The sequence below is a fragment of the Caballeronia mineralivorans PML1(12) genome (genome assembly GCF_001028175.1).
In the GTDB taxonomy this organism is placed as follows: Bacteria; Pseudomonadota; Gammaproteobacteria; order Burkholderiales; family Burkholderiaceae; genus Caballeronia; species Caballeronia mineralivorans.
Genome location: NZ_AEJF01000124.1, coordinates 1 through 51,213 on the forward strand (window position 1 = coordinate 1; position 51,213 = coordinate 51,213).

Below are 51,213 nucleotides of genomic sequence, written 5' to 3' on the forward strand. Positions count from 1 at the left end.
GCACTTGAATGCGAACACCATGCCGGCCACGCCGCGCCGGTCCACGCTGCGCTCGGCCGGCGCGGAGGCTACGTCGTCGGTCAGGACCACGGTCTTGATGTCGATACCTTCGAGCTCGGCCATGTCGGACGCAAGGTCGAAGTTGAAGACATCGCCACCGTAATTGCCATACACGTACAGCACGCCCGCACCGCCGTTCACAGCCTTGGTCGCCTCGAAGATCTGCTCGGACGATGGCGACGAAAACACATTGCCCACGGCCACGCCGCCGCACAGCCCTTCTCCCACGTAACCCAGGAAACCCGGCATGTGACCCGAGCCGCCCCCCGTGACAATGCCCACGCGACCTTGCTTGGGCGCGTCCGCGCGCACCAGCGCGCGGCGGTCTGCGGTCGCCGCCTTGATCCAGCCGGGGTGGGCGAGCAGCAACGCATCGATTACTTCGTCGACAAAATTCTCAGGCTGATTGATGATCTTTTTCACGGGTTGAGTCTCCTTGAAGCGCGGCACGTTCGGGGTGCATTTGCCTGACCGTGCGGGGTTCTATAGTCCTTCGGTCCAAGTTCCTGCACTCAGAGCTTGCGTCGCTGGCTGACTGCATCGAGCAGGACCGCGGCAAAAATGACGCCGCCCTGAATGAATTGCGTCCAGAACGGATTCACGCCAAGCAGCGACAAGCCGACATTGATCACGCCGATCAGCACCACGCCGATGAAGGTCCCAACGATCGAACCGCGGCCTCCGGCAAGCGACGTACCGCCGATCACAACGCCTGCAATCACCTGCAATTCCAGCCCGTTAGCCGCCGACGGCAACGCCGAGTTGAGCCGCCCTGCCAGCACAATGCCTGCTATGGCCGCCGTCACTCCGGCCAGCGTGTAGGTAAGGAAGATCACCCGATTCACCGGGATACCGGCAAGCCGCGCCGCTTCCTTGTTGCCGCCGACTGCGAACACCTGATGCCCGAAGGTCGTCTTGCGCAGCAGCACATGACCGATCACGAACACCACCAGCATGACGATCATCGGTGCCGGCAGGCCTGCCAGTGTCTTGGCGCCAAACGCCGTGAACGTATTCGGAAAATCGAACTTGGTCCGCCCATCCGAGATGGCAAGCGTGAGGCCGCGTGCCATCGCCATCATCGCGAGCGTCACGATGAACGGCACGAGCCTCAGCCACGCAACCGACAAGCCGTTCAACGCGCCGACCAAAGCGCCCATCGCCAACGCCACACCTAAACCGGCGAGACCGAGCACCACGTTGTCGGGACTCGAGCCGGCCATGACGGTGGCCGCGACCATGCCGCTCAAAGCGACCAGCGAGCCTACGGAAAGATCGATGCCCGATGTAATGATCACGAACGTGCCGCCGACCGCCGCAATGCCCACCACCGACACCTGCACCATGATGTTGGTGAGCGTGCTGGTAGTCAGGAACTCCGGCGATGCAACCGACAAGCCGATACAGATCAGGATCAGCGCCGCGAGCAACGGGCCGAGACCGCTTCGCAACTGCCGGATGATGCGGCGGGGGAGCGCGTCCGAATCCGCCTGATTCGCTGCCGTGGAGGTCATGCCCCTACTCCTGTTGTTGCCCACTGAATAACCGCTTCGGAATCCGCCTGCTCGCGTGGAATCTCGGTCACGATATTGCCCCGGTACATCACGAGTACCCGATCCGACATGCCGAGCAGTTCCGGCAATTCCGAACTGACCATGATGACGGCGGCGCCTGCGCGCGCCATCGAAACCATATGCGCGTAGATCTCGGTCTTCGCGCCGACATCGATACCGCGCGTGGGTTCGTCCAGCATGATCACTGCAGGCTGTGTCGCGGTCGCGCGGCCGAGAATGACCTTCTGCTGGTTGCCACCCGACAGGTTTCCGGTGATCTGCGTGACCGACGACGCACGCACGCCAAAACGTGCGCTCGCTTCCTGAGCGAGCTTGCGCTTCTTCGCGTTGCTGACGAAGCCACCCGTGGCGAGCGCAAGCAAGCTGGAGAGCGCGACGTTTTCTTCGATACTCGCATCGAGCACGAGCCCTTCGAGCTTTCGATCCTCGGACGTATAAACAAGCCCGTTGCGCACGCCTTGCGCGGGCGATCCGATGAACACCTTCTGACCACGTATCAAAACTTCCCCGCCGCTTAGCGGCAGTGCGCCAAAAATCGCCTTGAGCAACTCGGTGCGCCCCGCGCCCGCAATGCCGGCAATCCCCACGATTTCTCCTGCGCGCACGCTGAAGCTCGCGTTGCGCAGCATCGGCGGGCTGGCAAGATTGCGCACCTCCAGCACCACCGGGCCATAGTCGCGCGGCTCCCACGGATAGAACGAATCGAGATTGCGGGCGACCATTGCCTGCACCAGATCCTGTTCGGTCCACTGCGCCATGGGACGTGCGCCGACGGTCGCGCCGTCGCGCATGACAACGGCCGAATCCGCCAGCTCGAACACCTCTTCAAGATGGTGCGAGATAAAGATGATGCCCATGCCGGCTGCACGCAAACGCCGGACCACGGCGTAGAGATTCGCGATGTCGCCACGTTGCAGCGCAGCGGTGGGTTCGTCCATCACGAGAATGCGTGCGTCGCGCGCCAGCGCCTTTGCGACCTCGACAAGCTGGCGTTTATTCAAGGGCAGGTCACCTAGTCGCATGGACGGCGAGACACCTTCGAGGCCGACTTGCGCTAGCGCCGTCCGCGCCATTTCATTGACCTGCTTGCGCAACACCAAACCGCTTCGCGAAGGCATGCGGCCGAGAAACAGGTTCTCCGCGACCGTCATGTCGTTGATCAGCGAAAGCTCTTGATAGATCACGGCCACGCCTGCGTCGATGGCGGCATGGGTGCCGCGCGCCAGCGGCCGGCCGTTGATTTCGATCGTGCCTTCGTCCGGCTCGTAAGCGCCGGAAAGCGTCTTGATCAGCGACGATTTTCCGGCGCCGTTCTCACCGACGATGCCCATCACGTGACCGGCCTGCAACTCGAGACTGACACCGCGCAGCGCCTTGACGCCGGGGAAGCTCTTGACGATGCCTTCCATGCGCAACAGCGGCGGCGCAGTAGCCGTGGCCGCGGCCTGATCGCTGACGTGTAGCTCGGAACCCCTCTCACTCTTCATGTTCGGGTCTCAACTGAATTTCACATGCGAGTGCGCGCTCTCCGTCGCGGAAGAGCGCGCATTAGCCGCTTATTGACTGACCTGCTCGGACCAGAGGCCGTACTTCTTGGTCTCATCCGAATCGATGTTGCCCTTGTCGATCAGCAAGGTCGGCCATGCATAGTCCGCCGGAACGGACTGCTTGGCGCTGTAATCAGCGATAAAGCTCAGCGCCTTCGCTGACATCTCGATAGGGTTCTGCGAAATGGTCGCGTCCTGCTTGCCCGCTCGAATAGCGGAGAGCGCCTGCGCCGTGCCGTCCGCGCCGATGACCATGATATGGTCCTTGGCGCCAAGCGGCTTGTAGCGTCCCGCGTTGTCGATTGCCTTCTCGGCGCCCACGGTGTTGTCGTCGTTCGCGCCGAAAACCGCATCGATCTGCGGGTACTTTTGCAGGATGTTCGTCATCGCATTGAGCGATTTTTCCTGGTCGAACGCGCCTTCCTGACGTGCAACCACCTTGATGTCCGGATACTTGGCGATCGCATCGCTAAAGCCCTTTTCGCGGTCGGTGGCGGCCGTGGTGCCGACCAGTCCGATCAGGTCAACCACATTGCCTTTCGCGGAGCCATAGCGCTTCGTCAACTGGTCCGCGATCCACTTCGCGGCAGTCGCACCGAGCGCCACGTTATCCGACGCCACGAAGGACGTGACCTTGCCACCGTCCGAACCACGGTCCAGCGTGAACACGGGAATACCCATCGAGTTCGCTTTCTCGACAGCGGGGATAATCGCTTTCGAATCGATCGGATTGAGCACCAGGGCCGTCACACCCTGGCTCAGCAGGTTGATGGCGTCGTTGACCTGTTGCTGTGCGTCGCCGTTGGCATTGGTCTGAACGAGATCGAAGCCCTGCGCTTTGGAGCCCTTCTCGACCCCTGCTTTCAAGCCGACAAAAAATGCGTTGTTCAAGGTGGAAACTGAAAAGCCGACCTTGACCTTGCCACCGCCCGCTGCCGCTACCGGTGCCGCGCTTGCCGCGGCGCTCGCTCCTGCATCCGTCGATGCCGTAGTCGACGATTCATTCTTCGAGCAACCGCTTAGCGCGGCAGCCGCGCAAAGCACGATTGCTCCCGCCGATGCGCCGACCTTCGACCATCTGTCGAACCTTTCTGAATTCCAAGCCATAACCGTCTCCGTTGTTCAAGTTTTAAAAGCAGTATGAGATGACTTGCATCTGTTCCATGTGCTTGCTTCGACTAGCTCAATCCGCCAGAGGTTGTTGGTGCCCGGCGTTCACCTACATCAGAATCCACACCCATTGCCATCAGCCCGCATCCGGTTCGGACTTCCGGCGCAAACCATATCCCTTGAATTTTTCGATGACCTCGTTGATTGCCTCATCGGAAAGGAGCGGCGGCGTTCCGAGCTGGCAAGCCAGCAGATACTGTTGCGCGAGGACTTCCACTTCGTTAGCCAGCCACAACGCGCGGGCGAGATCATGTCCAAGAGCGATCACGCCGTGGTGCGCGAGCAGGCACGCCGACCGATCCTTCAAAGCGGTAATGGCATGAGCGGACAGCGCCTGGCTACCGAAGGTTGCATACGGCGCGCACCGAATGGAATTGCCGCCGGCAACCGCCACCATGTAGTGGTGCGGGGGAATATCGCGGTTGTGAATCGCCATCGCTGTAGCCGCATTCGAATGCGTATGCACCACCGCGTTGATCTCGGGCCGCGAATACAGGATGTCGCGATGAAACCGCCATTCCGTCGATGGCCGGCTTTGCTGGAAAACGTCTGCGTCGTCGCTCACGTCAAGCGGCAACCAGACGATATCCTGCGCTTGCAGGTCCGCATACGGAACGCCACTCGGCGTGATCAGCAAGCCATCCCGCCAACGTGCACTGATATTTCCAGAGGTTCCCTGATTGATACCGAGACGCTCCATCTCGAGAGCCGTCTCGATCACTTCCCTGCGTAAAGCGGTCTCGGCTTCCACCATGCTCTTCACAACGCCCCCCCGCCGGATGCAAACAGTACGGCGAAATTTTTATCGAAGGGCTGTTGGACAATCCCTCGTTCGGTAATGAAGCCGGTCACCAGATCATGAGGCGTGACATCGAAAGCCGGGTTGCGCACTTTGATATCGACAGGCGCGGTAGGCTGCCCCGCCACATGCGTCACTTCATGGTCTTTCCGCTCTTCAATCACAATGCCAGCGCCGTTCGCTGTCAACAGGTCGAGCGTTGACGACGGACACGCCACATAGAAAGGGATGCCGAAATAGCGCGCGGCAATGGCGACGCTCAGCGTGCCGATCTTGTTGGCGAAGTCGCCGTTAGCCGCCACCCGGTCCGTGCCTACAATCACCAGGTTCACCAACCCTTGCGCCATGATCGAAGCCGCCATGCTGTCGGTGATCAGCGTCACGTCTACGCCCGCTCTTTGCAGTTCAAAGGCGGTCAGACGCGAACCTTGCAGCAAGGGACGTGTTTCGTCGGCGAACACACGGAACGGCACCCCCTGTCGATGCGCCATGTAGATCGGTGCAGTCGCGGTGCCCACTCCGGTTGTAGCCAACGCGCCCGCATTGCAATGGGTCAGCACGCCGCAACCGGGCGTGATCAGGGACAAGCCATGCGTGCCGATGCCAGCACAAAGCGCTTGATCCTCGGTGTGAATCTCCGTGGCCTCCGCAACCAGCACGTCGTATAAAGCAGCAGAGTCTTGTGCGCCCGAGCTTTCCGCAGCCCTTAACATGCGCTTGAGGCTCCAGCTTAAATTCACCGCGGTAGGCCGCGCCGAGTCCAGGAAACTGGCCTGCTGCGTCAACTGCACCTGAAAATCCTGCATTGAAAGGTGCCGCAAGGGTTGCATGGCCACGCACAAACCATAGGCTGCAGCGACCCCTATTGCCGGTGCGCCGCGCACCCGCAACTCATGAATCCAGCGCCATACTTCTTCCACCTCGCTTATTCTCTCGACCACAATTTCCTGCGGCAAACGCGTCTGGTCCAGAAGATACAAACCGTCCTCTTGCCAGGCAAGAGTCGCCGGAAGGGCTGCGAAAGGGGACTGCGAAACCATAAATTCTCCGGATTGAATTACATTGTCCTGAATTGAGGTGTCGGTATCGATACCGGGTAAAGGGCTCACATTCGGGCTCACATTCAATCCTCGCGCTGCGCTCGAATGGTTCTTGCCTGAGCCAGAACCTCGTCTATGCTGTCGAACTGCTGACGTTGCACCAGCAAGGCTTCGGCAAATTTCAGACAACGCACCTCAATAGTTGCGCGTGCCGCTTCGTCGGGAATGCTCGTGATCTCCGCGACCTTCGCCATCCCCACAATCCGGCGAATCATCTTGCAACCGGCAAAACCGAGTGTGTCCGCAAACAGCCGCCGCATGAAATGGGTTCGAAATGCTTCCGAGCACTTTTCGTCAGGATCGTCGCCAATGAAATGCCGCTTGCTGCGGCTCTCCTGATCGCGCCAGAGATTCAGGAACTTATCCGAGAATCCATTCCAGATCTGAGCGGCCTGTTCAAGCAGCCATTGCTGATAGCGTTCAGGATCCTCGCCTCCCACGCGCCCATGCCAGTCGCGAGAAAAGTACGCTAGCCACAGATTCGCCAGGATCGCGCCGGCATCGAAACCCATAGGCCCGTAGAAAGCGAACTCTGGGTCAATCACGAAGGTCTCGTCCTGATTGATCATGATCGATCCGGTATGCAGGTCGCCATGCAGCAAACTCTCTGCGTGGTTCATGAAGGCCCACTTCATTTCCGCCACTGCAATACGCAGTGCCTCCGACGTCCTGAGCCGGTCTATCGCCGACTGAGGCAAAGCCGGGCTATAGCTGTTCGAAGGATGATCTTCGAACGGATAGGTAAAGACCAGGTCCTCGGTGATCTTGCACAGCTCGCTATTGACGGCCGCGCTGACGGCCTCCTTCTTCACATGCGGCGCGAGAAAAAGATCCGAACAGAAGAACAGCGTATGAGCCAGATAAGTGGAAAGATGATCGCCCAACTTCGGATAAACAATGCCTTCCATCAAGCCTTGGCGCAGGATCTTGTGCGAGGACAAATGCTGCATGACCATCAGGAACAGCTTGCTGTCTGCGTGATAAACCTGCGGTACGTGTTGGGGACATAAAGCGCCGAACCGGCGCAGTGCTGCCACCTCATGCTCCATGCGCTGCCGCGTTAGCGGCCAGCTCGTTCCTACCAGACGAAGAAAAGGTGGCGCTTGTTTGACGACGACGCTTTTTTCCGGCGACTGGCTGTTACTCACGAAATAAACGAAGTTCAGATTGCCATCGCCGACTTCGACAACGTCCAGCTCGCTGGTATCGCCGAGCAACTCGCGCACTGCCGGAACGCCTCTAAGGTAAGCCGTCAATTCAGCAGAATTCAACGCTTCAAATTCCATCGGTGTCTCCTCCACGGACTTCGTCAGGCTTAGTGGCTTAGTTAGCGACATACTTAGCGGCGCTTGCGCACCAGGTCGAACTTGAAGATGCTGGTGTTGTAGTAGTCGTTGCTGTAACAGATGGGTTTACCCGTGTCGTCGAAGTCCACTTCATCGAGCAGCAGGAACAGACCGACCCCTTCCCGCAGCTCGGGCAAATCCCTTGAGGTCAGGATCGTCGGTTGAATGGAGCTATGCGTATGCGACAGGCGAAGCCCGGTGCGCTCAAACATGGCGAACAAGGACTCGCCCAGATCGCTATTGGCTGCGTCGTACAAAGCCTTCGGCACGATGTCGATGCAATACGCTGCAATGGCGTCATCAGCCCACCTTACTCGTTCGATCCGCACACAAGGGTCGCCCACTTGCAAAGCCAGTTTTTGCGCCAGGCTCTCCGAGGCGGCAATGGGTTTTATCTGCAAACGGCTGGTCGAGGGAATCGCTCCGACGCTCTTGATCATGTCGGTTACGGACATCAGATCATCCAGACCACCTTCCAGCTTTAAAGCAATTTGTCTGATGAAGGTACCCCGGCCCTGTATGCGCAATAAAAGCCCGTGGGAAATCATCTGCGCCACGGCCTCGCGCAGGCTGGAGCGCCCTACGCCAAGTTGCTCGCAAAGCTCAATTTCAGTGGGAATCTGATCGCCGGGCTTAAGCGCCTTTTCACGAATCATGGTGAGCAGGGATTCCTGGATTTTCTCGCTCATCGATCGCTCGACACTAAGGCGCATGGCTCGTTCTTTTGGGTTGTCTTGATGCAAGATACATCAGACGTCTGATGTTTTCTTCAGGACTTACCCTGATTTTTTGGCGGGAATTTGGGGTGGGTTCAGGCGGTCGCGGTGCCGCGGAGGCGGTACGACTTCGAATTGAGGAGTGTGCGTTACGAATGGACGCCGTAGTCGAAAGCATGACGTTCATCTACGGCGAGCCGGAGGGCTTTGCAATCGTCGTCGCGCGTGTCGAAGCGATGCACGGCCACGAAGGCGTTCTAACTGCGGAGCCACTGTCAGTCGACCCCAATCTACGGAACGCGCCTATATTAGTTATCGCACGTAGCGCAGCGCCGATTTCGAGGAGGGTCGAATGACCAGAACCGTTCTTAGCCAACGCTGCTTTCCGGCTACTCCACGGCATTAACCGGAAACGACGGGAAGGCCTTGGCCTTAGGTTTTTTGATGCATCGCCATCAAATAAACCTATTTCCCGCCTAAGTTGCGAGACATTAGCATGTAAGGCCACTGCCCGAACTCTAAACGAAGCCGAGTAGTTGAGTACAAACGATCCAAGGAGCAAGCACATGTCGACTGAAGCGAAGTGTCCGTTTAACCACACCGCTGGCGACGGTACGTCGAACCGAGACTGGTGGCCCAATCAACTGAATCTGAAAATCCTGCATCAACACTCGTCCCTGTCCGACCCGATGGACAAGAACTTCAACTACGCTGAAGCGTTCAAGAGTCTCGACCTGGCGGCCGTGAAGAAGGATCTGCTGGCGCTGATGACCGACTCACAGGACTGGTGGCCGGCGGACTTTGGCCACTACGGACCTTTTTTCATTCGCATGGCATGGCACAGCGCCGGCACGTATCGCACCGGTGACGGTCGTGGCGGCGCCGGTGCCGGCCAGCAGCGCTTCGCGCCTCTCAACAGCTGGCCCGACAACGTCAGCCTCGACAAGGCACGCAGGCTAATCTGGCCGATCAAGCAGAAATATGGCCGGAAAATCTCATGGGCCGACCTCATCATTCTCACCGGCAACGTCGCGCTGGAGTCAATGGGATTCAAGACCTTTGGTTTCGGCGGCGGACGCCCGGACGTGTGGGAGCCGGAAGAAGACGTCTACTGGGGTTCGGAAACCACCTGGCTGGGTGGTGACAAACGCTACACCGGCGTGCGCGACCTCGAAAATCCCCTCGCTGCCGTGCAGATGGGTCTGATTTACGTCAACCCGGAAGGCCCGAACGGCAACCCGGATCCGGTCGCAGCGGCTACAGATATTCGCGAGACTTTTGCTCGCATGGCGATGAACGACGAAGAGACGGTTGCACTCATCGCGGGCGGCCACACCTTCGGCAAAACCCACGGTGCCGGTCCCGCGACCCATGTGGGGCCCGAGCCGGAAGCGGCCAGCATCGAGCAGCAGGGCCTCGGCTGGAAGAGCAGCTTTGGCACGGGCTCGGGCGGTGACGCCATCTCCAGCGGCCTGGAAGTCACCTGGAGCACTACGCCAACGAAGTGGAGCAATGACTTCTTTAAAAACCTGTTCGGCTACGAATGGGAACTGACGAAGAGTCCTGCCGGTGCGCATCAATGGAAGCCGAAGGGCGACGCAGGGGCAGGCGCCATCCCCGATGCGTACGACCCGTCCAAGCACCATGCACCCTCCATGCTGACAACCGACCTCTCGTTACGATTCGATCCTGCTTACGAAAAAATTTCAAGGCGCTTCTACGAGAATCCGGATCAGTTAGCCGATGCGTTCGCGCGGGCGTGGTTCAAGCTGACGCACCGCGACATGGGTCCGCGCGCACGCTATCTCGGCCCGGAAGTTCCGGCAGAAGAACTGATCTGGCAAGACCCCATTCCTGCGGTCGATCATGATCTGATCGGTGAGCAGGACATTGCCGCCCTCAAGGGCAAGATCCTGGCTTCAGGGCTGTCCGTCTCGCAACTGGTTTCGGTCGCCTGGGCGTCGGCCTCCACCTTCCGTGGATCCGACAAGCGTGGGGGTGCAGACGGTGCCCGCATTCGCCTCGCGCCGCAGAAGGATTGGGAAGTCAACCAGCCGGCCCACCTGGCGAAGGTTCTGGATACCCTCACGGGTATCCAGAACGAGTTCAACGGCGCCCAGTCCGGAGGCAAGAAGGTCTCGCTCGCCGACCTGATCGTGTTGGCTGGTTGCGCAGGCGTCGAGCTAGCGGCGAAAAATGCCAGTCATGCGGTGACGGTTCCCTTCGCGCCGGGACGCATGGACGCCTCGCAGGCGCAAACCGATGTGGATGCCTTCGCCGTGCTCGAACCGATCGCGGACGGCTTCCGCAACTACCTCAAGGGCAAACTCTCCGTATCGGCCGAGGCCTTGCTGGTTGATAAGGCGCAACTGCTAACACTGAGTGCGCCGGAGATGACGGTGCTCGTGGGCGGCCTGCGCGTCTTGAACGCCAACTATGGACAGGCCCAACACGGAGTCTTTACCAAGCGGCCGGCGACGCTGACCAACGACTTCTTCGTGAACCTGCTTGATATGGGCACGGAGTGGACGGCGGTATCGGATGCCAAGGACGTGTTTGAAGGGCGAGATCGCGCGACGGATGAACTGAAGTGGACCGGTAGTCGTGTCGATCTGATCTTCGGCTCACACGCCCAGCTCCGGGCCTTGGCTGAAGTCTATGGAAGTTCGGATGCGCAGGAGAAGTTTGTCCATGACTTTGTAGCGGCCTGGGACAAGGTGATGAACCTTGATCGCTTCGACCTTGCGTGATCTCAGACGATAGACCTTAAAGGTCTTATGCCGAAGCAAAAGCGGCCGGTCACAAGATCGGCCGTTTTTGTTTGCCCGTCGCTCGTTGGCATGAGCGGTGGCGCTCAATGACTCGAAGCGGTCGTTCGCGGATGACTGAACGACGTCTGCCGCGAACGTCTGCAAAGGCCGATAAACTGACGATCGACTCGAAAGAACGAATGACAGTTGGCCTTTGAAAGCGGCCTTTGAGGCAGCGCTGGCTTATCCGCAATCAAGCCCTTTTTCCCTCTGCCTGCTGAACCATGCGGATCGCGGCAGGTGATCCTTTCAGCCTGCTCTTCACTACCTTCTCCAGATCAAAAGTGGAGGTCTTGCCAACGCTCGGAAGACATTCGCGCACCCACGAATCTGCTGCAGCCGATCCCGCATCTCGCAAGGCACGGAATAACTCGATGGAGGGCGTGCTCTTCGACGCGGCACCGATCTCGTCCATGAAGCGATCCCTACGAATCACGTGGAAGCGTTTGCGCGAGTAGGGCTTGCCATGATGAACAAGGGTGTTCTCAACGCTAAGCTCGTTGATCAACTCGATCTGTCGAACTTCCGCGACCCAAGACGCGCCGAAACTCAGTTCGTTGATCCGGTTCAGAATCTGTCCCGGAAATCGCGGAGGTCCATGCTGGACAAAGAGAGGATCGATGAGGACACTCAGAATGTCGTCGACGGAGTCGACTAGCGGATCGAGTGCAGGGTTGGCCATATATCCGCCGTCCCAATAGAACTCGCCGTCGATTTCAACCGCTTCGAACAACGTGGGGAAACACGCGGACGCCATCAGCACCTTTGCGGTGATCTCGGTTGGCCCGAAGATACGCAACGCGGTTAAGTCGACATTCGTCGCCGCTACGTACAGTTTGGGTGCGTTCGCCTTGGGCTGGTTGATGAGCCCGAAGTCCGGAATGACTTTCTCCATGATGGGACCGATGGGATTGCTCAGCCATGGCGTCGCATAGGGAGAACTAATCTGCTGGAGCATGCCTTGGACAATCACAAACGGATTGAGATTCACATTCCAGCGCCAGGGCGAGTTGAGCAATTCGGTGGGCAAGTTGTAGAACGGGTGCCAGTATGAACTGGCGCCGACCAATGTCCATAACTGCTCGAGCGCCCGCTTTGCCTCCGGCACGCTCTCGTTCAGGCCGTATGCACATGCTGCGCCGTTCAGCGCTCCACCGCTCGTGCCACTGATCGCGCGAATGAACAGCTTTTCTTGCGCGACCTCGTCTAACAGGCGGTCGAGTACGCCCCACGTGAACGCCGCGTGCGCACCGCCGCCCTGGAGGGCCAGACCCACCGTCGGTATGCGTTTCGTCTCGGCCATCCTTCCCCCTCGTTCGAGTCGGCATGCCGTCTTTTTCCCCGCTTTGCGGACTCGTCACGCACCTAGGATTTCTAACTTGACGTCCATCACGGCGCCGTATGCATTCCGTGCAATTGCTGATACCCAAGGCAGAGCCATTGACAGCAATCGCGCCACGCAAAAGAGATAGGAGGAAATATGCAATGCACGGTCGCGGCCGCCGAATGTTGCGTCGAGCCCGCGCCTGAAGTTCTGGACGTGCTTCTTTGATAATCAAAATAGGATGGCGCCTGCCAAATGTAAAGACCCAGTGTGCGAAATTCTGTTCCTCTCGCGACCGGAAGACTCATTCTCGTCGACTTTGTGATTGCGCGATTTGGTCCAAGAGCGGAGTAACCACGAGTCAGTTGGAAGCGCCCGAGGAAATTGGACACGGCAAGCCGAGCGAGTATTGCCGTAGGCCTCAGTGTCCAGATCTCGCGGAAACGAGTCGTTCGATCTCGCGGATCCCCCCGATCTAAACACCGCACCCACATTGTCCGAAATTCGGATGCGACCCCTTCCCGCCAGCAGCCAGCCAATCAATCTTGGCGCGGACAAAGCGGGTCATCTTCTCCAACTCCCTCGCCTTCGCTTCCAGGCTGGCGAGCTGCCCGCTCAAAATCTCGATAAGGCGCTCACCCGCGATGCCACTTTCGCGGCGCTCGGTGTCGAGCGCGGCTATCTCCTTTAGCGACAGACCAAGGGACTGTCCCACCCGAATAACCTCCGCGGTCTGAACGTCCTCGGCGGTAAAAAAATGGTAAGGATGGCGGCCACCCTTGTCGCTTGTCCTTGGTCTCAGAAGACCGAGACGCACATAGAAGCGCACCGTATCGCGGCTTAGCCCCGTGGCCCCCGCAAAGTCTGAAATCAACATCTTGCCCCCTTGACCATGGAGTATGGTCCACACTTAAAGTCTAAGCCTCCGCATCTAAAAGAGGAAACAGAAATGACGAAGACTTGGCTGATAACGGGAAGTGCAAACGGTCTCGGGAGAAGAATTGCCGAGACCGCTCTTGATAACGGCGACCGCCTTGTGGCAACGGCGCGCAGAGCTGATCTGCTCGCGGACCTCCAAGAGAAGTACGGCGACAAAATCGCGGTAGCAACGCTCGATGTAACCAACGGAGCCGCTGCGCACGCCGCCGTTAGAGTCGCAGTCGAGACGTTTGGCGGTCTCGACGTTCTCGTCAACAACGCTGGGTTTGCTTCTGTCGCGCCGTTCGAACAGATGCATGAAGACGACTTCAAGGCGCAGATGGATACGAACTTCTACGGCGTCGTCAACTTGACCCGTGCCGCTATTCCGGTCATGCGCGAGCAACGCTCCGGTTACATCATCAACATCTCGTCGGGAGCCGGCCGGCTGGGCGCACCTGGCATGAGCGCCTACCATGCTGCCAAGTTCGCCGTCGGTGGCTTCACGGAGTCGGTGGCGAAAGAGGTGGCTGGGTTTGGCGTCAACGTCATTGCCGTCGAACCGGGGAGCATGCCAACCAACTGGGCCACGCTCGCGTCAAAAAATGCTCCAAAGCTGATACCGGATTATGAGCCGAGCGTCGGGCACCTCCTTGCCATGACGCAGGGGCTAGCGGGCAACGAGGTCGGCGATCTGAACAAATACGCAAAGGTCATTTTTGACCTGTCTCGCATGGACGCCCTTCCAAACCATTTGATTCTTGGAAGCGATGCGCTGTTCGCCATTCGCATGGTCGAGGCGGCTCGCGATAAAGCGACCTCGCAATGGGAGCACATCAGCAAGTCGACGGATCGTGACGGGGCTGATCTCTCGTTTTTGGGTAACCTGTCACTGCATTGAGAAAGGCAGGAGAAGCGGACGCTGCCGCCTACCCAAAGCAGCGTTCGACGCGGAGACTATTTTGATCGCCCTGGCGTTAACAAGACATGCAGAAATTTCCTTCGTAGATCTGCGTCAGTCTCACTTCGCAACGGTGCCTTCAGGAAATCCAGCTTTCGGGCATTTTCGAGGGTTGCGAACCCATGTAGTGCGCTCCAAATTGACAACGCTCGGGCCCAGACGTCTTCGGTCTCGGCGTTTCCGAGGCGGGCTTTTACAGTGTCACGGAGAATTCCGAAGGCATCTAGCCACGCTGCATTATAGTCAGCGTTCGACTTATCCCTGATGCCGTCACTAAACATGACTCTGTAACGAGCTGGCTTGCGCTCCGCGAATCTTAGGTAGGCTTCGCATATGGCCTCGAGGCTATCAGAATCGTTGAGCACTGATCGTTTCAGCGCGGCGCGCAACAGCTTTGCGAACTCGGCGAAGCTCACGGTAGCCACTGCAGTAACCAAGCCCGCGGCGTTTCCAAAGTGATGAGCAACGGCAGTTGGCGTCACTCCGGCGCGTCGAGCGCATTCTCGCAAAGAGAATTCTTTCGCCCCCTTTTCTTCGAGCAACCCCTCTGCTGCGGCAATGAGAGCATTTTTCAGATCACCGTGGTGATACTGATCTTTCGATTCGGCCCGATTGGGCGAAGCCACTTTCACTTTCACTCCTGTGAACTATGCGACATCACCGCGTGCTGCCGCGACGGGTGGCCGCGATTTTGTACGCTGACCGCTTTCCGTTCACTGCGCAAGCGTTCGCGCGGCCGGCGGTGGATCCAGCTATCGCACGCATTTGCCATTCGAAACGTACCCCAATTATGGGGTCGAGATCAACTGTCCAACAAAGGGGCCGTTGCCGTAGTCGTCCGAGTATCCGCTCTGGGCGCGCGGGCCCGGCAGGCGGTCGACGTTCAAGCTTTGCGGCCCTTGCATGACCCGACGCCTCGGCTAGGGACAACGAGCTCGGACACACAAAGAGGCTCCCGTCTCAACAACCCGCATCGATGTAGCTTTAGCAAATATCTTGACACCGTACAGATTATCATTTTACATTTGATCTTGACGATGGAAAGATAGTTCGACTGTGTGGTGTGCGTTCAGCAACTGGCTCGACGGCAGGCACGGTCAATGCACGCACGATGAGTGTCCGCCTTCCCAACAATTCATTGGATCGACAGTGATAAAACTCTTCATTCGCGGGGGCGGTTCGCAGGTGGTGCAGGTGGTTATAGCAGCCGTTATCCTGCATTCGTCGTTGGTGCATCGTATCTGGCCGCTATAGTGCAACCCAAGTCACAGGCTCTTAAGATGTTTAAGCTTAAAGTACATAGGATTACCAACTTTAATGTCTTTCGGTGTCGATATCAGGAACATCACAGAACACCTGTGACTTCATTGTCCGCAATCGAGCTTCGATCATTGGTATCAGCGTATGAATAGTCAAACCGCCACTTCTCTCCGTTCAATTCTCGTCGACGTTGTTGTGTCGACGGGCATCGCCAGCACTCTCTTCCTGGTGGGAGCACTGCTATTCGGCCTGCTAGGCGACGGAGAAGGTGCAATGCTGTGTCGGGCGGCACTGCTGGGGTTTGCGCTACTTATTCATGATGGGATTGCGAACCTGGGCTCGGTTAGCCTATGGCACGGTATACCGGGCATCTCGTAGCACTTGATGGCTGTAGGGTTCGGAACGCACTACGCGTCAAAGTTGGATGCCGCGTGTAGAGGATCTTTTGGCAGGCCGAGACTCCCGCTTACTGCCAGCGCAGTACAGACTAGGGTTTACACCTAAAAACACAATAATTCATTGTGCGTACTGGACTTAATTTTAAGCGATCTCTTACCTAGACTTGGATTCACCGGCTCTGAACAACAGTTCGGCCAAACCAAGACTGGAGGTTCATCATGAAATCGCTTATCCAAGCCATTGTGGTTGCCGCGGTGCTCGCCGCCCCGGCTGTTTCGTTCGCTCAATCGAACGCGTCACTGAGTGGTGGTGCCGTGCAGAACGCCGCTGCGTCCAGCTACGGTGGCGTGGCCGATGGCACATCGGCGTCGGGTTCACATCATCCGCTTCAATCTATGGATCGTGTGATCCATAGATTGGATCATGCGATCGGTGCGTCGATCCGCCCGGACGCCAATGACGGCATGCAACCGGTGTACTTTGGTTCGTAAATTCGAGCGCGGGTGTTAAAGCAGCAAAGTCTTACTGCGGATTTGAGGTTGTTGCCAATATTGGCGACAACCTCAAAGCCCTATGATCAACGCTTTGTCCTCAGCGGCACGGCATCTGCCTGGGCTGTCGCGCCCAGAGGATGTTGGCGCGCATCGGACTGTATGCTATGGAACCGCTGCTCTGCGGCTCATGGCTCCTCTTTTTGACACCGGCGGTGCGCGGTGATTTCCCGACCCGGTTCATTCTGCATCCAGCCACGAATCCAGGCCAACGCGGAACGCGACGGCCACAATTACCGGAACGGTCAACATCATCACAATGCCGAAGTTCTCGATCATGTCGCCATACATGATCGGCTTGTACAGCACAACACCAGAGACGATGACGAAGCCGACAAAGCCGACAAACACCATCAGGATGCTGCGGAGAGCACGGGACGGCCGCCACCGCTTCGGCTTGCTCGGTGCGTGACCTATCTGCTCGGTGTTCGGCGAAGTGTCTACTTCAAACTTTTCTTTATTTTCTGGCATGGTGCAGCTAGGTGAAGGACGACTGGGTCCGTAAAAATCTACCACATCGCAGATATTCAATTCGAATTTGTCGTCGCTGCGGGCGATGCTAGTCGCAACAACGCGATGAGCTAGCCGACAGAAAGTGATTCCGTCACAAGCAAAGAATCTTGAGCGGCAGCCGTCTGCCACTGACGAAGGTGCCTGTCGAGCCAGTTTGAGACGTTCGATCCGAGCGGGCAGATCGTCAACAGTTCGAGTTTCAGCGGCGTCTCCGCGGGTAAGGAACTGATCACCAGGGCGCACTACGTAAGATTCCGAAAGATTTTGGATCTGTTATCAGCCTGAATTTCGAGCATTAGTGATCTACGTCTGACAAGCTCATACAGCGTTGCCCGGTCGAGGTCCCGATACGATATTCGAGAATTCCATCCGCATACTTCTCTCTCCATTCCGCGTGGATATACCCAATGATACTTACCTATGCTGCCTTTGTTGTTCTCGGCCTCATATGGGGATCGAATTTCATCTACATGAAATGGGCTGCGGCCTTGATCAGCCCTGAGCAAATAGTCCTTTTGCGGGTATTTTTTGGTTTCCTGCCATTGGCATCTGCGGCCTGGCATAAAGGCGTGATCAACCGCAGCCAGGCCCGTCATCTGCCGCATTTCCTCGTCATGGCCGTTGTGGCGACGGCCTTCTACTACTTTGCCATCGTAAAGGGAACGGCGTTGCTCCCCTCGGGCATCGCGGGCGTCCTGGGCGGGTCGATCGCTTTGTTCACCGCTATCTTCTCGCTCTTGCTTCTGCGAACCGAGAAGCTCAACGGGTTGATGGCGGCTGGGGTCGTTTTAGGCTTTGCCGGCATCGCTCTGATTGCGCGCCCCTGGGAGGGCACAGCCAATCCCATCAACCACGCGGGTGTTGTTTGGATGCTGACCGGCTCAATCATTCTTGGGCTGTCGTATGTCTACGTCCGTCGCTTTCTGGCACCGCTCAACTTACCGCCCCTGGCACTCGCCACCTGGCAGGTGGGACTGGCCCTGCTCATACTTCTTCTGCTGACGAACCTCGCCGGTATTGGGCAGATACTTCAGGATTGGCGTGCGGCTATGGGCGTGGTGGTCGGACTTGGCATTCTGGGAACCGGAACCGCCTTTTTGATCTACTACTTCTTGCTGCAAGAACTCGGTGCGGTTGCGGCTTCGGGCGCCACTTACATTACACCTACGGTCGCGCTGCTAATCGGTTGGGCCGCTGGTGAGAAGGTCGGCATATTCGAAGTAGCGGCCGTCGTCTTGATACTTGCGAGTATCGCGATGCTGCAGATCGGACGACAACGCGCCGGTCGCGAGAGGCTCCGAGCGGGCAAATAACGCCCGCTGCCGGCTGACCGCTTTGTAGAAATCTGCACGGCCGCTCCGTGGCGCGCGCTGTCGATCGCCGACATGCACGCACGAAGAAGGTCTCGGGATATCGGCCGGAGGGGCCATCGTGTAGTACTGCGCACCAAGCAGCTCCCGGGCCCACGACTACATGCACCCACCGCGCGGCAACCACGTCTCGCGATTCTTTACGCCCGACAACTGACACCGGTTGTCGACGCGCACGTGATACGAACTTCAACCGCGAGATTCCAAGCGCCCGTCAGCCGAACATACCAATGTCCGGAAGTCCGGCTCGAAATCCGGCCATCGCGAATGCCGTATCAAACCCGCTGAAATCCCGCGCTCTTCCCCCCACAAATCAACAGTCAGCGTCCACCATCCCGCTGGCGTGTAAACTAGCGGACTTTTTGACTCTGGTGGTATGGTGCACGCCCCACTGCGCACAGCTTTCAGCGGCCCGACGCTCATTCGCTTACTTGCTCGCCTGACGGACGTCGAATTTACCGAATCTCGGCAATCGCTCTCGGACCGGCTGAGCCAATGGCTCCACTGGACAGACGCCATCGAACTGTCCACGGCGCTGAACGGCAATCCGTCTGCCGTACCCGCCTGCGCGCGAGCCTTCGGCAGCGGTGAGGAGAACGAGTGCGCCCGTGTGCGCAGCGCGTTGGCGAATGCCATCGCCGGTAATAACGCCTTCGCCGCCATCAAGCGGCACGGGCCTGCGCAAGCGCCCCCTCATGGAGCCCCCATGGATGCGGCGGTCGACTACCCGGTTTTTCGTCAGCACTATCTCTCCATGCAGCAGGCGATGGAGACGGGCATCGGCAACCTGCGCGGCCGCCTGCGGGAAAAGCTGGCCGCCAGGACGTCCGCCATGACTCGCCTCGCGGAGGTGGATGAGGTCATGGAGCGAGCGTTGAGCGGGCGCGAGCGGAGTTTGCTGGCGACCGTACCCGCGTTGCTCGGAGGGCACTTCGAGCGTTTGCGCCAGGCCGAGCAGAAGACGCTGGCCGATGCCCAAGCATCGGGGGACACCCCAGCGGTCACGCCGGGCGCATGGCTGGCCGTGTTCCGCAAGGATATGCAGAGTGTGTTGCTGGCCGAACTGGAGCTTCGTTTTCAACCGGTCGAAGGGTTGCTTGCGGCCCTTCGCACCAGCTAACTGGGACGCTATGTCCAGAAATCTTCTTAATCTTGTTGTTTTCCTGGTAGGTCTGGCTGCTATGTGCTGGATCGGCGTCGGCTACGTCGGCTCGAACCCACTGGCGCTGGCCGTCACAATGTTGATTGGCGCCTGCTACCTGGCGGGCGCGCTCGAGTTGCAGCGCTACAGCCAAGCCACTTCCACCTTGGCGCGTGCCGTCACGGGTCTGTCCGAACCACCGCGCAGCCTGGGCGTCTGGCTTGACCCATTGCATCCCAGCCTGCGCAATGCCGTGCGCCTGCGCATCGAGGGTGAGCGCGTGGCCCTGGCCGGCCCGGCGCTGACGCCGTATCTGGTCGGCTTGCTAGTGTTGCTGGGCATGCTGGGCACGCTTTTAGGCATGGTGGCGACCCTGAGAGGCACGGGGATGGCGCTGGATAGCGCGACGGACTTGCAGGCTATCCGCACGTCGCTGGCCGCACCGGTCAAGGGGTTGGGATTTGCGTTCGGCACCTCGATTGCGGGCGTGGCCACATCTGCCATGCTGGGGCTGCTTTCCGCGTTGTGCCGGCGCGAGCGGATCGAGGCGGCGCAGGTGCTCGACGTGAAGATCGCGACCACGTTGCGCATCTACTCGAAGGCCCATCAGCGAGAGGAAAGCTTCAAGCTCCTGCAAAGGCAGGCCGAGATGATGCCCACGCTGGTCGACCGGTTGCAGGCGATGATGGCGACCATCGAGCAACAGAACCTGGCCTTGAACGAGCGGCAGATCGCCAGCCAGGATGCCTTCCACGGCAAAACTGAGGCTGTCTACACCCGCCTGGCCTCGTCCGTGGAGCAGTCGATAAGGTTGACCGTCGCCGAAAGCGCCCGCGCCGCCAGCGCGGCGCTGCAGCCGGTCATGGAGGCCACGATGGCAGGTCTCGCGCGCGAGTCGGCCTCATTAAACGACACCGTCACGCACGCCGTGCAGCGACAGCTGGACGGGCTGACGACCGGTTTCGAGGCGACGACCACTACTGTGGCGGACATCTGGAACCAGGCACTGGCAGGACACCAGCGATCAAGCGAGGCGCTTACTCAAGACCTGCGCACCTCGCTGGATCGATTCACCGAAACCTTCGAGCAACGCTCAGCCGGCCTGCTGGAAGGCGTCTCCGCGCGACTCGATGCCACGGCAGGCAGCGTGTCGGAAGCGTGGAACCAGGCACTGTCGCAGCAAGAGCGCGTCGGCGAGAAGCTGGCGGGCCACAACCAGCAGGCCTTGGCGGCGGCCGCAGCGACCTTCGAGCAGCACTCGGCGTCGCTGCTGCGCACTGTGGGCCAGTCGCATGCGGACTTGCAGGAGGCATTGGCATCGCGGGACCAGCAACGGCTGGCAGTATGGACCGAGACGCTCGGCTCGATGGCGGCTACGTTGAACAGCGAGTGGGAGCAGACGGGCACGCGCACCGCGAGCCGGCAGCAGGAGATTTGCGACACGCTGGCGCAGACCGCGCGCGACATATCGGCCCAGACGCAGGCGCACGCGAGCAACACGATCGCCGAGATCTCCCGGCTCGTGCAAGCCGCGTCGGAAGCTCCCAAAGCCGCGGCCGAAGTCGTCGCCGAACTGCGCCAGAAGCTCTCCGACAGCATGGTCCGCGACACCGCGATGCTGGAGGAGCGCAGCCGCCTGCTGGCAACACTGGAAACCCTGCTCGATGCTGTGAACCATGCCTCCACCGAGCAGCGCTCAGCCGTCGACACCCTGGTCACCACGTCGGCGGATCTGCTGGATCGTGTCGGCACCCGGTTCACCGACAAGGTCGAGCTTGAGACCGGGAAGCTGGGCACCATTGCCGCACAGGTCACCGGCAGCGCCGTCGAGGTGGCGAGCCTGGGTGAAGCATTCGGAGCGGCCGTACAGTTGTTCGGCGAGTCGAACGACAAGCTGGTGGTCCATCTGCAACGTATCGAAGCCGCGCTGGACAAGTCCCTCGCGCGCAGTGACGAACAGCTTGCTTATTACGTGGCACAGGCTCGGGAAGTCATCGACCTGAGCATGATGTCGCAGAAGCAGATCGTCGAAGACCTGCAACAGCTTGCGGGCCGTCGGGCTTCTGCCGGAGCCGAAGCGGCATGACCGAAGAAATCGACGGCGGGGTCGAGCCAACGGCTCCAATATGGCCCGCGTTCGCCGACCTGATGTCGGTGCTGCTGGGCGCCTTCATGCTGATCCTGGTGGGCGTCATCGGCATGCAACTGGAACTTTCAAGCAGGCTGGAACAAGAGGTCAAGCAGCGGCAGATGGAAACGCAACGCCGCAAGACCCTGGAGCAGGCGCTGGCAGGGCCGCTGGCGGCGGGACGGGTGACGCTGGTCAACGGGCGCATCGGCATCAACGGCAGCGTGTTGTTCGCGCTGAACTCCGCCCAATTGCAGCCAGAAGGCTGGGAAGTATTGAAGAGCCTGGCCGGTCCGCTGTCCGCTTACCTCCGGGCCAATGACGAGATCCTGATGGTCAGCGGCTTTACCGACGACCGGCAAGTGCGGGACGGTAACCGTCGCTTTGCAGACAACTGGGAGCTATCGGCCCAGCGCGCGTTGACGGTGACCCGTGCGTTGATCGATGAAGGCATCCCCACCTCCTCGGTATTTGCGGCCGCGTTCGGCTCGGGGCAGCCCGTGAGCTCCAATGCCGACGACCAGGGACGAGCCAGGAACCGGCGAGTGGAAATTGCGCCGGTCCCGAGGCCGTCGACCGCAACGGTGAAAGCCCCATGAGTAGTGGTGGTAGTGGCGCGGCAAGCGGCGCCCGGGCGATGCTCGACGCATGGCGCGAGCGCGGCGCCGATCGCCTGGATCCCGTCCGCTTTCATTTCATCGAGGCACTGGATCGGCGAGCGGCCGGCCATAGCGGCGAGGCGCGACGCATCCTTGACGACAGGCTGTCGAAGCTGCTCGAGGCGTATGCCGGCGATCTCGAAAGCGCCGCATCAAGGGCTGCCGCAACATTGCCAGGCGAGCCCGTTCGCGGAGCGCTTGCGGGACTGATCGATTACATGGCCAGCCAAGCGCCCTCCGATAGCGACGCCCCCCCGGCCGTGCCCCGGCCCTCCTCCTATCCAGAACTGGAGATGCTCGATTACTTCAGAGAAATCTGGACAAAGCTCAGTACCGAGAGACAGTTCCGGCAGTCGCTTGCGCAAGTGCCCGGCAACGCGGGCCCGCTCAACTCGAGTAGCCTCGTGCATCGGTCGCTCTCGCTGATGCGCGAGCTATCGCCAGGGTATCTCCAGCAGTTCCTGTCGTACGTCGACGCCCTGTCCTGGATGGAACAGATGAATGGCGGCGCATCGGCGGAGAAAGACGCGCCTCGCTCCGGGAACGCCCGCAAGAGTGCCCGGAGCAAACCACGCTAGGGCTGTGAGTCGTCGACTACAAGGTACCGCTTGCATCAAGACGCCGCCAGTGCCCGCAATGCAAAGCGCTTCAGCTTGCCCGTCTCGGTGCGAGGCAGCGCGTCGATAAATTCGATCGCACGCGGGTACTTGTACGGCGCGATCTGCTCCTTCACAAACGTCTGTAGCTGCACCACCAGCTCATCGCTCGCTACATGCCCCGCGCTAAGAACAACAAAGGCCTTGGCAATTTGCCCGCGCTCGTCGTCGGGCGCGCTGACCACTCCGCACTCCGCGACCGCTTCATGCAGCAGGAGCGCGCTCTCCACTTCCGGCCCGGAAATGTTATAGCCGGCGGAGATAATCATGTCGTCGGCGCGGGACTGATAAAAGACGTACCCGTCCGCATCGATGCAAACAGAATCGCCCGGAAGGTTCCATCCGTCACGGACAAAACGGCGCTGCCTCGGATCGCTTAGATAACGGCACCCGGTCGGTCCTTTTACAGCGAGCATGCCGATCTCGCCGGCAGGAACGGGCTGCATGTCGTTATCGACAGCCTGGACCACGTAGCCCGGTACCGCGCGGCCGATCGCACGATCGCGCGTCTCGGCATCGGCGCTCGATATAAAAATATGGATCATTTCAGTGCTGCCGATTCCGTCGATCATCTGCAGGCCCGTGGCCTGTCGCCAGAGTTTGCGTGTGGAGTCAGGCAACGCTTCACCTGCCGAGACGCTTTTTCTCAGGCTCGATAAATCAAACCGCGATGCGAGGCCCGCCATCTGCCGGTAGAAGGTCGGCGCTGTGAACATGATCGTCGCGCGAAAACGCTCGACGACCTGCAGCAGCGTTTCCGGCGTCAGCCGTTCGATCAGCACCGCCGATGCTCCCGCGCGCAGCGGAAAACACAGCAGCCCGCCGAGCCCGAAGGTGAACGCAAGCGGAGGCGTGCCGCAGAAGATATCGTTGGCGGTGGGCTTGAGTACGTGGCGCGGAAACAGGTCGCACATCGCAAGCACGTCGCGATGAAAATGCACGCAGCCCTTCGGCATCCCCGTTGTGCCGCTAGTAAATGCGATCAGGCAGACGTCGTCGGCAGCGGTGTCCACCGCCGTGTAATCGGCGGGTTGAAGTAAGGCGAGCATATCGACCGAATCGGGTCCGTCATCATGAAAGAGTCTTGTTTGCAGCAGGTTTTCGCAAAAATATGCGTTGGCGGGATCACTGCATTGCGCAAGTTCGTCGACCAGTCGCGCGTCGCATAACGCGGCCGAGACCTGCGCCTTGTCGATGATCTGCTTCAGTTCCTTGGCGCGCAAAAGCGGCATGGTCGGCACGACCACCAGCCCCGCCTTCAAGGACGCGAGCCACGCGATCGCCATGTGCAGCGTGTTCGGGCCGCGCAGCAAGATACGATTTCCCGGCACCAGTCCCATCACGCCGGACAGCACATGCGCCGTCTGGTTCACGCGCGTGCGCAATTCGCTGTACGTGGTTGCATGCGGAACACCATCGACGTCCGACCAGATCGCAGGCCGCGTTCCCTGCCCGCGTTCCGGGTGGTCATCGATTATCCGGTCGAGCAATTCGACCGCACAATTCAGGCGTGCCGGATAAGCAACGTCGGGGTTGTCGAGCAGAAACTGCGGCCACTCGCCGGGCGGCGGCAGGTTGTCGCGGGCAAACGTATCGACGTGAGCCGAAGGTTCCATGGTGTGCTCCGATGTTAGTCCGGAATAACGGCAGTGGCTTCGATCTCCACCTTGGCTTCGTCTTCAATGAGCGCGGCCACCTGCACGGCGCTCATCGCGATGTCGTAGTCGCCGATCAGTTCGCGAAACGCGCTGCCCACTTCCCTCAGCGAAGCGACATATTCACGCTTGTCGGTTACATACCAGGTCAGCCGCACGAGATGTTTCGGGCGTCCCCCTGCCACGGCCAGCACGGCAACTATGTTGGCCAGCGCCTGCTTTGCCTGCGCGCCAAAGTCGCTGCTCTGGAAGCGGCCCTGCGCGTCCCAGCCTATCTGTCCTGCTATGAAGACCTGCGTACCGCGCGCGGCAACGCCATTCGCGTATCCGCGCGGCTTGACCCAGCCATCCGGGAGCAATGCTTTTTTCACGACTGTGTCTCCTTGATCCCGGCTGACGCAGCCGGATTGAAACGTGCCAGCGCAGCGCGGATGTCGTCGGGAATATCGATCGACACGCCTGATTCAAGCGATGTGGTGACAAGTACTTGCCGCGCATGAAAGCGCGTTTCGCCGTGCGCCTGCGCTTCTATCACGATGCCAACCGAACGAGCGCCAAAGCGTTCGAGCGTGAGCGACAGCATGAGGGTGTCGCCCATCTGGCTCGGCTTCGAGAACGTGCAATCGAGCTTCACGATGGGCAAGCCGACGCGGCGCTTGCTGATCATCGCGGCATAGTCGATGTCGAGCGCTTCGTTGAACCAGTCCTCGACCAGCGCGTTGGTCATCACGAGATATTGGGGAAAAAATACGATGCCGGCGGGGTCGCAATGCGAGAAGCGAATGCGCACCGGCCGTTCGAAATGCTTCGATGGTCCGCTCATGTTTTTGTCCTTGCAGCGTGAGCTTTGAGCAGATCGCGCCCGACGATCAACTGCTGCACTTCGGTCGCACCTTCGTAGATCCGCAGCGCACGAATCTCGCGATACAGTTGCTCAACCACCGCACCGCTCTGCACCCCGCTCCCGCCCCACAATTGCACGGCGGCATCGATGACCTGTTGCGCCCCTTCGCTCGCATGCCACTTCGCTAATGCGGCTTCGCGCGTGACCGATTTGCCCTGATCGCGCAACCACGCGGCGCGATAAACAAGCAGCGCGGCGCTGTCGATGGTGAGCGCCATTTGCGCGAGCTTCGCTTGCGTCAACTGGAAGTCGCCAAGCGTCTGCCCGAACATCTTGCGCGACGCGGCACGCTCGAGCCCTTCGCTCATTGCACGTCGCGCGAAACCGAGCGATGCCGCTGCGACCGAGGTGCGGAAGATATCGAGTGTGCGCATTGCGAGCTTGAAACCTTCGCCTGGATTACCGAGCAGCGCGGCCCGTGGCACGCGTGCGTGTTCGAATGAAAGACGCGCCAGCGGATGCGGCGCGATCACGTCCAGCCGTTCGGCAATGCGCAATCCCGGCGTATCGGCGTCGACGATAAACGCGCTGATGCCACGCGCCCCCGGCGCCTCGCCAGTGCGTGCGAACACCACGTAGAAGTCCGCGATGCCGCCGTTCGAGATCCAGGTCTTCTCGCCATCGAGCACATACGCGTCGCCATCTTCGCGAGCGCTGAGCGCGAGCGCCGCGACGTCGGAGCCTGCATCGGGTTCGGTCAGTGCGAAGGCGGCGATGATCTCGCCGCTTGCGACACGCGGCAGATAGCGCTGCTTTTGCGCTTCGTTACCCGCAAGTGAGATCGCGCCCGATCCGAGTCCCTGCATGGCGAGCGCGAAGTCAGCGAGACCGCTGTAGCGAGCGAGAGTCTCACGCAGCAGACAAACTGCACGCGTATCGATAGTGTCACCGTGACCGCCGTACGCTGTGCCGCCGACGCCATATCGCAGCCACCCGGCAGCGCCGAGTTCTCGTACGAGCCGGCGACAGGTTGCATCGACGTTCGCATGATCGCCATGGGTATCGCTTAGATGTTCCGATGCCCACGCATCGATACGCGCGCCGAGTTCACGATGCCGTGTTTCGAAGAATGGCCATGCGAGGGCATCGTGGAACGCGTCGGAAGTTGTTTGAGGATGAGCCAACTCAATCTCCCTCGAAAACGGGCCGCGTCTTCGCAGCGAACGCGCGATACGCACGGCCGAAATCGTTGGTCGCCATGCAGATTGCCTGCGCCTGCGCTTCGGATTCGATCGCTTCGTCGATGCTCATGCTCCACTCCTGGTGCAGCATCTTCTTGGTGATGCCATGCGCGAAGGTCGGACCCGACGCAAGATCGAAAGCGAGCGATTGAGCTTCACGCACGACATCGCCGGGCTCGCATAAGCGGTTGTAGAAGCCCCACGCGAAACCCTCGTCGCCACTCGCGGAACGCCCGGTAAAAAGCAGTTCGGCTGCTCTGCCCTGACCGATGATGCGCGGCAGGATCGCACACGCGCCCATGTCGCAGCCCGCCAGCCCCACGCGGGTAAAAAGAAACGCGAGCTTGCTGCGCGCGGTGCCTAGCCGCAGATCCGAAGCCATTGCCACGATTGCGCCGGCCCCGGCGCAAATGCCATCGACTGCCGAAACAATCGGCTGCGGGCAATGGCGCATCGCTTTGACGAGGTCGCCCGTCATGCGCGTGAACATGAGCAGCTCGGGCATCGGCAAGTCCACGAGCGGCGCGATGATGTCGTGCACGTCGCCACCCGAGCAGAAGTTGTCGCCAGCGCCGTGTATCACGACGCTCTTTACGTCGGTAGCGTAAGCGAGCTGCCGGAACAGGTCGCGTAACTCCGCATACGATTCAAACGTCAGCGGGTTCTTGCGCTCCGGTCGGTCGAGCGTGATCGTGCCGACGCCGTTCGTAACAGACCAGCCAAAATGGTTCGCGTGGTAGTCGCCGAGTGTCGTGCGGTTGCCGGCGAAAAGCGCGGCGGTGTTGTCGTTCATCGACTGTCTCCGTATGCGTTCGAGCAAGGCTTCGTTACGAATCCGTACGCTCACGCAAATGCTGTTTAAGCTTGCCAAGCTTCTGGTGCATGCGCGCCTTGTCGGCAAGCGGCAAACCGCCGAACAACTCGACGACCCATTGTTCATGCGCCCGAGCCATGCGATCGAACGACTCGCGGCCGTGCGCAGTGAGGCGCACCGCGAACGAACGGCGGTCATTCGGATCGATATCGCGCACTACAAAACCTTCCTTCTCCAACTGGTCCGTCAGACCGGTCACGTTGCCGCCCGTCACCATCAGACGCCGTGAAAGCTCGTTCATCTTCAGGCCTTCCGGATGGCGCTCCAGTTGCGCCATCATGTCGAAACGCGGCAGCGTGGTGTCGAATTCAGCGCGCAGGCGCTTGCGCAGTTCGGCTTGCACCAGATTGGTTGTGGTGAGCATGCGCAGCCATAAGCGCAGTCCCATGTGACTGTCGACGCCGGTGCTCATCTCGAGGTCGACGACATTGCCGGCGGCCTTGTCCTTCTCGGGCGCAGCGGCTTTAACCGTGCGGGCAGCGGGCTTGTTCACATTACTTCTCCACCTGAAATAGAAATAGTCTGGCCAGTGATCGATCGCGATTCCGGTAGGCAGAGCCATAACGCCGAACTCGCGACTTCGTCCGGCGTCACGAAGCGACGTTGCGGATTCGAGCGCAGCAGCGCTTCGCGTGCCTCTTCCTCGCTACGCCCGGTCTGCGCAACGATCTTTTCGATCGACTGGTCGAGCAGCCCGGTTTCGGTATAACCGGGACACACGGCGTTGACGGTCACGCCACGCGTGGCGACTTCAAGCGCCAGCGAGCGTGTCATACCGATCACGCCATGCTTGGCCGCGCAATACGCGGCCACGTAGGCGTAACCCACCTGGCCCGCGGTACTGGCTACGTTGACAATGCGCCCACTACGACGTTCGAGCATCGCGGGAAGAACCGCTTGTGTGCAGAGGAACACGCCCGTGAGATTCACATCGAGCATGCGTTTCCATAGCGCTAAATCGGTCTTCGTAAACGGCGCGGCTTCGGCTTGCCCAGCGTTGTTCACGAGGATGTCGATGAACCCCTGTTCGCAGGCCGCAGCGAACGCTGTGGCGACGGAATCGGCGGACGTGACATCGACGGTCTGGACATGAACTGTGCCAAGCTCGCTCAATGCTTCGGCCTGATAGGCGAGCCGCGCCGCGTCCCGGCCCATCAGCGTGACCTGTGCTCCCGCTGTTACCAGCAAGCGGGCGATAGCGGCACCAATGCCACTGCCGCCGCCTGTCACCACCGCGTGCTGGCCGCTAAGCGTATAAGCGGTAGTGTTCATGTTTCACCCTCCGAGCGCTGCGCACGCTCACGTTCATAGCCGCGTTCGAGTTGCGACTTCGCCGCGTAATACTGCTTTGGCCAGGCGATATCGGCGTAACCGAGCTTCGCTGCCTGGTCGAGCGTCCACGAAGGATTCGCGAGATGCGGACGCGCCACGGCGCACAGGTCTGCGCGGCCCGCTGCGATAATGCTGTTCACGTGGTCGGCTTCCGAGATCGCCCCGACGGCGATGGTCGCGATACCTGCTTCGTTGCGCACGCGATCCGAGAAAGGTGTCTGGAACATGCGGCCATAGACTGGCTTCTCGTCCTTGCTGACCTGTCCCGACGATACGTCGATCATGTCCGCGCCCGCCTCCTTGAACGCACGCGCGATCAGCACGGCGTCGTCGGGTGTAATGCCGCCGTCTACCCAGTCGTGCGCCGAGATGCGCACGGAAATGGGCTTGTCCTCGGGCCACGCGGCGCGCATCGCCTTGAACACTTCGAGCGGGAAACGCAGGCGATTGGAGGGTGAACCGCCGTATTCATCGTCGCGATGATTGGTGAGAGGAGACAGAAAACCCGACAGCAGATAACCGTGCGCGCAGTGCAGTTCCAGCCAGTCAAAACCTGCTTCCACGGCAAGCTCGGTCGAGCGCACGAGCTGCGCCTTGATCGCGCTCAAATCGTCCGCGCTTGCCGCATGCGACCATTGGCTTATGCCTTTCAAGTACTGCTGCCGAGACGCCGATACGATCGGCCAGTTGCCCTCTTCAAGCGGTCTGTCCGTCCCTTCCCAACTCACACGCGTGGATGCCTTCGCGCCCGCATGACCGAGCTGAATGCCGATCTTCGCATCCGTTTCCCGATGCACGAACTCGACAATTCGCCGCCAAGCGTCACGTTGCGTGTCGTTATAGAGGCCCGGACAACCCGGCGTGATGCGGCCCTCGGGCGAGACGCAGGTCATCTCCGTCATCACCAGCGCAGCGCCGCCCATGGCGCGCGCACCGAGATGCATCAGATGGTAGTCGCCTGCAATACCGTCGACGGCCGAGTACTGAGCCATTGGAGAAACCACCACACGGTTCTTCAGCGTCACGCCGCGTACGGTGAATGGCGTGAACATCGGCGGGACGGAACGCTTGCTGCCGCTACCGATATCAAGTCCCGAGCGCTGCGCGATCCAGTTTTCAAACTCGCCCAGATAGGCCGCGTCACGTGAACGCAGGTTCTCATGCGAGATGCGTTGCGAACGCGTGAGCAGCGAGTAAGCGAATTGCTCGGGCTCGAACGATGCGTACCGCTCTACGTTTTCAAACCATTCCGTGGAGTTGCGCGCGGCGTTCTGGATACGCAGGACATCGACGCTGCGAACTTCCGTGTAGTGATCGAGCGCTGCCGCGAGATCGCCCGGATGCGCCGCGATGCTGTTCGTCAGTTCGATCGCATCTTCAAGCGCGAGCTTGGTACCGGAGCCGATCGAGAAGTGCGCCGTATGCGCGGCATCGCCCATCAGGACGACGGGCGTCACGCTGCCGTCACTGTTCGCGCGGTTATGCACCCACGTTTCGTTCACGATGCGCGGAAACCGGATCCACTGCGAGGAACCGCGCAAATGCTGCGCGTTGGACTTGAGCGCATGGCCGTCGAGATATTTCGCAAAGAGCCGTTCGCAAAACGCGATACCGTCTTCCTTGCTCATTTCATCCAGGCCCGCCGCACGCCAGACCCGTTCGGGCGCTTCCACAATGAACGTAGACATATGGTCGTCGAAGCGATACGCATGCGCCTGGAACCAGCCGAACTCCGTCTTTTCGAAGGCGAACGTGAAGGCATCGAACAGCTTGTCCGTGCCGAGCCAGACGAAGCGGCAGTCACGCAGATCGATGTCGGGTTTGTACGTGGCCGCGTATTTCGTGCGCACGACGCTGTTGGCGCCATCGCACGCGACGATGAGGTCGGCGTCATACGATTCGTCGCTCGCGACTTGCGTTTCGAACACCAGCTTCACGCCGAGCGCCTCGGCACGCGCCTGAAGAATGTTCAGCAGGCGCTTGCGGCCGATGCCGCAGAAACCGTGTCCGGACGAGCGCAGCGTGCGGCCGTTGATATGGATATCGATGTCGTCCCAGTGATTGAACGCATCGAGAATTGCCGCGGCACTCGCCTCGTCCGCGCGACGCAGGTTGCCGAGCGTCTGGTCGGAGAACACCACGCCCCAGCCGAAGGTGTCGTAAGGCCGATTGCGCTCCACCACCGTTACATCGTGAGCGGGATTTTGCTTCTTCATCAGCAAGCCAAAGTACAGACCCGCGGGGCCGCCACCGATACAAACGATGCGCATGATGCGCTCCATGCTGAAGAGTCAGTGTTAATTTAGGCTTCGATAGTTTAGGTGTCAAGTAAATTTATAAAGGAAGCGTCTCGTTCGCCCAGTCTCTGATTCGAAAGAATAAAGTCACTCACGGCGCTTTTCACGATGTGGGGTGCAATGAGCCTGTACGCGTCTGAGTTACTTCTGGACGGGCAAGGGACCGGGCCATACTCTGGCCGACGAGCGACAGGTGGGCGATCCTCTTTAATGGAACCGAGGCTCGCTAATTTATGGGCGCCACGTAGGCGGTGTTGCTAACCAAATTTGTCGAAACAACAAGCACCTGAGCGAGCGCGTCGGCATCATCGGGGTTTGGGACTGACTGTGCGCAGTGGATTTGTTAATTGGGAGCGACGACAAGGATTTTGAACGTGCCGGGAACGACGGACGGATAGGGGCTGGGCGGTACAGGTGCTGCTAATGTCGCTGTCGGCAAATATACCCGTCCCGTATTGATATCGACAGAGCCCAAGCGCGCGCCTTTTTGGGTCACGAGGTTCTGAACGACGGCAATCTTTCGCGGGTTGCGGATGGAGATGACAGTCAATGTTCCATCCGCTCCACCCGGGATGAAAACAAGCCTGCGTCGTGGGTCGAATATGACCGCATCCGCGCCTTTACCCACGCTGAGACTTGCGACTTCCTTGCCGCTATCAGCGCGTACGAACTTTGCCAATCCATTAGCGCAAACCGAGATCAGCAACTGATCGTCATGGTCGTAGGCAAGACCTGTGGGATCTTCGCAACCGGCCAAGGGAATGCGGCGCACGATATGTTTTGCAGCGATATCGGCGGCGACGATTTCATTTACCTTGCCGTCATTGACGTTGATATAGACGCTTCCGTTCCCATCGGCGGCAGCAAACTCAGGGTTACCGCCAACGGTAATCGTATCGACCACCCGCAACAGTTTCTGGTCGATCAGGAGCAGGATCCCGGTTCGCCATTAACGGCGACCATCAATCCGGTTTTCGGTTCAACAACCAATGCGTCCAGGGTATGGCTGCCGCCGATCGGATCGTATTGTGCGGTTGAGATATCCGCCAGAATTTTTCCGCTGACGCCTTCGAATATTTTCACCGACTCGCTTTTACTATCGGCCACGGCGACTTTGCCATCGCCCAACACTGCGACACCGTGTGTCACGCCGGCGGCCAGAAGCCCCGTGTTCAGTCTGCCAGTTTTGAGATCTAACGCCGTTACGCCGCGTTGCGCCAGATAAAGGCGCCCGGCATCCTCATCGATGGTGGCATAGTCCCACGATCCGCCTGATCCTGCGATCTGTGCTGTAACCGAATAGGTTGGCCTCGCCTGTGCCACTGCGATGTTGGTCGAAAGCAACATCGTTGTCAGCCAGAATGCCCATTTAACGCGGTGTGCTCTATTCACGATCGGTTCCGTTGGATTTGTGCATCGTATCAATAATCCGGCAGTGCTATGAGGTATCCGCACCCGAAAAGGTTCCGTCGCGCTAAGGCGTTGAGGTAAAGTTCGATAGACAAATTTTCCGAAGCTTGGGATGAGGAAGATGCTGCGAAAGGCGGTGCCGGTGGGATTGACGAAGGTTCTGAAGCGACGGCACTATCCGCTGGACGTGATTCTACGGTGGGTACGCTGGTATGTGGCGTACTCGCTGAGCCTGCGCAATCTTGAAGAGATGAATTTTCGTTGTGCCAGCAACATCCTGTCTGGCATCGAAACGATGCATATGATCAGAAAAGGACAGATGAAAACGGAGCATGGAACTCATCAATCTGCCGCCGAGCAATTTTACTCATTAATTATATAAGCAGTCCTTCTAATTTCGTGCCTGATCGGCAGTATGGCCTTATCGCGACAGAACCGTCAGATAAGCGGACAGGCGTTTCCGTTCCGCGCGTCAGCGATGAAGATACGGCCGATTACCGATCGCAAACCTCGACCGCTGCGCGTTCCGTCGATGACTTTAACGAATCTCCACCTCGATAAATATCACCTCATGATCGGTCGCGTTGACGACGTTATGTTCTACGCCTTGTAACCCGGCGTAGCTGCGCCCGGCCTGCAGTTGCGAATCCCGGTTTCCCTGTCTGGTCTCGAGCAGAAGCGCGCCGTCCGTTTGCGGCACGACGACATAGTCATGCCCGTGAACATGCCAACCGGTTTCGGCACCGGGCGCGAATCGCCACTCGGTGACAATCACACGTTCGTTCGATACTTGTTGCGTCGGGATTGCTTGCGGACGATTCATCAGAGTTTCTCCAGTCAAGTGAGGCGACAAAGATTCGGCGGAACATCAGTCGAGCGACGGGATGGTCGCCTCGGAAACGCCTAATCGGTTGTTCGCAGCGCGTTCGTAGCTGCATCTGTGACCTGTCGGGCGCGATCCGTTTGAAGCACATTCTGCGCACAAAGGATGTCGTTCGACATATACAGTACGTTTGTTTCTATCAGCACAGTTGGCGCTGCCGCGGTGTGGCGCGTCAGACGCGATGCTGAAAGGAGCGCACAGTTACGCAGAATGCAGGCAGATTCTGCGTGAGCCTGGTAATGTGAAATCAGGAATCCGAAGCGATATCAAGAATCGCGTGGGCCCTAACCGGAAACGTACCCATCCCCCGGATTTTCGGAGGAACCGCCCAGAAGCCGAAGCCGTCAATCGGTAGGGCCGACAGGTTGGTCAAATGTTCGACAATAGGAATTCCGGCCCCAAGCAGCACCGAATGCACCGGACGTGCCGGGTCCGTTGTGTCATCAATGTTCAATGAGTCGATACCCACGAGAACCGCTCCTTCGTCGCGCAGGTACTCGGCAGCGGTCTTCGTTAAAAACGGGTGACCCTCAAAGTATTGATCCGAACGCCAGTGCCGATCCCAACCCGTATTCACCAGGACGGCGCGACCGTTCACATTAACCGCAGCAAAATGAGTCCAGTCAATCGACCGCGTTTCCATACCGGTCAGGCGCACAACGACACCAGCGATGTTGGACATGCGCGGCAATGGCATGGTGGACAGATCGTTTCCGTCCAGATAGCGGTGATATGGCGTATCGATGTAGGTTCCCGTGTTCGCCACCATGTCGATCCTGCCGATCTGGAACTCAGTGTCAGCCGCATACGCGCCACGCGACTGGATATGCGAAATGTGATCGCAAATCAGTGGCGCCGGCAGGCCCTTGTAAGTGATCATCCCGTTTTCGATCACGTGACTCAGGTCGATCATCGAGGACTCCTGCTCACTCGAAAGCACGACCTGTCGCGAGGCACGCTTGTGCTGCTCCTCGATGATCTGTTTGTTCAGGATATTGACTTTACCCACCATCAGCAGACGAAGGTCCTTGACGATATAGGCCGCCAGTGCGTCGTCGGCGATCCCGCCTCCATCGATATCGAGGCGAAAACCCTGGCCCTGGATGCCGCCGCCGTTTGAAAACTCCACTTCGAAATCGAAACTGACGCGTTTGTCGACCATGATCTGCCTATTCACAAGGATGAGTTGGCGCGGGCGCGGTGCTCGCGCACTTTTGCCCGATTGCCGCAGCCCGACGCCGAAGAACACCAGCGGCGTTTACCGGGCCTGGAGGTATCCACAAACACCATCCGGCACTCGGGACAGGTCCGAATACGCGAGCGGCGCTCACCCAGAATCAGCTCAATGGCATCGGCTGCGATTGTCGAAAAAGCGGCCTTGACAGGGTATGAGGCCTCAAGCTCGAAGTGCACCCCTTTAATCACTGGGCGCAGAGGCATCTGTACAGACCACCGGTTGATGGTCTTGACATCCCCAATTGCTGCCGCGGTCCCATCGATAGCGGTAAGCGCAAGCCGGTAGATCGCATCGCGAAGCTCGCGGGCGTCGGCAAGATTCGCGGCCGTGGCTCGTTTACGAAAAGGACAAACCAAGCGCGCGGCATCAAGCCATCGATCAAGATCGCCAGACGTGACAAGATGCTCCACCGGTTCGGCGCGGCGATTGCCGAGCGTGTCCACGAAATCCAGGCAGAGACTGCCACTAATAAACTCGAAGTTCGCTCTACTCATGTAACCATAATAACAGGTTACACAGAGGCGTCAAACTTTGGGCAATCTGGCTTGCACGGGAGTTCACGTCGGCGTGGTTTGAATACGTCTGGTACGAAGACCGCTGCATATCGCGCAGCGCAGCAGAGTGAAGTCACGACGTGCCCACATACCTCGCTACCAGTCGCAGAATCTCCTGCGACTGGTAGCGCTGGGCTAGTTGACTCAACTGACGCGCGAATGGCCGATATCGCTCGTCGAGTTCACCGACCCGGTGCGCCCACAACTGGATTTCGCGCATATCGCCCATCCGTGCCAGATAGTGAAGCGCTTCCATTTCCGGCCCGGGAGGAATGACGATGGGTCCATCCGTAAAACTGTCCGAAACGCGTGTGGCATCGGGCTTGTACGTCCATTCAAGCTTTAACAGTGTCGCGATCTGCTCAAGCAATTGGTTCTGTTCAATCGGCTTGCTCAGGAAAGCGTCAGCACCGGCTGTCATGCTGCGGAGCTTGTCGCTGCTCGCCGCGCTGGCCGACGTTGCGATAACCGGCACCTTGCTCAGGCTGCCCGCTTTCGCACGCAGCTCCCGGATGCTGTCCTGGCCGTTGAGCCCGGGCATGAAGATATCCATGAGAATCACATCCGGATTCAATCGTTCGGCTTCCTCAATTCCTGAACGGCCGTCTTCGGCCTCGAACGTTTCGAAGCCCAGGGACGCCAACATCTCGACTGCGACCGCACGATTGATCGAAACGTCGTCGACGATCAGGACCTTTTTCCGCGGTCCGCTATAGCCCGTTGCAATTGCCGTTGGCTGCCGACGGCCAATCTCGCCGGTCGTGGCCGGCAACTGCAGCTCGAACCAGAACGTACTTCCTTCATTCATGCGACTCTTGACACGAATCTCACCGCCCATCAGTTTGACGAACTGCTGACTGATCGCGAGCCCCAGGCCGGTGCCGCCGATGCGGCGGCTCTCTTCGCCAAACTGCTCGAAAGGACGGAACAATAATGTCTGGTGGTCGTCGTCAATGCCAATGCCTGTATCGCGCACCTCGAAACGCACACGCGCCAAACCGTCGCGGCCAGCGTGCAGCGCAACGTTGAATGTCACGTGGCCCTGGTCGGTGAACTTCACCGCATTCGCGAGCAAGTTCAGCAACACCTGGCAGAGTCGATTGGCGTCGGCACGGATTCCACATGGCGAGTCAGCGGTCACATTGCACACGAAGTTCAAGCCTTTCTGTTCGGCTCTGACACGGATGATCTCTTCGATCGAGCGCAGGAAATCGACCAGGTTGATGTCGCTCAGGCTGAGCTCCAATTTGCCTGCTTCTATCTTCGAAAATTCCAGCACGTCGTTGATCAGGGTTAGCAGTTGCAGACCGCTCTGCTGGATCACATTGATATTGTCGCGATACTTCCCCCCCAGCGTCTTATCGCGCAGCAGGATCTGCGTGTAGCCCAGGATGCCGTTCAGCGGCGTGCGGAGTTCATGACTGATCATTGCCAGGAACTCGCTCTTTGCGCGATTGGCGGTTTCCGCGGCGTGCCGTGCCTCTCGCTCGGCTTCCGCTTGCCTGCGCTCGGTCACGTCTACGGCAACGCCAATCAACTCGTTGATCGCGCCCGACTGATCGGGCACGGTGCGCGCGATGGCAGAGATATACCGGATCGACCCGTCCGGCAGAATCACTCGAAACTCGTGTTCGATGTTCCGCGGCTCCCGCATTGCGTCCGCAATCGACGCTTGCATCATCGGCCGATCGTCCGGATGAATGCAGTTGACGACCAGCTCAAGACTGGGTTCGACCTCCCCCGGAGTAAAGCCAAAAATCCGGAAATGCTCGTCGGACCAGACAACGGTGCCGGACGGGATGTGCCAGGACCAGCTTCCCGTGTGGCTCAACCGCTGCCCTTCCGATTGCAGCGCTTCGCTGCGCCGCAACTCCTCCTCCATCTTCCTGCGTTCGGTGACGTCGCGGGCAATGCCGACCGTACCTGCCTGTTGCCCGCGTCCGTCGCCGAACGGCGTCTTGATCGTCTCCACCCATGTGCAGCGACCGCTTGCTTCGGCGTGGTGCTCTTCAATCCGTTTGCGCCGCCCCGAGGCCATCACCTCTGCATCGTCAGCGCGGTAGGCCAGCGCGTATTCACGGGGGTGCACATCGAAATCGGTCTTACCGATTATTCCCGCCGGTTCGTCGCAGCCCAACGCGCGTGCCAGGGCGCGGTTGACTGCTACATAACGGCCATCGGTGTCTTTAACCCACGCGAGATCCGGAATGTTGTCGAGGATCGCGGCCATCTGGGCGTTCGCGCTGCCGAGCTCGCTAGCGTGCCGCTCGAGTCGCCCTACCATCATGTTGATCGCGTCGACCAACTGATCGAGCTCGTCCCGTTTCCGCCGGGGACGGCGCAGCAGCAGAGGGACGACGCACGGTTTGCGCACGCGTAGCGCCGTGGCGATATCGACGAGATGGCGCGTCGCGAGCCGGTGAACCATGAACAAAATGAACAGCGCGACTAAAAACGTCTTCATCGCGTTACTCACCAGGATCACGAAGGCCTCACGCAGCAGATCCCGATAAATGTCCGTCAGGCTGGCCTCAAGATGCAGGACGCCGATTTGGTGCGCATCCTTGTCGCAGCAGTAAACTGGAAACTCCCTGACGACTACGTTTTCCGCCTGCCTGGAGCCGCGAGAAATCGTCAACGGGTGCGTGGTGTGAGTTTCGCGGACCTCGACGTATCGGATCAGCGGCAGGCGCAACATTCCGTCAAGCTGGCCCTCAAGCTGTTTGCTGTCAAGAGCCCACAGCGCATTGCCCAGGCCGCGCGCATAGCCTTCTTCAATTTCGTTGAAACGGCTCTGCAGCCCGGAGACTTCGGCCTGGTAACTCAGCATGAGCTGAACGGTAGTCACGACCAGCGTCACCACAGTGCTGAACAGCAGCACACGGGCGAGCAAGGCGACTGCAATACCGCCTCTCGGCGCGCGGAACGGCTTCGACAACGAGCCGGTTTGGGTAGCTTGCAAGGTTGTGTCCATTGAGAAGCGGTCGTCATGACTTTAACTTCTATCCCGCGGCGGCGGGTCATCGCTCTGTCCGAATCGCAGCACGAGACGTCCGGTGTGGAAAGTGAAATAAATGCCTAGGAAACCAGAGAAGCTGCGCGTGTTTCCGGACATCACGCCGGTTTCAAGCCGGCACTCGCATGTGCATTTGTCGCAGGGCGTGCGGTCGGGTACAGCTCAAGCACGACTGCCCCGACCATTTGACGCGACCTCGCGAGCAACGACTCCGGCGCCGCTACTGCGCGTAGTGCGCCAGCACGGCCCGGATCGCGCTATCGTTCATATTGGCCTGAGTCACCGTCACCACATCGACGAATACCCTTGGCCGGGATGGATGGCCTTGCAAGTCCGCGACCAATGTTTCGAGCGCCAGATAACCCATACGATAAGGATCCTGCACGACGTCGGCGTATACCACACCGCGTTTTAGTGCATCCAGGAACTCCGGCCGCCAGTCGAACACGACCAGACGCGGGCGATCGCCGGCCGGCATGGCCTCGACGACCCGCAAAGCGCCATCGGCTGTCGTCTCGTTAGGCGCGAAGACCGCATCGAGGTGGCCTGCATAGCCATTCAAGGCCTTGAGAACCCCTTCCTGAGTCTCGTGGAACCGGTAGCCGACATAAGCTTCGACAACCACCTCCCAGCCCATCTCCCGCGCCGCAGCCAGAAACCCGTTTTCACGCTCGGTCGTGGAACTGATGTTCGGTGAGAGCCGCAGCACCGCGATCTTGGCACCCTTGTGCAGGACCGGTGCAAGGCTGAGAGCCGCAGTTCTGCCCGCTGCAAAATTGTCGGTGGTGACGGTGGAGATGGCCTTGTAGTCGGTGCTGCTCCGGTCTATCAGCACGGTAGGGACCGTAATTGAAACCGGAGTCGCTACGTCTTCCAGCGGTTCGGGCGCCAATACAATGCCGGCGACCCCGCTCTGCACCATGTAGTCGATCATTCGCAACTGGACATTGCGTTCCGTGCCGAGCGAGGCGCCGTCAGAAGGATTGCGCATGACCAGGTCGACATGCAGGTCGAGCGCTGCACGCTGGATACCCTTGGTCATCGTCTGCCAGAAAACTTGCACCGAGCCAGCCAGTACGACGCCGACCTTGGTCGCCGAAGCCATGGGAGCCGTGCCGGCGAGTACGGCAAACAATGCGACAAGCACCAGGGCCTTGCGCAGGGAGGGTTTCCTGTGGCTCCGGACATGCGCTCCCCGCGCGTCGCAAACCTCGACGGGTTGCAACGCCGCATTCCACCGCCTTGATAATTTCACTTCGCTCTCCTCGCTCCCCATCTGGTACGTCGCTCCTGGCGCAGCATTGCTTCATTCAGAAGCAATCGCCGCGTGGAAGGTCTCATCCGACTCGGCCTGCATTGCATTTGAGCCCACTCGAAAGCTGTTTCCAGACGCCTGCAACGTAACGACCCCGGAAAGAGGTGTCAATGTATCGCGCAAATTTTCAACCCCTCTACATCACGCCGCTTTCACCGGAATGCCAATGTCCAGGCATCGCTAAAGAAAGCAGAAATGCCGGTCGTTAAATTGTCTGGACGCACAGCACTGGACAAACAATAAGGCCCACCCGACTCGCCTGGATGCAATGAAAAAAAACTATAGTCAGGAACTGGACTCAGCATACGCCTTCACCACAAAACTCGAGGCGTCGTTTGAACGGCTTGCGTCGCGGCATGGCAGCCTGTTTACGCCGGAACTCGGCGAGAAAATACACATCGCTTTTCAGCATATCGGCATCCGGTCATTCATCAAAGCCGCTGGGCAATGCATCAAGTGGAGTCACGCGCTTCGGCCCGTTGTTGAGGAAGTCCTGGGTGTACGGGTCCTGCTAACGATCGGACAGGTTCGCAAACCGACGCTTGCGTTCTTCGACCCCAGCTTCGACGATCTGGAAAGATGGTATTGCCGAGGCTTCGATGCCCGGGATATAGCGGGGAGATCGGGCGTCAACATGCACGCGTGGTGGACCCTGCCAACGGGCGAGATTCTTGACGCAACCTTATGGTCCACATTGGCAGTCGCGTGGAATGAGCCGGAACGTCTCGGGGCGGTGACTGGCGGCTGGCCTGACAAGATCGCGCCAAATCTGCGTTATGTCCCCATGGTGGTCGGCGACGACTACATCGAGAAAGTCGAGCGGCGAATGGCGCATGGTCGTTTTCTCGCACGCGAGTGCACGGTGGCGGAACTGGAAGCTCCCCCTGTCATGGGAGGGTGGCCCAATAGCGACTTCCGTGTACCTGGCAGTTGAGCGCTTAAAGCTCATGAGCTTATAGAACCGATGCGTTTTTCTGCCCGTCCGTTCAGATGCGAAAACGTCACTCGACATGCCAACGTTGCCAGCAGCCTCCGACACTTGTCGCCTTTGTCGCTGAGTGTGGAATGCGGACAATCTATCCACGCAAGGCAGATGTGGATTCGCCCCGGGGTATGCGTTCCCGGCGCTGACTCCTATGACCTGGGCAATTCCAGCTGATTTGGCCATTCAAGTATTCGATGCCGAACCGATTGAAGTCCCTTCCTGTTCCATTTCGTCATACGCCTCCTCTGTAACGGGTTCAGGCATTGTGCGCGCAATGGGCCACCTCGCCACGCCGGCGGCCAGTGCCATCTGCGCGGCAATCGGCATAGGGTCATGCTCGTCAATCCACCGGCAGGCCCAGTCGAGCGCGTATTTCTGCGCCGTCTCGACGTCTCCGAAGCGCGGGCCGATGAGACCGGACCGCTCGACGCGTCGTCCGTTTTTTGTGATCTCCGCCCATGCGCGAAACAATTCCTTCGACGCCGGATCCGCGGTGGCCTGGATGATGTAACCGCGCCGCTCGACAATCTGCATGGTGGGCAAGGGCTTGCCCCTCCACGGCGACCCGCATGGGTGACTCAGCCATCGCGGCGGGCGCGCGGCCGTCATTGCATTCGACTCGATGCGTACAGGTTCGTCAGCCGCACGGCCAGAGAGTTGCCGGGTGATTTCATCAAACGGATCGATCGAATGCCGGCCGTTCATCTTGCAAGGTGCCGCCTGCCACAGCTCGGGTCTCTTCCAAAGCACGCCGCGCAGGCCGTCGTTGTCCTGGCTGTGCGCACCGCGCCGCAGGGCGGACCTGGTCACGGCAGAAGAAGAGTTCGGGATATAGGCGAACGTGCGCCCTATGGGCGCCAACAGCCGGATGATCCTCGCAAGCGTGCCGTTCAACTGCCATTCTTCGAATCGGCACCGGCATGTGGGCGCTGACGGATAGCGGCCTGGCAGGTTCGCCCACGGTTCGCCGGTTGTCAGAATCCACAGAACGGCATTCGCCACAATGCGCGGGTTTGCGCGGGGCCTGCCACGTCGGTTCAGGCGAGTCACGGGCTTGTCGGCAAGAATCGGCTCAAGGAGCGCCCATTCGTCATTGCTTAGCTCATCGAAGAACATGTATTCCTCCGCACAACGTGGCGAGGTTTCGCCTTTGTGCAACCACGAGTTAATGACTTGCGATCCGCGCGATGCTCTCAGTTGCACCTATGCTTGTCCTGCGCGACCGCCTGAAGAAAGCCCCACGTGGTTAGTGCACAATTCCACACGGTCGAAGCACAAAACGGGAGTTCTCCCGCGCATGGGAGAATTTGCGCATGAGGCATATGACGAAATTCAGTCGGCAGGCTCCGTAGCGCACTGGACCTATCAACGCTCCATCGAACGGATATCGCATGATCATCTCGACTCCGGGCGGCGCTTAATTCAGAGCGTCCACTGGAGCACTCACTTCACGGATTCAGTCGCTGGCGTCTTGTAGTGGCAGAACCACGGCGTCTTTTTCGACAGCACCCAAATTGGTACTGAAAAATAAGTTTTGAATGTGCTGATAGATTCGCGTGCCCATGCCGCGTCCTGAACGTATGTCCTACTGACCATATTCAGTAATGGTGTGGAGCTTGCGCGACGCGCCAATGTAATCCACATGCAGGCTGACGCCAGCCGCTCCAATCAGATCACCGGGATGTTCACGACTTGCACCGCGTCTGCAGGAACCCCACTGAGTCACAGGCACAGGCTTTTGTAGCAAAGCCTAGTCCATTGATTCGTATCGTACGCGGCCCAAATCATTTTTTCGTTCGGTAAAACCGGATATTGCTATGCGGGTTGACTGATTTATCTGTCGGGAATTCCTTACGGCACCGTGCGTAGCAACCCGACCACATCCGTTGCGGCACTTTGTATGACCTCGAAGACGAGCGCCTGCTCTTCTGTCCGGGTGGAATAGATTCCGGCCGTGAGTATCTGTGTGCCCGGATTTTCGACCGAGCGGTCGAGAACGTCGATGAATGGACAGGCTGCAGTATCGAGCAAGAGGCGTCTGGTAAGGGTGTGTCGCCCGATTCGCCAGCAGTCGCCTTTGCCGCAATCCGCCGCCTGAGCGGATATCTGGGTAACACTATCCATGCTTACGCCGGTTCAACTGCCCAAAGCGCAATCGAAACGAAGCAAAAATCGCACCATCGGACTTGCGCCGGCCAACGCGGCTCTTGCGTACGATGCGCTCGAATAGAGCATGGCAATGATCAATGAAATGCGAAACACCAACGGCGCACTCCGTTTCAGCGCATATCAGCCGCCAGTTATAAGCAAAGAATACCAGCCTGGCACAGACAGTTTCTCGTTCGCCGCTTTCTGTCTTTACCTCGTCTTTACCCTTCCCAAACAGGCGACCGCTTTGGCATTCGCTGAAGCAGCCATCCCGGTAATCGGCGCAATGCACCGTCAAGCGCTCGACGCCTTGCCGCAAGGGTTTCAACTTTGTGATTTTCAGGAACTGAAGTCAGATTAATTCATCTGAGCAATACTATTGACATTCATCTGATGAATAATAGTGACGAAGACTCCAGTACTCGACAACGATCGAATGTCCCAGGTGAGTCGATATTCCCAGCGAATGCAGTTCCGAAATCAATGTTATTGCGCGTGCGATTTAGGTTATCGAGGCGCTACAGTGAGGAAAGCATCAACATGATCAAGAAACGAAGCTATGCCGCATTCCTTGCCGCAGTGCTGATTGCTGCAATCGCACCCAATTGTCAGGCGCAGTACACCACCAACTGGGTCGCGAACACATTTGGGACCTACGCCACCCACGTGGGTAACGCCGCCCGCTCCATGTGGGTAGCGCCCGAGGGCGTCATTTATACAGCTTCCATGTGGGACGAAAACGAGGGCGGAGTCGCCATATACCGGAATGGCCAAAGCATAGGCTCCATAGGAATTCACAACCAGTTTCAGGGCGGCGCCATTACCGGGAATGCAACTTCAATCTTCACTGCTTTGCAAGCTACCAGAACTGACGGCGGTGGCAAGGTGGGGCGATTCGACCGAACCAGTCAAACTGAAGATCTTGTCATCTCCGTCAGCGCGCCGTCGACTGAGAAGCGGGCCGACGTAGTCACCGGACTCGCGACATCGGGCTCACTCCTTTATGCGAGCGATTTTCCGGGAAATCGGGTCAGGATTTTCACCACCGCCGGTGTCTGGCAGCAGGATATCAACGTCTCGGGTCCTGGCGCGCTCGCCGTGGACGGCGCAGGAAACATCTGGGTTGCTCAGAAGAGCGCGGGCACGATCCTCGAATTCAACCCGGCCGGCTCGCCGCTGAACACCATCCAGATGCCCGTTGGCTCTCAACCGTCCGCGCTGTATTTCGATGCGGCGACCGGGCATCTCATGGCCGGCGACGAGGGGCCCGACATGAACATCAAGATCTACAACATCGCGAGCGCTCCGGTTCAGGTTGGCACGTTTGGCATTCAAGGCGGATATCTCGACACCACGGCTGGAATCAAAGGCCAGGTCGGGGACAAGCGGTTCACCCGCGTCGCCGGCATCGGCAAGGACTCTACCGGCAACCTGTATGTGCTCAACAACCCATGGGGCGGAACCTGGGATCTCGGCCGCAACGGTCAAACAGACATTCACGCCTACGACAGCTCCGGCAACCTGCAATGGAAGCTTCAGGCCCTCAACTTCGAGGGGAGCGCCGCTCCGGACCCGGGTACAGACGGCGCCTACCTCTACGGCGGCACCAACATTTACACGGGCGCGGCTGGAGGAACCTTCGTCGCGAACACCGTCGATCCAATCGACTATCCATCCGATCCACGCATCAACATCAACGATACCCAACGCAACGAGCACTTCAGTCAACTCGCCAGCGTTGGCGGAAACCGGATTCTTGTGGCGTCCGGCCAGAACCCCGCTATCTTCTACTTCTTCCACTTCAACGCTGCGAATGGCTACATCGCCATACCGGATGGCTCGATTCCAGGGACAGCGTTCAATACGACTGTAGCGGTCACGGGCGGATTTTGCCTTGATAGCAAGGGAGACGTCTGGGCCGGTCTGGACAGGACGAACCGCATCTACCACTATCCGCTGACCGGTTTTGATGGCAACGGCAAGCCGACATGGGGAGCAGCCATCGTAGCTGCCACTCCGAGGACCGTCCTGCCATTGACGCGAATCATCTACCTGCCGGAAAGCGACACCATGATCCTGGCACAGGGAATTGTTGGGAGCACGGACTGGACGGCGATCGGAACGAGGGTCGAGGTGTATCACGGCTGGCTCGCAGGCAACACCACCGCTCCCAACCCCGTGATCAACCTCACCAGCGCCAATCCCAAGTCGATCACGGCAACCGGCAACTATCTCTTCGTCGGATACGTGCATACCGCGCCCAACATCGACGCCTTCAATCTCAACACAGGCAACCTGGACACCACGTTGACCAACAGCAGTCCCACCACAATTGACGTCGGCAATGACGTGGATTCGATGTACGGCCTCAGGTCGTACCTTCGATCAACCGGGGAGTACGTGGTCACGAAGGACAACTACAACGGCTCCAGCATTGTTGTTTATCGTTGGACTCCCTGATCGCCGGTGGCCGTTGCGTCTGCGCGCCTGACGTCGGACAGACGTCCGCGCGCGTGAATGTGCACGATTAGCCGGCCTCTCCTGTCAGCCCGCGCTTCGACTATTGCGCCGCTATTGAATGACGAATTCGGTGAACAACACCTCCTGAACGCGTATCGGATTCCCGGGCACGCCATCGGCATTCTCAACAATCGCCAACAGCTCCTTCGCGAGCTTAAGCTTGCCGTCAATCCCCTCCAGATCCTCCGGTCGCTTTGCCGAGAGCGTCATCAGAATGCTGCTCCGCACTTCCGGCATGCGTTCAACCAGCGCAGCTTGCGACCTCCGATCCGTCAGTTCCAGCGTCAAGCCAATCCGAAGGTAATGCATGCTGTCGTCGGATTGAAGATTGACGGTCATTGTTTCCAACGGGAAAAATACTGGCGGCGCGGGTGCAGGGTTCTCCAACTCACGCAAGTCCGGACCGTACAGCAGCAGATATGCAGCGCCCGCGCCAAGCAAAACGATAATGCCCATGGCAATTAGTAGACTGAGCTTGAGCTTGTCACTCTTTACGGTAACTATGGGCTGCTCTGTTCCTGCGGGGCTTGCCATGATTGCGGACCTCTTTCTATCCTTTTGTCGCTGTACGGGCTGTACGGGCTGTAGAGGCTGAGCTCCATCGAATTCCCAAACAACGCGGTACGCCTATTTCATTCGTTACCGGTTTCGACGATGTGGCAGTGATGAGTGACACCGCCCAGCGGCGGCGTCATTTCTGGACTACATCTTCCCCGTCTGGAGCAAGTCGGTTCAGTCGCCCACGCTCGGCACAACAGGATAACAACACCCACGGAGTTCCTATTCAGAGCCGACACTTTCTGCGTTGATCAAGTCGGCATGAACCACATGACTATGCGCACTCTGTTGGTCGACCGTCGCCACAGCGACAGGGAGTGCTCCGGTTTCATTCTCTTGTGTTGCTGCGAGACCGGCATAAAGCGCGAGGCGTGTGCGAACTCTCGGTAACCTCCTTAGCAGGTTCTCGGCTCGCTGTTTAAGCCAGGGCCTGCAACGTATATAAGCGGCACCGTGACGCAATAAGACCTTTGCGATGTAATTGACCTTGCCAGGCAACCTGGCCACATTGCGCAACAAGACTCCCGCACCCCGGACAGGAGACGATAACCGCCAGCTACTACTGCTCAACAGTGCAATCACATGTTCCTGGGAACGACGAGCCCGGTCTTCCGCGGCGATTACGCTCAAGTGAACTGCCCGCAGTTCCGCTTCCTGATCGCACCTGTGCGCCAGCAAAGCATTCACCGCTTCTTGATCGCGCCTTTGCGCCAGCAAAGCATTGACCTCTTCCATTCCCTTCGCCGAGACGGGCAACGGCGAGTGAAGTGTCAGCGACTCGGCAATTGCGGCCAGTTCGTTTCCAGCCTTCTTGAACGCGATGACCGCATAATCCGGTGCTTGCATGAAGTTCTGATCGATCGACGACACTACTTTGTTGATCACGTCAGCACCCGGAAGTTCGTCCGGCACGAATTCCAGGTTGTTCTGCAAAAAGGCACGATTCACTGGCAACACAACAACGCGCGCGAACCCCGCGAACTCCGCAGCGAAGCCGAGAAGAGCTGACGGAAGGGGTCGCTCGTGCGTGGGATCGAGATAGAAAGTGCACGCGCCTACCAGCAGATTCGCCGGGTTCGGTGTCTCGAGCAGAAGCGCGCCGTCGTCATCAATCACCCGATGCGCTTCTCGTAAAAACAGCAGCAGGTTTTCAAAACCAAGATGCTCAACCACGTGGAATGCACTAACGAGCCCATAAGACTGGTCCGGCTGTTGCCGCAGATGCTCCATGACGTCAGCCTTTGACACGTCGAGGCCAGCCTGTCGCGCCTGAGTCACGAACTCCTCGTTCATATCGAGACCTTCCGACTCGATACCGCGCTCCTCAAGTAATTCGAGCCATTCGGATCGGCCGCATCCGACGTCCAGGACCTTTTTTCGCACCCGCAAGCTAAGCGCGTCGACAAGCGGGAGATACAGGCTCTGACGCTCCTTGATGACCTGGCGGCTGCCCCTGAAGCGATCTTCCAGGGCTGAATAGAAATTATCCAATATCATGATCAACGGGCCTTTGCCGCACAGCGTCCAGGTTCGCCGAAGTGACCGGTCGGGATGCTTCTTCCAACGACGCGGGTAAGCGTATGAGGCGTCGAGATGCACCTTCGATCAGCACTGTGCGCAGAACGGTTCTTATATTAATTTTGTAATCCTAAGATAATGCGACTAACATTGCTTCGACAAGAATTTTTTCTGACTTATATTCTGCATGCAGTCTGCATTATGCAGAATATTAAGTAAGGCGGTGCTTACCGAAAATTACGATTTATTGGTTTAGAAACACAGAGCCAATGCGAGTCTGCATGAGAGGCTCCCACTACCATGCTCAATGATCGGCCCGCAGGGCCTCATCCGCGACGGCCAGCCGGGAAGCCATGACCTTGACAACGAAGCGATGAAATTGCTGAGCCGTGACAGCGTCGTCCTGCTCCAGCGCACGCAACGCTGCAAGCGACAAACGCCGCACGCGCGCCGGACCTTCGGCGTGCACATTCGCACTACGCGGCTTCTGCGAGTACACCGCCATTTCCCCGACAATCGTACCGGCTCCGAAGGAGCGCAGCCTGACCGATCCGCCCCCGACAAGCGGCAGTGAGACGGTAACCCGGCCCCGTTCGACGAAATACATTGCGTCGCCCGGCTCGCCGCGAAGAAACAGGGGTTGCCCCATGCCGATGTCGCATACCTCCAAGCAGGCCATCAGCATGTCAAGCGCATGCGGCGTGAAATGCACCGCGAGCATTGCGTAGAAATTTTCCTCGCTGACGGGCAACGCGTGTGAATCTGCGGCGAGCAGCCGGTCCTCGACCCACTCCAGCCCGGCATCCAGCGTCGCGAACTCGTGAATCCGCAGGCTGAGCGTACCGGTCTTGGCGAGCAGGTCGCGCGAGCGTGCCGGCAGCGCAGTCAGCACGAGGTCCGCATCAATACCCGCGCACATGTGCCTCAGCTTCACGAAGCCGACCGATACCGACGCGTCCATTCCAGTCGTCGCAGCGAAGTCGAGCACCACGAAGCGAACCGGCGCGGGACGATGCGCGGACAGTCGTTCACGCATGCGCTGCAGGATCGAATTGACGGTGCCGAAGAAAAGGAACCCTTGCAAACAGGTACCGCACACCTGTGTACCGAGTTCGCGCAGCCGCTGGGTTTGCTCGATGCTACGTTCGACGTTCGATGTCCGGGTGCTGGCGTCGAACTCCAGACGCACGCAACTGGCACGGCCATACAGCAGCGCGAACATCACGCACGCGGCGATGACGCCCGCGACCACACCCGTGACGACGCCGTAGACTGCCACCATGCCCAGGATCACGGGTATCAGCAGGTACTCATGCCAGTTGAGCTTGCTGTACGCGGTGACCAGCCACTGTATCAACAGGCGCAGCCCCAGGAAAAGTTGCAGCCCGACCAGCACCGGCACAGGAAACAGCGCCACCAGATCCGGCGATACAGCCAGCAGGATCAGGCAGGCGAGCGATGCGAACACGCCCGCCATCCGGCTCGTCGCGCCCGCGCGCACATTGAGGAGCGAGCGGTTGAAAGACTGATAGCCGACCATCCCGCCCAGCATGCCGCTAGCGATATTGGCAAGACCAGCGGCCCGCATCTCGCGGTTCAGGTCGACATCCTCGCCCGTCGCCGCGCCCATCGCCGTGGAATTCATCAGGATCGTGATCGCGGCAACCGACGTGACCACCAGGGTCTCGGGCAGATGCGCGCCGATAGCCGGCCAGTCGACATGGCTGTGCGCCAGCGAGGACGGCAAATGCAACGCTGGCAACTCCGGAACGTGGATCGGCCGCAGCGGTACATGAGGAAGCAACAGCCCCATGTGACGCGCGTCGTCGACCGACAGGTCCGCGGCGTAGAGCAGAAAGTAGAAGAGCGCGATGCCGAAGGCAAGCGTCAGCGGCAGTACCGCCGCATGGTTCCACGCGCGCGAGAGCGTGGTGAGCAGCGCACCGACGACCACGGCAGGTGTCCACGCGAGCCAATGCAGCTGAGTCAGCAGAGCGAACAGCGTGCGCCAGTGCGGCGCTTCGCCGGTCAGCACGCGAAATGCGCCCGCGATCAGCAGATAACCTGTACCGGCGAGAAAACCGCCTACGACCGGATACGGCAGGAACTGCAGCGAGCGGCTGCGCTTGGACGACCCTATCGCATACAGGATCACGCCAGTCACGATCGAACATAGCGCGATCGCGATCAGCACCGTCAGCAGAATGGTTTGGGGCGAACCGCCGTCGGCACGCACGCTGCTCGCGACGCCTGCCGCCACACCGGCGAGAAAGGCCGTCGCATTGCTGTCCGGGCCGCCTATGTTCATGCGCATGGAACTGGTCAACGCGATCACCAGAGCGGTCACGACGCAACTCACCAAAGCGGTCGGCACCCCCAGTTCGGCGTAGCGCGCAAGATCCGCGCTGAAGACCAGCGTGCCGAGGCTCATCGCATAACAGAGCATGACCAGTGTCGAAACCGCACCGGCAATCAGGTCGCCAATCAGCCCCCGGACGCGCAGGCGCGCGCGGACCTGGGTGGCGGAACCGGTTGTGCCTGGCTTCACGGCGCTCTCCCGATGACTGCGGGTCGACCCTCGGCTCGTCGAGTATCCGCCGCTGCGCGAGACCGTGTCAATTTCCCCTTGGGTCGTTTCCCGTGCCCGTTTAATACAACGCGACGTACACTGTATTTCGAGGATCGACCTAGCGTGGCTGGTCATGCGCGCGTCAATTTCAGGGAACCGCTTTGGGCGACGGCGATGAATATCGATCAGTGGCTTGATGCATTGGGGCTTGGGCAATACGCACGCGCGTTTGAAGAGAACGATATTGATCCGGCGATGCTGCCGCAGCTCACCGACGCAGACCTGAAAGAACTCGGCATCGTCTCGCTGGGCCATCGCAAGCGTCTGCTGATGGCCATTGACGGGAACAGCGGCGCGGCACCGTCCGCCACGCCGTCCACGATCCCGTCCACCACGCCGCCCGCGCCCGCTGCGCCGTCGGGCGAGCGCCGGCAGGTCACCATCCTCTTCGCCGACCTCTGCGGTTTCACCGCGCTCTCGCAGGGGCTCGACCCCGAGGAATTGCGCGAGCTGACGGGGCGTTATACCGCGCTCGTCGACGGCATCGTGCTCGGTTATGGCGGCACGATCGACAAGCACATCGGCGACGCGGTGATGGCCGTGTTCGGCGCACCGCGCGCGCACGATACCGACCCGTTGCGCGCCGCCCGCGCGGCAATGGACATCCACGAAGCACTCGCCGGACTTGGCGAGCCTGCATCGCGCCCGTTGCAAGCGCATATAGGTATCGCAAGCGGCGAGGTGGTGGCAGGCACCCTTGCGCGCGCCGATGCTCAGGACTACACGGTACTGGGCGATTCCGTGAATCTAGCCGCGCGCCTGGTCGCTGCCGCCCGTCCCGGCGAGACCCTGCTCTCCGATAGCGTGCAGCGCGCGCTCGACGGCTGCATCCTTAGCGACGCCGCAGGCGAAATGCGTTTCAAGGGTATCGATGCCCCCCCGCGTGTCTGGCGCCTGCGCGGCATTGTGGGCGAGTCCGTGACCGCAAGCCGCAGCCTTTTCGTCGGGCGCAAGGCGGAACTGGATCAATTCAGGGGAATCGCCTGCGCATGCCGCGATCAGGGTGCGGGGCAAATTGTTTATGTGCGCGGCGAGGCAGGTATCGGCAAGACCCGCCTCGTCGACGAGATGCGCCGCTTCGGCGACGCGCAGGGTTTCGCCATCCATCGGGGCCTGCTGCTGGATTTCGGCATGGGCAAGGGCGAGGATCCCGTGCTGGCGATCACTGGCAGCCTGCTAGGCCTGCGGCCGGGCG

The 51,213-nt window shown here is 59.5% G+C and carries 44 protein-coding genes and 2 pseudogenes; 14 read left to right on the top strand and 32 right to left on the bottom strand.

Annotation, left to right across the window (positions count from 1 at the left end; all coding sequences use genetic code 11):
- The 8 genes from EOS_RS19875 to EOS_RS19910 all read right to left on the bottom strand — a co-directional run.
- On the bottom strand, window positions 1-483 hold a 483-nt coding region (locus EOS_RS19875; RefSeq protein ID WP_047848442.1), incomplete at its 3' end, for a dihydroxyacetone kinase subunit DhaK.
- An 89-nt stretch (window positions 484-572) separates the two neighbouring features.
- Window positions 573-1,574, bottom strand: coding sequence for an ABC transporter permease (locus EOS_RS19880; RefSeq protein ID WP_047848404.1), 1,002 nt, complete (start codon window positions 1,572-1,574; stop codon window positions 573-575).
- Entirely contained in the window at window positions 1,571-3,121 is a 1,551-nt protein-coding gene (locus EOS_RS19885; RefSeq protein ID WP_047848405.1) for a sugar ABC transporter ATP-binding protein, read from the bottom strand. The genes EOS_RS19880 and EOS_RS19885 overlap by 4 nt, the downstream gene beginning before the upstream one ends.
- A 69-nt stretch (window positions 3,122-3,190) precedes the next feature.
- The gene (locus tag EOS_RS19890) at window positions 3,191-4,288 is read right to left on the bottom strand and encodes a sugar ABC transporter substrate-binding protein (RefSeq protein ID WP_047848406.1); all 1,098 of its coding nucleotides are present in this window, start codon (window positions 4,286-4,288) and stop codon (window positions 3,191-3,193) included.
- 139 nt (window positions 4,289-4,427) lie between these two features.
- Complete coding sequence (locus EOS_RS19895; protein WP_047848443.1) at window positions 4,428-5,105, bottom strand: L-fuculose-phosphate aldolase; 678 nt, start codon at window positions 5,103-5,105, stop codon at window positions 4,428-4,430.
- Window positions 5,106-5,110: 5 nt separating this feature from the next.
- A complete protein-coding gene (mtnA, locus tag EOS_RS19900) occupies window positions 5,111-6,190 on the bottom strand; it encodes an S-methyl-5-thioribose-1-phosphate isomerase (RefSeq protein ID WP_047848407.1) in 1,080 nt (359 codons plus the stop codon).
- An 83-nt stretch (window positions 6,191-6,273) separates the two neighbouring features.
- Window positions 6,274-7,536 (bottom strand): S-methyl-5-thioribose kinase, encoded by a 1,263-nt coding sequence (gene mtnK / locus EOS_RS19905; protein ID WP_047848408.1) that lies wholly within the window; start codon window positions 7,534-7,536, stop codon window positions 6,274-6,276.
- Window positions 7,537-7,589: 53 nt separating this feature from the next.
- Window positions 7,590-8,285: a GntR family transcriptional regulator gene (locus tag EOS_RS19910; RefSeq protein WP_235442888.1), complete on the bottom strand. Its 696-nt coding sequence runs from the start codon at window positions 8,283-8,285 to the stop codon at window positions 7,590-7,592.
- Between the two features lie 593 nt (window positions 8,286-8,878).
- Here EOS_RS19910 and katG point away from each other — a divergent pair.
- The gene (gene katG, locus EOS_RS19920; protein WP_047848411.1) at window positions 8,879-11,062 is read left to right on the top strand and encodes a catalase/peroxidase HPI; all 2,184 of its coding nucleotides are present in this window, start codon (window positions 8,879-8,881) and stop codon (window positions 11,060-11,062) included.
- Window positions 11,063-11,315: 253 nt separating this feature from the next.
- Here katG and EOS_RS19925 read toward each other — a convergent pair whose 3' ends face one another.
- Both EOS_RS19925 and EOS_RS19930 read right to left on the bottom strand, forming a co-directional pair.
- Window positions 11,316-12,425, bottom strand: a complete 1,110-nt coding sequence (locus tag EOS_RS19925) for a patatin-like phospholipase family protein (RefSeq protein WP_047848412.1) — start codon at window positions 12,423-12,425, stop codon at window positions 11,316-11,318.
- A 496-nt stretch (window positions 12,426-12,921) separates the two neighbouring features.
- Window positions 12,922-13,323, bottom strand: a complete 402-nt coding sequence (locus EOS_RS19930; RefSeq protein WP_047848444.1) for a MerR family transcriptional regulator — start codon at window positions 13,321-13,323, stop codon at window positions 12,922-12,924.
- A gap of 15 nt (window positions 13,324-13,338) precedes the next feature.
- Here EOS_RS19930 and EOS_RS19935 point away from each other — a divergent pair, with 15 nt between their 5' ends.
- Entirely contained in the window at window positions 13,339-14,265 is a 927-nt protein-coding gene (locus tag EOS_RS19935; protein ID WP_200908673.1) for an SDR family NAD(P)-dependent oxidoreductase, read from the top strand.
- A 56-nt stretch (window positions 14,266-14,321) separates the two neighbouring features.
- Here EOS_RS19935 and EOS_RS19940 read toward each other — a convergent pair whose 3' ends face one another.
- Window positions 14,322-14,957, bottom strand: a complete 636-nt coding sequence (locus EOS_RS19940; RefSeq protein ID WP_053063978.1) for a TetR/AcrR family transcriptional regulator — start codon at window positions 14,955-14,957, stop codon at window positions 14,322-14,324.
- Window positions 14,958-16,202: 1,245 nt separating this feature from the next.
- On the opposite strand from EOS_RS19940, the gene EOS_RS19950 reads away from it, so the two are divergent.
- Window positions 16,203-16,475 carry a hypothetical protein gene (locus EOS_RS19950; protein WP_047848416.1) on the top strand — a complete coding sequence of 91 codons (273 nt, stop codon included), beginning with the start codon at window positions 16,203-16,205 and terminating at the stop codon, window positions 16,473-16,475.
- A gap of 240 nt (window positions 16,476-16,715) precedes the next feature.
- Here EOS_RS19950 and EOS_RS19955 read toward each other — a convergent pair whose 3' ends face one another.
- Window positions 16,716-16,952, bottom strand: coding sequence for a hypothetical protein (locus tag EOS_RS19955; RefSeq protein WP_047848445.1), 237 nt, complete (start codon window positions 16,950-16,952; stop codon window positions 16,716-16,718).
- 503 nt (window positions 16,953-17,455) lie between these two features.
- Between EOS_RS19955 and EOS_RS19960 the strand changes: the two genes are divergently transcribed.
- The 5 genes from EOS_RS19960 (at window position 17,456) to EOS_RS19980 (ending at window position 22,924) form a co-directional block, all read left to right on the top strand.
- Window positions 17,456-18,361, top strand: coding sequence for a DMT family transporter (locus EOS_RS19960; RefSeq protein ID WP_047848417.1), 906 nt, complete (start codon window positions 17,456-17,458; stop codon window positions 18,359-18,361).
- A gap of 433 nt (window positions 18,362-18,794) precedes the next feature.
- Window positions 18,795-19,538 carry a DUF3348 domain-containing protein gene (locus tag EOS_RS19965; protein WP_047848418.1) on the top strand — a complete coding sequence of 248 codons (744 nt, stop codon included), beginning with the start codon at window positions 18,795-18,797 and terminating at the stop codon, window positions 19,536-19,538.
- 10 nt (window positions 19,539-19,548) lie between these two features.
- Entirely contained in the window at window positions 19,549-21,645 is a 2,097-nt protein-coding gene (locus EOS_RS19970) for a DUF802 domain-containing protein (RefSeq protein ID WP_047848419.1), read from the top strand.
- A complete protein-coding gene (locus tag EOS_RS19975; protein WP_047848420.1) occupies window positions 21,642-22,286 on the top strand; it encodes an OmpA family protein in 645 nt (214 codons plus the stop codon). Before EOS_RS19970 ends, EOS_RS19975 begins: the two co-directional genes overlap by 4 nt.
- On the top strand, window positions 22,283-22,924 hold the full coding sequence (locus tag EOS_RS19980; protein ID WP_047848421.1) for a DUF2894 domain-containing protein: 642 nt from the start codon (window positions 22,283-22,285) through the stop codon (window positions 22,922-22,924). The genes EOS_RS19975 and EOS_RS19980 overlap by 4 nt, the downstream gene beginning before the upstream one ends.
- Before the next feature lie 35 nt (window positions 22,925-22,959).
- Here EOS_RS19980 and EOS_RS19985 read toward each other — a convergent pair whose 3' ends face one another.
- The 10 genes from EOS_RS19985 to EOS_RS20030 form a co-directional block, all read right to left on the bottom strand.
- Window positions 22,960-24,618, bottom strand: a complete 1,659-nt coding sequence (locus EOS_RS19985; RefSeq protein WP_047848422.1) for an AMP-binding protein — start codon at window positions 24,616-24,618, stop codon at window positions 22,960-22,962.
- 14 nt (window positions 24,619-24,632) lie between these two features.
- A complete protein-coding gene (locus EOS_RS19990; protein WP_047848423.1) occupies window positions 24,633-25,028 on the bottom strand; it encodes a RidA family protein in 396 nt (131 codons plus the stop codon).
- Window positions 25,025-25,480: an acyl-CoA thioesterase gene (locus EOS_RS19995; protein ID WP_047848424.1), complete on the bottom strand. Its 456-nt coding sequence runs from the start codon at window positions 25,478-25,480 to the stop codon at window positions 25,025-25,027. The genes EOS_RS19990 and EOS_RS19995 overlap by 4 nt, the downstream gene beginning before the upstream one ends.
- The gene (locus EOS_RS20000; RefSeq protein ID WP_047848425.1) at window positions 25,477-26,685 is read right to left on the bottom strand and encodes an acyl-CoA dehydrogenase family protein; all 1,209 of its coding nucleotides are present in this window, start codon (window positions 26,683-26,685) and stop codon (window positions 25,477-25,479) included. Before EOS_RS20000 ends, EOS_RS19995 begins: the two co-directional genes overlap by 4 nt.
- A gap of 1 nt (window position 26,686) precedes the next feature.
- Window positions 26,687-27,535 carry an enoyl-CoA hydratase family protein gene (locus EOS_RS20005; protein WP_047848426.1) on the bottom strand — a complete coding sequence of 283 codons (849 nt, stop codon included), beginning with the start codon at window positions 27,533-27,535 and terminating at the stop codon, window positions 26,687-26,689.
- A gap of 34 nt (window positions 27,536-27,569) precedes the next feature.
- Window positions 27,570-28,109 carry a MarR family winged helix-turn-helix transcriptional regulator gene (locus tag EOS_RS20010; protein WP_047848427.1) on the bottom strand — a complete coding sequence of 180 codons (540 nt, stop codon included), beginning with the start codon at window positions 28,107-28,109 and terminating at the stop codon, window positions 27,570-27,572.
- Window positions 28,106-28,888 carry an SDR family NAD(P)-dependent oxidoreductase gene (locus EOS_RS20015; RefSeq protein ID WP_047848428.1) on the bottom strand — a complete coding sequence of 261 codons (783 nt, stop codon included), beginning with the start codon at window positions 28,886-28,888 and terminating at the stop codon, window positions 28,106-28,108. The genes EOS_RS20010 and EOS_RS20015 overlap by 4 nt, the downstream gene beginning before the upstream one ends.
- On the bottom strand, window positions 28,885-31,218 hold the full coding sequence (locus EOS_RS20020) for a bifunctional salicylyl-CoA 5-hydroxylase/oxidoreductase (protein WP_047848429.1): 2,334 nt from the start codon (window positions 31,216-31,218) through the stop codon (window positions 28,885-28,887). The genes EOS_RS20015 and EOS_RS20020 overlap by 4 nt, the downstream gene beginning before the upstream one ends.
- Window positions 31,219-31,588: 370 nt before the next feature.
- On the bottom strand, window positions 31,589-32,149 hold the full coding sequence (locus tag EOS_RS20025; RefSeq protein WP_152693150.1) for a YncE family protein: 561 nt from the start codon (window positions 32,147-32,149) through the stop codon (window positions 31,589-31,591).
- Window positions 32,150-32,169: 20 nt separating this feature from the next.
- Window positions 32,170-32,637, bottom strand: coding sequence for a YncE family protein (locus EOS_RS20030; protein WP_152693151.1), 468 nt, complete (start codon window positions 32,635-32,637; stop codon window positions 32,170-32,172).
- Window positions 32,638-32,767: 130 nt separating this feature from the next.
- Between EOS_RS20030 and EOS_RS48185 the strand changes: the two are divergent.
- Together EOS_RS48185 and EOS_RS49295 are read left to right on the top strand one after the other, a co-directional pair.
- Window positions 32,768-32,908, top strand: a pseudogene (locus EOS_RS48185) (IS6 family transposase); the annotation flags it as partial.
- Window positions 32,909-33,037, top strand: a pseudogene (locus EOS_RS49295) (IS6 family transposase); the annotation flags it as partial. It lies immediately after the preceding pseudogene.
- 156 nt (window positions 33,038-33,193) lie between these two features.
- On the opposite strand, the gene EOS_RS20040 reads toward EOS_RS49295, so the two are convergent.
- The 5 genes from EOS_RS20040 to EOS_RS20060 all read right to left on the bottom strand — a co-directional run bounded on the left by EOS_RS20040 (window position 33,194) and on the right by EOS_RS20060 (window position 39,600).
- A complete protein-coding gene (locus EOS_RS20040; protein WP_047848433.1) occupies window positions 33,194-33,478 on the bottom strand; it encodes a cupin domain-containing protein in 285 nt (94 codons plus the stop codon).
- Window positions 33,479-33,785: 307 nt separating this feature from the next.
- Window positions 33,786-34,700, bottom strand: coding sequence for a cyclase family protein (locus EOS_RS20045; protein ID WP_047848434.1), 915 nt, complete (start codon window positions 34,698-34,700; stop codon window positions 33,786-33,788).
- Window positions 34,701-34,711: 11 nt separating this feature from the next.
- Window positions 34,712-35,269, bottom strand: a complete 558-nt coding sequence (locus EOS_RS20050) for a CGNR zinc finger domain-containing protein (RefSeq protein WP_047848435.1) — start codon at window positions 35,267-35,269, stop codon at window positions 34,712-34,714.
- A 133-nt stretch (window positions 35,270-35,402) separates the two neighbouring features.
- On the bottom strand, window positions 35,403-38,291 hold the full coding sequence (locus EOS_RS43600) for an ATP-binding protein (protein WP_160312512.1): 2,889 nt from the start codon (window positions 38,289-38,291) through the stop codon (window positions 35,403-35,405).
- Window positions 38,292-38,565: 274 nt separating this feature from the next.
- On the bottom strand, window positions 38,566-39,600 hold the full coding sequence (locus tag EOS_RS20060) for a substrate-binding domain-containing protein (protein WP_235442889.1): 1,035 nt from the start codon (window positions 39,598-39,600) through the stop codon (window positions 38,566-38,568).
- 328 nt (window positions 39,601-39,928) lie between these two features.
- Here EOS_RS20060 and EOS_RS43605 point away from each other — a divergent pair, with 328 nt between their 5' ends.
- Complete coding sequence (locus tag EOS_RS43605; protein WP_053063981.1) at window positions 39,929-40,594, top strand: hypothetical protein; 666 nt, start codon at window positions 39,929-39,931, stop codon at window positions 40,592-40,594.
- A 234-nt stretch (window positions 40,595-40,828) separates the two neighbouring features.
- Here the strand turns inward: EOS_RS43605 and EOS_RS20070 are convergent, their stop codons facing one another.
- Together EOS_RS20070 and EOS_RS20075 are read right to left on the bottom strand one after the other, a co-directional pair.
- On the bottom strand, window positions 40,829-41,761 hold the full coding sequence (locus EOS_RS20070; RefSeq protein ID WP_053063982.1) for a transposase: 933 nt from the start codon (window positions 41,759-41,761) through the stop codon (window positions 40,829-40,831).
- Between the two features lie 735 nt (window positions 41,762-42,496).
- On the bottom strand, window positions 42,497-42,769 hold the full coding sequence (locus EOS_RS20075) for a hypothetical protein (RefSeq protein WP_047848436.1): 273 nt from the start codon (window positions 42,767-42,769) through the stop codon (window positions 42,497-42,499).
- Between the two features lie 109 nt (window positions 42,770-42,878).
- Between EOS_RS20075 and EOS_RS20080 the strand changes: the two genes are divergently transcribed.
- Window positions 42,879-43,154 carry a hypothetical protein gene (locus tag EOS_RS20080; protein ID WP_047848437.1) on the top strand — a complete coding sequence of 92 codons (276 nt, stop codon included), beginning with the start codon at window positions 42,879-42,881 and terminating at the stop codon, window positions 43,152-43,154.
- Between the two features lie 179 nt (window positions 43,155-43,333).
- Window positions 43,334-45,253: an SMP-30/gluconolactonase/LRE family protein gene (locus tag EOS_RS20085; protein ID WP_047848438.1), complete on the top strand. Its 1,920-nt coding sequence runs from the start codon at window positions 43,334-43,336 to the stop codon at window positions 45,251-45,253.
- Between the two features lie 111 nt (window positions 45,254-45,364).
- On the opposite strand, the gene fliL is transcribed toward EOS_RS20085, so the two are convergent.
- From fliL to EOS_RS20100, 3 genes are all read right to left on the bottom strand, one after another.
- Window positions 45,365-45,847: a flagellar basal body-associated protein FliL gene (fliL, locus tag EOS_RS20090; protein WP_047848439.1), complete on the bottom strand. Its 483-nt coding sequence runs from the start codon at window positions 45,845-45,847 to the stop codon at window positions 45,365-45,367.
- Between the two features lie 246 nt (window positions 45,848-46,093).
- Window positions 46,094-47,368, bottom strand: a complete 1,275-nt coding sequence (locus EOS_RS43610; protein WP_053063983.1) for a class I SAM-dependent methyltransferase — start codon at window positions 47,366-47,368, stop codon at window positions 46,094-46,096.
- A 325-nt stretch (window positions 47,369-47,693) separates the two neighbouring features.
- A complete protein-coding gene (locus tag EOS_RS20100; protein WP_047848440.1) occupies window positions 47,694-49,937 on the bottom strand; it encodes a SulP family inorganic anion transporter in 2,244 nt (747 codons plus the stop codon).
- Between the two features lie 195 nt (window positions 49,938-50,132).
- Between EOS_RS20100 and EOS_RS20105 the strand changes: the two genes are divergently transcribed.
- Window positions 50,133-51,213, top strand: a 1,081-nt coding sequence (locus tag EOS_RS20105; RefSeq protein ID WP_047848441.1) for an adenylate/guanylate cyclase domain-containing protein, incomplete at its 3' end; no start/stop codon positions are given.

Bases quoted from the DNA above. Each gene is read 5' to 3' on its own strand.
- EOS_RS19880 (WP_047848404.1), bottom strand. From the start codon at position 1,574: ATGACCTCCACGGCAGCGAATCAGGCGGATTCGGACGCGCTCCCCCGC.
- EOS_RS19885 (WP_047848405.1), bottom strand. From the start codon at position 3,121: ATGAAGAGTGAGAGGGGTTCCGAGCTACACGTCAGCGATCAGGCCGCG.
- EOS_RS19890 (WP_047848406.1), bottom strand. From the start codon at position 4,288: ATGGCTTGGAATTCAGAAAGGTTCGACAGATGGTCGAAGGTCGGCGCA.
- EOS_RS19895 (WP_047848443.1), bottom strand. From the start codon at position 5,105: ATGGTGGAAGCCGAGACCGCTTTACGCAGGGAAGTGATCGAGACGGCT.
- mtnA (WP_047848407.1), bottom strand. From the start codon at position 6,190: ATGGTTTCGCAGTCCCCTTTCGCAGCCCTTCCGGCGACTCTTGCCTGG.
- mtnK (WP_047848408.1), bottom strand. From the start codon at position 7,536: ATGGAATTTGAAGCGTTGAATTCTGCTGAATTGACGGCTTACCTTAGA.
- EOS_RS19910 (WP_235442888.1), bottom strand. From the start codon at position 8,285: ATGAGCGAGAAAATCCAGGAATCCCTGCTCACCATGATTCGTGAAAAG.
- katG (WP_047848411.1), top strand. From the start codon at position 8,879: ATGTCGACTGAAGCGAAGTGTCCGTTTAACCACACCGCTGGCGACGGT.
- EOS_RS19925 (WP_047848412.1), bottom strand. From the start codon at position 12,425: ATGGCCGAGACGAAACGCATACCGACGGTGGGTCTGGCCCTCCAGGGC.
- EOS_RS19930 (WP_047848444.1), bottom strand. From the start codon at position 13,323: ATGTTGATTTCAGACTTTGCGGGGGCCACGGGGCTAAGCCGCGATACG.
- EOS_RS19935 (WP_200908673.1), top strand. From the start codon at position 13,339: ATGGAGTATGGTCCACACTTAAAGTCTAAGCCTCCGCATCTAAAAGAG.
- EOS_RS19950 (WP_047848416.1), top strand. From the start codon at position 16,203: ATGAAATCGCTTATCCAAGCCATTGTGGTTGCCGCGGTGCTCGCCGCC.
- EOS_RS19960 (WP_047848417.1), top strand. From the start codon at position 17,456: ATGATACTTACCTATGCTGCCTTTGTTGTTCTCGGCCTCATATGGGGA.
- EOS_RS19965 (WP_047848418.1), top strand. From the start codon at position 18,795: ATGGTGCACGCCCCACTGCGCACAGCTTTCAGCGGCCCGACGCTCATT.
- EOS_RS19970 (WP_047848419.1), top strand. From the start codon at position 19,549: ATGTCCAGAAATCTTCTTAATCTTGTTGTTTTCCTGGTAGGTCTGGCT.
- EOS_RS19975 (WP_047848420.1), top strand. From the start codon at position 21,642: ATGACCGAAGAAATCGACGGCGGGGTCGAGCCAACGGCTCCAATATGG.
- EOS_RS19980 (WP_047848421.1), top strand. From the start codon at position 22,283: ATGAGTAGTGGTGGTAGTGGCGCGGCAAGCGGCGCCCGGGCGATGCTC.
- EOS_RS19985 (WP_047848422.1), bottom strand. From the start codon at position 24,618: ATGGAACCTTCGGCTCACGTCGATACGTTTGCCCGCGACAACCTGCCG.
- EOS_RS19995 (WP_047848424.1), bottom strand. From the start codon at position 25,480: ATGAGCGGACCATCGAAGCATTTCGAACGGCCGGTGCGCATTCGCTTC.
- EOS_RS20005 (WP_047848426.1), bottom strand. From the start codon at position 27,535: ATGAACGACAACACCGCCGCGCTTTTCGCCGGCAACCGCACGACACTC.
- EOS_RS20015 (WP_047848428.1), bottom strand. From the start codon at position 28,888: ATGAACACTACCGCTTATACGCTTAGCGGCCAGCACGCGGTGGTGACA.
- EOS_RS20020 (WP_047848429.1), bottom strand. From the start codon at position 31,218: ATGCGCATCGTTTGTATCGGTGGCGGCCCCGCGGGTCTGTACTTTGGC.
- EOS_RS20040 (WP_047848433.1), bottom strand. From the start codon at position 33,478: ATGAATCGTCCGCAAGCAATCCCGACGCAACAAGTATCGAACGAACGT.
- EOS_RS20045 (WP_047848434.1), bottom strand. From the start codon at position 34,700: ATGGTCGACAAACGCGTCAGTTTCGATTTCGAAGTGGAGTTTTCAAAC.
- EOS_RS20050 (WP_047848435.1), bottom strand. From the start codon at position 35,269: ATGAGTAGAGCGAACTTCGAGTTTATTAGTGGCAGTCTCTGCCTGGAT.
- EOS_RS43605 (WP_053063981.1), top strand. From the start codon at position 39,929: ATGAAAAAAAACTATAGTCAGGAACTGGACTCAGCATACGCCTTCACC.
- EOS_RS20070 (WP_053063982.1), bottom strand. From the start codon at position 41,761: ATGTTCTTCGATGAGCTAAGCAATGACGAATGGGCGCTCCTTGAGCCG.
- EOS_RS20075 (WP_047848436.1), bottom strand. From the start codon at position 42,769: ATGGATAGTGTTACCCAGATATCCGCTCAGGCGGCGGATTGCGGCAAA.
- EOS_RS20080 (WP_047848437.1), top strand. From the start codon at position 42,879: ATGGCAATGATCAATGAAATGCGAAACACCAACGGCGCACTCCGTTTC.
- EOS_RS20085 (WP_047848438.1), top strand. From the start codon at position 43,334: ATGATCAAGAAACGAAGCTATGCCGCATTCCTTGCCGCAGTGCTGATT.
- fliL (WP_047848439.1), bottom strand. From the start codon at position 45,847: ATGGCAAGCCCCGCAGGAACAGAGCAGCCCATAGTTACCGTAAAGAGT.
- EOS_RS43610 (WP_053063983.1), bottom strand. From the start codon at position 47,368: ATGATATTGGATAATTTCTATTCAGCCCTGGAAGATCGCTTCAGGGGC.